General features: G+C 71.3%; 46 protein-coding genes (2 of these 46 only partly in view). 15 read left to right on the top strand and 31 right to left on the bottom strand.

Annotated elements, in window-relative coordinates:
- Window positions 1-2147 carry the 3' portion of a substrate-binding domain-containing protein gene (locus WMF12_RS24635; protein ID WP_437849462.1) on the top strand. It extends 277 nt beyond the left edge of the window, so only the last 2147 of its 2424 coding nucleotides appear in the window; the start codon falls outside the window, past its left edge; the stop codon is at window positions 2145-2147.
- An 11-nt stretch (window positions 2148-2158) separates the two neighbouring features.
- On the opposite strand, the gene WMF12_RS24630 is transcribed toward WMF12_RS24635, so the two are convergent.
- The 10 genes from WMF12_RS24630 to WMF12_RS24585 form a co-directional block, all read right to left on the bottom strand.
- On the bottom strand, window positions 2159-3229 hold the full coding sequence (locus WMF12_RS24630) for an ABC transporter permease (protein WP_437849460.1): 1071 nt from the start codon (window positions 3227-3229) through the stop codon (window positions 2159-2161).
- Window positions 3226-4800 (bottom strand): sugar ABC transporter ATP-binding protein, encoded by a 1575-nt coding sequence (locus tag WMF12_RS24625; RefSeq protein ID WP_437849458.1) that lies wholly within the window; start codon window positions 4798-4800, stop codon window positions 3226-3228. Before WMF12_RS24625 ends, WMF12_RS24630 begins: the two co-directional genes overlap by 4 nt.
- A gap of 63 nt (window positions 4801-4863) precedes the next feature.
- On the bottom strand, window positions 4864-5892 hold the full coding sequence (locus tag WMF12_RS24620) for a substrate-binding domain-containing protein (protein WP_437849456.1): 1029 nt from the start codon (window positions 5890-5892) through the stop codon (window positions 4864-4866).
- 1202 nt (window positions 5893-7094) lie between these two features.
- Window positions 7095-8165: a hypothetical protein gene (locus WMF12_RS24615; protein ID WP_437849454.1), complete on the bottom strand. Its 1071-nt coding sequence runs from the start codon at window positions 8163-8165 to the stop codon at window positions 7095-7097.
- 192 nt (window positions 8166-8357) lie between these two features.
- The gene (locus WMF12_RS24610; protein WP_437849453.1) at window positions 8358-9374 is read right to left on the bottom strand and encodes a hypothetical protein; all 1017 of its coding nucleotides are present in this window, start codon (window positions 9372-9374) and stop codon (window positions 8358-8360) included.
- A 276-nt stretch (window positions 9375-9650) separates the two neighbouring features.
- Complete coding sequence (locus WMF12_RS24605; RefSeq protein ID WP_437849451.1) at window positions 9651-10046, bottom strand: hypothetical protein; 396 nt, start codon at window positions 10044-10046, stop codon at window positions 9651-9653.
- A 704-nt stretch (window positions 10047-10750) separates the two neighbouring features.
- The gene (locus tag WMF12_RS24600) at window positions 10751-10978 is read right to left on the bottom strand and encodes a hypothetical protein (protein ID WP_437849449.1); all 228 of its coding nucleotides are present in this window, start codon (window positions 10976-10978) and stop codon (window positions 10751-10753) included.
- Between the two features lie 100 nt (window positions 10979-11078).
- Window positions 11079-11903, bottom strand: coding sequence for an SDR family oxidoreductase (locus WMF12_RS24595; protein ID WP_437292584.1), 825 nt, complete (start codon window positions 11901-11903; stop codon window positions 11079-11081).
- Window positions 11904-11971: 68 nt separating this feature from the next.
- Window positions 11972-12115 carry a hypothetical protein gene (locus WMF12_RS24590; RefSeq protein WP_437849446.1) on the bottom strand — a complete coding sequence of 48 codons (144 nt, stop codon included), beginning with the start codon at window positions 12113-12115 and terminating at the stop codon, window positions 11972-11974.
- Between the two features lie 5 nt (window positions 12116-12120).
- Window positions 12121-12387, bottom strand: a complete 267-nt coding sequence (locus tag WMF12_RS24585; RefSeq protein WP_437739084.1) for a hypothetical protein — start codon at window positions 12385-12387, stop codon at window positions 12121-12123.
- 304 nt (window positions 12388-12691) lie between these two features.
- Between WMF12_RS24585 and WMF12_RS24580 the strand changes: the two genes are divergently transcribed.
- Entirely contained in the window at window positions 12692-16573 is a 3882-nt protein-coding gene (locus WMF12_RS24580) for a serine/threonine-protein kinase (protein ID WP_437849444.1), read from the top strand.
- A 192-nt stretch (window positions 16574-16765) separates the two neighbouring features.
- Here the strand turns inward: WMF12_RS24580 and WMF12_RS24575 are convergent, their stop codons facing one another.
- Window positions 16766-17707: a hypothetical protein gene (locus tag WMF12_RS24575; protein ID WP_437849442.1), complete on the bottom strand. Its 942-nt coding sequence runs from the start codon at window positions 17705-17707 to the stop codon at window positions 16766-16768.
- A gap of 350 nt (window positions 17708-18057) precedes the next feature.
- Here WMF12_RS24575 and WMF12_RS24570 point away from each other — a divergent pair, with 350 nt between their 5' ends.
- The 3 genes from WMF12_RS24570 (at window position 18058) to WMF12_RS24560 (ending at window position 20797) form a co-directional block, all read left to right on the top strand.
- A complete protein-coding gene (locus WMF12_RS24570) occupies window positions 18058-18846 on the top strand; it encodes an SDR family NAD(P)-dependent oxidoreductase (RefSeq protein WP_437849440.1) in 789 nt (262 codons plus the stop codon).
- A gap of 107 nt (window positions 18847-18953) precedes the next feature.
- Window positions 18954-20336 carry an MFS transporter gene (locus tag WMF12_RS24565; protein ID WP_437849438.1) on the top strand — a complete coding sequence of 461 codons (1383 nt, stop codon included), beginning with the start codon at window positions 18954-18956 and terminating at the stop codon, window positions 20334-20336.
- 101 nt (window positions 20337-20437) lie between these two features.
- Window positions 20438-20797, top strand: a complete 360-nt coding sequence (locus tag WMF12_RS24560) for a hypothetical protein (protein ID WP_437849437.1) — start codon at window positions 20438-20440, stop codon at window positions 20795-20797.
- 45 nt (window positions 20798-20842) lie between these two features.
- Here the strand turns inward: WMF12_RS24560 and WMF12_RS24555 are convergent, their stop codons facing one another.
- Window positions 20843-21637: a hypothetical protein gene (locus WMF12_RS24555; protein WP_437849435.1), complete on the bottom strand. Its 795-nt coding sequence runs from the start codon at window positions 21635-21637 to the stop codon at window positions 20843-20845.
- A 238-nt stretch (window positions 21638-21875) separates the two neighbouring features.
- On the opposite strand from WMF12_RS24555, the gene WMF12_RS24550 reads away from it, so the two are divergent.
- Window positions 21876-22394 carry a DUF2243 domain-containing protein gene (locus tag WMF12_RS24550; protein ID WP_437849433.1) on the top strand — a complete coding sequence of 173 codons (519 nt, stop codon included), beginning with the start codon at window positions 21876-21878 and terminating at the stop codon, window positions 22392-22394.
- On the opposite strand, the gene WMF12_RS24545 is transcribed toward WMF12_RS24550, so the two are convergent.
- From WMF12_RS24545 to WMF12_RS24535, 3 genes are all read right to left on the bottom strand, one after another.
- Window positions 22368-23201, bottom strand: coding sequence for a hypothetical protein (locus WMF12_RS24545; protein WP_437849432.1), 834 nt, complete (start codon window positions 23199-23201; stop codon window positions 22368-22370). The two genes, WMF12_RS24550 and WMF12_RS24545, sit on opposite strands and share 27 nt — an antisense overlap.
- A gap of 74 nt (window positions 23202-23275) precedes the next feature.
- Window positions 23276-23761: a Cys-tRNA(Pro) deacylase gene (ybaK, locus tag WMF12_RS24540; protein ID WP_437739075.1), complete on the bottom strand. Its 486-nt coding sequence runs from the start codon at window positions 23759-23761 to the stop codon at window positions 23276-23278.
- Window positions 23762-23920: 159 nt separating this feature from the next.
- Window positions 23921-24841 carry an alpha/beta hydrolase gene (locus tag WMF12_RS24535; protein ID WP_437849430.1) on the bottom strand — a complete coding sequence of 307 codons (921 nt, stop codon included), beginning with the start codon at window positions 24839-24841 and terminating at the stop codon, window positions 23921-23923.
- A 160-nt stretch (window positions 24842-25001) separates the two neighbouring features.
- Here WMF12_RS24535 and WMF12_RS24530 point away from each other — a divergent pair, with 160 nt between their 5' ends.
- Complete coding sequence (locus tag WMF12_RS24530; protein WP_437849428.1) at window positions 25002-25580, top strand: hypothetical protein; 579 nt, start codon at window positions 25002-25004, stop codon at window positions 25578-25580.
- Window positions 25581-25627: 47 nt separating this feature from the next.
- Here the strand turns inward: WMF12_RS24530 and WMF12_RS24525 are convergent, their stop codons facing one another.
- The 5 genes from WMF12_RS24525 to WMF12_RS24505 form a co-directional block, all read right to left on the bottom strand.
- Window positions 25628-25861 carry a hypothetical protein gene (locus WMF12_RS24525; protein WP_437849426.1) on the bottom strand — a complete coding sequence of 78 codons (234 nt, stop codon included), beginning with the start codon at window positions 25859-25861 and terminating at the stop codon, window positions 25628-25630.
- Window positions 25862-25971: 110 nt separating this feature from the next.
- Complete coding sequence (locus tag WMF12_RS24520; protein WP_437849424.1) at window positions 25972-27843, bottom strand: DUF885 domain-containing protein; 1872 nt, start codon at window positions 27841-27843, stop codon at window positions 25972-25974.
- A gap of 73 nt (window positions 27844-27916) precedes the next feature.
- Window positions 27917-28231 (bottom strand): rhodanese-like domain-containing protein, encoded by a 315-nt coding sequence (locus WMF12_RS24515; RefSeq protein ID WP_012237276.1) that lies wholly within the window; start codon window positions 28229-28231, stop codon window positions 27917-27919.
- Window positions 28232-28419: 188 nt separating this feature from the next.
- Window positions 28420-30387 carry a family 2A encapsulin nanocompartment cargo protein cysteine desulfurase gene (locus WMF12_RS24510; RefSeq protein WP_437849423.1) on the bottom strand — a complete coding sequence of 656 codons (1968 nt, stop codon included), beginning with the start codon at window positions 30385-30387 and terminating at the stop codon, window positions 28420-28422.
- Complete coding sequence (locus WMF12_RS24505) at window positions 30374-31282, bottom strand: family 2A encapsulin nanocompartment shell protein (protein WP_437849420.1); 909 nt, start codon at window positions 31280-31282, stop codon at window positions 30374-30376. Before WMF12_RS24505 ends, WMF12_RS24510 begins: the two co-directional genes overlap by 14 nt.
- A 541-nt stretch (window positions 31283-31823) precedes the next feature.
- On the opposite strand from WMF12_RS24505, the gene cysK reads away from it, so the two are divergent.
- From cysK to WMF12_RS24475, 6 genes are all read left to right on the top strand, one after another.
- Complete coding sequence (cysK, locus tag WMF12_RS24500) at window positions 31824-32813, top strand: cysteine synthase A (protein WP_437849418.1); 990 nt, start codon at window positions 31824-31826, stop codon at window positions 32811-32813.
- Window positions 32810-33766 (top strand): serine O-acetyltransferase EpsC, encoded by a 957-nt coding sequence (epsC, locus tag WMF12_RS24495; protein ID WP_437849416.1) that lies wholly within the window; start codon window positions 32810-32812, stop codon window positions 33764-33766. Before cysK ends, epsC begins: the two co-directional genes overlap by 4 nt.
- Before the next feature lie 107 nt (window positions 33767-33873).
- The gene (locus WMF12_RS24490) at window positions 33874-34296 is read left to right on the top strand and encodes a hypothetical protein (protein WP_437849414.1); all 423 of its coding nucleotides are present in this window, start codon (window positions 33874-33876) and stop codon (window positions 34294-34296) included.
- Window positions 34297-34425: 129 nt separating this feature from the next.
- Window positions 34426-35142 (top strand): SDR family NAD(P)-dependent oxidoreductase, encoded by a 717-nt coding sequence (locus WMF12_RS24485; RefSeq protein ID WP_437849412.1) that lies wholly within the window; start codon window positions 34426-34428, stop codon window positions 35140-35142.
- Between the two features lie 278 nt (window positions 35143-35420).
- Window positions 35421-36128: an HPP family protein gene (locus WMF12_RS24480; RefSeq protein WP_437849411.1), complete on the top strand. Its 708-nt coding sequence runs from the start codon at window positions 35421-35423 to the stop codon at window positions 36126-36128.
- A gap of 133 nt (window positions 36129-36261) precedes the next feature.
- Entirely contained in the window at window positions 36262-37185 is a 924-nt protein-coding gene (locus WMF12_RS24475; protein ID WP_437849409.1) for a hypothetical protein, read from the top strand.
- A gap of 54 nt (window positions 37186-37239) precedes the next feature.
- Here the strand turns inward: WMF12_RS24475 and WMF12_RS24470 are convergent, their stop codons facing one another.
- The 4 genes from WMF12_RS24470 to WMF12_RS24455 all read right to left on the bottom strand — a co-directional run bounded on the left by WMF12_RS24470 (window position 37240) and on the right by WMF12_RS24455 (window position 42749).
- Complete coding sequence (locus WMF12_RS24470; protein WP_437849407.1) at window positions 37240-38457, bottom strand: hypothetical protein; 1218 nt, start codon at window positions 38455-38457, stop codon at window positions 37240-37242.
- A complete protein-coding gene (locus tag WMF12_RS24465) occupies window positions 38409-39944 on the bottom strand; it encodes a hypothetical protein (RefSeq protein WP_437849405.1) in 1536 nt (511 codons plus the stop codon). The genes WMF12_RS24470 and WMF12_RS24465 overlap by 49 nt, the downstream gene beginning before the upstream one ends.
- Window positions 39945-40065: 121 nt before the next feature.
- On the bottom strand, window positions 40066-41394 hold the full coding sequence (locus WMF12_RS24460; protein ID WP_437849403.1) for a cytochrome P450: 1329 nt from the start codon (window positions 41392-41394) through the stop codon (window positions 40066-40068).
- A gap of 164 nt (window positions 41395-41558) precedes the next feature.
- Complete coding sequence (locus WMF12_RS24455; protein ID WP_437849401.1) at window positions 41559-42749, bottom strand: STAS domain-containing protein; 1191 nt, start codon at window positions 42747-42749, stop codon at window positions 41559-41561.
- Between the two features lie 511 nt (window positions 42750-43260).
- Between WMF12_RS24455 and WMF12_RS24450 the strand changes: the two genes are divergently transcribed.
- Window positions 43261-44487, top strand: a complete 1227-nt coding sequence (locus WMF12_RS24450) for a cytochrome P450 (protein WP_437849399.1) — start codon at window positions 43261-43263, stop codon at window positions 44485-44487.
- Window positions 44488-44577: 90 nt separating this feature from the next.
- On the opposite strand, the gene WMF12_RS24445 is transcribed toward WMF12_RS24450, so the two are convergent.
- Complete coding sequence (locus WMF12_RS24445; protein ID WP_437849397.1) at window positions 44578-45237, bottom strand: carbonic anhydrase; 660 nt, start codon at window positions 45235-45237, stop codon at window positions 44578-44580.
- Window positions 45238-45342: 105 nt separating this feature from the next.
- Window positions 45343-49299 carry a M36 family metallopeptidase gene (locus WMF12_RS24440; protein ID WP_437849395.1) on the bottom strand — a complete coding sequence of 1319 codons (3957 nt, stop codon included), beginning with the start codon at window positions 49297-49299 and terminating at the stop codon, window positions 45343-45345.
- 698 nt (window positions 49300-49997) lie between these two features.
- On the opposite strand from WMF12_RS24440, the gene WMF12_RS24435 reads away from it, so the two are divergent.
- A complete protein-coding gene (locus WMF12_RS24435) occupies window positions 49998-50957 on the top strand; it encodes a diacylglycerol/polyprenol kinase family protein (protein WP_437849393.1) in 960 nt (319 codons plus the stop codon).
- Window positions 50958-50999: 42 nt separating this feature from the next.
- On the opposite strand, the gene WMF12_RS24430 is transcribed toward WMF12_RS24435, so the two are convergent.
- From WMF12_RS24430 to WMF12_RS24410, 5 genes are all read right to left on the bottom strand, one after another.
- Complete coding sequence (locus WMF12_RS24430) at window positions 51000-51665, bottom strand: HD domain-containing protein (RefSeq protein ID WP_437849392.1); 666 nt, start codon at window positions 51663-51665, stop codon at window positions 51000-51002.
- Window positions 51666-51750: 85 nt separating this feature from the next.
- Window positions 51751-52473, bottom strand: a complete 723-nt coding sequence (locus tag WMF12_RS24425) for a hypothetical protein (protein WP_437849390.1) — start codon at window positions 52471-52473, stop codon at window positions 51751-51753.
- Window positions 52474-52495: 22 nt separating this feature from the next.
- Window positions 52496-56422: a hypothetical protein gene (locus tag WMF12_RS24420; RefSeq protein WP_437849388.1), complete on the bottom strand. Its 3927-nt coding sequence runs from the start codon at window positions 56420-56422 to the stop codon at window positions 52496-52498.
- Window positions 56419-56775: a hypothetical protein gene (locus tag WMF12_RS24415; protein WP_437849386.1), complete on the bottom strand. Its 357-nt coding sequence runs from the start codon at window positions 56773-56775 to the stop codon at window positions 56419-56421. Before WMF12_RS24415 ends, WMF12_RS24420 begins: the two co-directional genes overlap by 4 nt.
- 116 nt (window positions 56776-56891) lie before the next feature.
- Window positions 56892-57671, bottom strand: the 3' portion of a protein-coding gene (locus WMF12_RS24410; RefSeq protein ID WP_437849384.1) for a DNA alkylation repair protein. It continues 333 nt past the right edge of the window; the window shows 780 of its 1113 coding nt (coding positions 334-1113); the start codon falls outside the window, past its right edge; the stop codon is at window positions 56892-56894.

Here is a 57671-nt window from a genome sequence, read left to right as displayed (position 1 = left end):
CTTTCGCGCTCGGGGCGGGCTGCGGCGTCCCCGAAGGCGCCGGGGTGCTGGTCGCGCCCATCCAGCTGTGCGGCGAGCCGGCCGGCTATCTCGCCATCGAGCAGGCCACCATGGAGTCTCCGGGCGAGGAGCGCCGCGCCACGATCGAGGTCCTCGCGGGCACGGCCGGAGATGCGCTGGAGCGGCACAGGCTCTATGACGACAAGGCGAGCGCGGCGCAGGAGATCCGCCTGTTCGAGCGGCTGCTCCACGCGGTGGGCACGACGCTCGCGCTGCACGACCTCATCGAGACCATCGCTCACGGCATCAAGAGCGTGCAGCTCGATCCGAGCTGGAACACGGTGGAGATCTGGCTGCTCGAGGAGGACCGCGTCGGGGACGGCCCCGGGCTCGCGCAGGGCGACCTCTGCGCCCGCGTCTACCGGGCCCCGGCGTCGGAGCCGACGACCTACTTCCAGAACATCCGCGCCGGCGCGGACAGCGCCGCGCGGCCCCTCGGCGTCTCCATCGACTGGCGGACCGGCCATGGCGGCGACGGCGACGGCTCTCAGCGCGCCCTGCTCGATGAGGCGATCGACCGGCGCATGTCCGGCATCATCGTCGCGCCCAGCAACCCCGAGAGCGCGGAGGAGGCGTTCAGGCGGGCGGCCGAGGTGGACATCCCGGTCGTCGTGATCGACACGCCTCCGGTCCCGGGCAGCCGGGCGCCGCTCTACATCGGGACGGACAACGTGGCGTCGGGCAGGCTGGCGGCCGAGGTGATGAAGCGGCTGCTCCCGGGCGGCGGCGTCGTCGCGTCCCTCGGCGCCGTGGGGCTCGCGCTGAACATCCGCGAGCGCGTCGAGGGCTTCCGCGTCGCGGCGCTCGGGTCGAACCTCACGGTGCTGCCGACGATCCCGTGCGACTGGGATCAGGAGGCCGGGACGAGGCTCGCCACGGCGGCGCTGGAGGGGCGGCCCGACGTCGCGGGCGCCTTCGGCGCGGCGGCGGACAACGGGCCGTCCTGGGGCCGCGCGGCGCGAGCCCTCGGCAGGGCCGGAGATCTCAAGATCGTCGGCTTCGATCTCGTCGCCCGCACGGTCGCCCTGCTCCGGCAGGGGGCGATCCACGCGACGATCGTCCAGCGCGAGGACGACATGGGCTTCCGCGCCATCGAGACGATCCACCGGATGATCACGCGCGGCGTCGGGCCGACCCTCGTCGAGCTGCCGCCTTCCCGTGTCCTCCACACCCGCGTCGATTGCGTCACCCTCGAGCAGACGCCGTGGTCCACGACGCTGAGCGATTACCTCTCTCTCGAGGCCGCCCGCCGGGCCGCGGCCGGGAACGGCGGTCGGATCGCGCCCGTCGCCCCTGCCATCGAGGTCATGATGATCGGGCTCTCGCCCCCCTCGAGCTCCGTCGTCGAGGACCAGGTCTCGATCCCGGCGCGCTCGCTCGTGCGCCGTGCGATCGCGTCGGGCCGCCCGGTCGTGATCGACCCCGCCGAGGGTGGCGCGGACGCCGCCCTGCCCGCCGCGCACGACGGCGCGCGCACGGCCATCGCGGTGCCGCTGCAAGGCCGCGGCAACGTCCTCGGCGCCCTCGTCCTGAGCAGCGCTCGCAGGGAGGCGTGCGGCACGGGCGACGTGGCGTTCCTGGTCCGCGTCGCCGGCACGGTGGCGATCGGCGTCGAGAACGCCCGCCTGCTCCGCCGCATCTCCGCGCGGAGCGAGGAGCTCGAGCGCGCCAACCTGCAGCAAGCGGCGATGCTCCAGACGATCCGCGAGCTCTCGAGCCCCGTGGTGCCCATCGCGGACGGCATCCTCGTGATGCCCGTCGTGGGCGTCATGGATGCCCAGCGCTCCGGCGACTTCATCGCGTCGATGCTCCGCGAGATCGACGCGAAGCGCGCGCACGTCGTGCTGATCGACGTCACCGGCATGGCGTTCGTCGACGCGACGGCGGCGTCCCGGCTCGTCGAGGCGGCGCAGGCGGCCGCGCTGCTCGGCGCCGAGGCGGTGCTCGTCGGCATCCGGCCGGAGGCCGCGCAGATGATGGTCCGGCAAGGCCTGGACGTCGGCTCGATGGTGACGCACGCCAACCTGGCGAGCGGCTTCCGCCATGCGCTCTCGAGGGTGCGCCGCCGCGAGGCGAAGCGCGGCTGACCGCGCGGCGGCTACTCCGCCCCGGCGGGCGGCGCCTCGATGGGGCGCGGCCCGGCGGTCTTCGCCTCGCCGGCGCGCCCGGCGCGCCGCTGCCCCTGGGCGACGTGCACCACCTGGTCGAAGACGACGGCCACGAGGATGACGGCGCCGATGATGATGAACGTCCAGTTCGGGTCGAGGCGCCAGACGCGCGGCACGCCGTCGTCGCTGTGGCGGATCTGGAACATGTTGATGCCGTTGTCGATGACCCGCATGAGGGCAGAGCCGATGAGGACCCCGAGCGCGCTGCCCTCGCCGCCGCGCAGCGAGCAGCCTCCGAGCACGGCGGCTGCGATCGCGTAGAGCTCGTAGCCAATCCCGACCTGCTGCGACATCTGGCCGATGTAGGACGCGTAGCAGACGCCCGCGATCCCGCCCGTGGCCGACGAGATGACGTACGTCGAGACCTCCACCCGGCGCACGTCGATGCCCGAGTACTCGGCGGCCTCGCGGTTGCCCCCGATCGCGTACATGTAGCGCCCGAGCACGGTGAAGTGCAGCACGTACGCGCCGGCGGCGAGCACCACGAGGAAGATGACGAGCGGGTAGGGGATGAGCGCGTCGCCTCCCACGCGCAGCAGCCCGCCGTTGGCGAGGCCGAGGAACGGCGAGTCGCCGAAGCTCAGCGTTCCGCCCTCCGCCACCGTCTGCGAGACGCCGCGCACGAGGAGCATGCCGCCGAGCGTGACGACGAACGGCTGCAGCTTGAGCCGCGTGATGAGCAGCCCCTGCGCGAGCCCCACCAGCACCGCGGCGGCGAGCGCCGCTGGGATGCCGACCCAGAGCGGGTAGCCCAGGCACCCCATCCCCGAGGACGAGATCTTGGCGAGCAGGACGCCGGTGAGGCCGATCACCGAGCCGATCGACAGGTCGATGCCGCCGGTGATGATGACGAACCCCATGCCCATCGCGAAGATGCCGAGCATCGCGATCTGCCGCGTGGTGTTGACGACGTTCGATTGCCCGAGGAAGTCGGGGTTGGAGATCCAGAGCCCCGCGCACATCAGGAAGAGCACGAGGCTCATGCCCAGCTCACGTCTCATGCGGTCACCGCGCTTTCCACGTCCCCTTCCGCGCCCCTCGCGCTCCCCGTCATCAGCGCGGCGACGCGCTGCTGCGTCAGCCCTTCGCGCGGGAGCACGCCCGTGATCCGGCGCTCGTGCATGACGACCACGCGATCGCTCATGCCGAGCACCTCCTCCATGTCCGAGCTGACCATCAAGAGCGTGATCCCTTCCGCGGCGAGCGCGGCCATGTGCCTGTAGATCTCGGCCTTGGCGCCGACGTCGATGCCGCGCGTCGGCTCGTCCAGGAGGAGGACGCGAGGGTCCATCGACAGCCATTTCCCGAGGACGACCTTCTGCTGGTTGCCGCCGGAGAGGTTCACCGATCGCTGATCGAGCGTCGGCGTCTTGATGCGGAGCCGGTCGACCTCGGCGCGCGCGGCGCGGCGCTCGGCGGCGCGGTCGAGCCAGAAGGCGCGGGCGAAGCGGGCGAGGCCCGGCAGCGACGCGTTCTCGACGACGGTCATGGGGAGCACGAGCCCGTGCCGCTTGCGATCCTCCGGCGCGAGGCACACGCCGCGGTCGATCGCGTCGCGCGTCGTCTGCGGCGCATAAGGTTCTCCTGCGAGCGTCATCGTGCCGCCGAGCGCCCGGGTCGCGCCGAAGATCGCCTGCATCAGCTCGGTGCGCCCCGAGCCGACCAGCCCCGCGAAGCCGAGGATCTCCCCGCGCAGCGCCGTGAAGCTCACGCCCGCGGGCGCGCCGGGGACGACGAGGTCGCGGACCTCGAGCGCGGGCTCCTGCCGCGGGCGCGCGCTCCTCTCCGGGAAGTAGCGGCCGCTGAGCTCCCGCCCGACCATCAGGGAGACGATCCTGTCGTGCGTCGCCTCGGCCCGCGCAAGCTCGCCGACGTGCCGCCCGTCGCGCAGCACGGCGATGCGATCGGCCAGGCTCAGCACGTCGTCCATGCGGTGAGAGATGTAGATGACGCCGATCCCGCCGGCGCGGAGCCGCTCCACGATCGCGAAGAGCTCCCTCGACTCGCCGGCGGTGAGCGACGAGGTCGGCTCGTCCATGACGAGGATGCGCGCGCTGGCCGAGAGGGCCTTGGCGATCTCGACCATCTGCCGCTGCCCCGCGGTGAGCGCCGACACGGGCGTCGTCGGCGGCAGCGGGAGGCCGACGCGCGCGAGCAGCGCCGCCGCCCTCGCGTTCAGCTCACCGCGCCGGAGCGGGGCCAGCAGGCGGGGGGTCAGCGCCTCGCACCCCTCGCGCCCCTCGCTCCCGAGGAAGACGTTCGCGGCGATGTCGAGGTTCGGCGCGAGCATCAGCTCCTGATGGATCAGCGCGACGCCGAGGCGCTTGGCCGCGCGCACCCCGCTCAGCGACACGGGCGCCCCGTCGAGGAAGATCTGCCCCTCGTCGGGCGGGCAAGCGCCTCCGAGGATCTTCATGAGCGTGCTCTTGCCGGCGCCGTTCTCTCCCACGAGCGCGAGCACCTCGCCGGCGCGGAGCGAGAGCGACACCCCTGAGAGCGCGGTGACGCCCGGGAACCGCTTGACGATCCCGCGCATCGCGAGCAGGGGTGGGAGATCGGGAGTCGACGTCATCGGTCGGGACCGCGGGGCTCGATCGAGGGGGGCGCCCCCGATCGAGCCGCCGGATAAAGGAGGCTATTTCTTCAGCTCCACGAGCTTGGCCTTGAACTCCGCCACGTTCTCCTTGCGGATCACGTCGACGCCGGTGTCGACCATCTTGTCCTTGGGGATGGCGGCCATGGCCGCGTCGCCCTTCGTCGCGAGCTCGTGCATCCACTTGCTCGACAGGTAGCCGAACTGGAACGGCTTCTGCACGACGGTGCACGCCACGGTGCCGTTCTCGATGCCGCTGAGCGTCGCGTCCTCCTCGTCGAACACGGCCGGGATGACCTTGCCCTTCTTCCCGAGCGCCTCGACGGCCGCGATGATGGCCGGCCCGTTGTACGACCAGAGGCCGGTCGCGACGTTGAGGTCCGGGTGGGCGTTGATGATGTCTTCGACGTTCGCGCGCGCCTTGGCGCGATCGGCGTTGTCCTCGCGCTTGTCGACGATCTGGATGTCGTGGGCGGTGACCACGTCCTGGATGCCCTTGAGGCGCTGGGTCGCGTTGTCGACCGCGAACATGCCGACGAAGACGGCCATCTTCCCGCCGTTCGGCAGGATCTTCACGATCTCGTTGCCGAGCGCCTTGCCGGCCTCGTAGTTGTTCGTGCCGATGTAGAGCAGCCGGTTCGACTTCGGGGCGTCGGAGTCGAACGTGATCAGCTTGACCTTCTCGGCGACCCTGTTGAGCACGGCGACCTGATCGTTCGGCGCCAGGACGGTCACGGCGACGGCGTCGTATCCCTGGCTGGCGAGGCTCTCCAGGATCTGGTTCTGCTCCTCGGGCGTGCCGTTCGGCGGCGCCTTGATGTCCACTTGAATCTTCGCCTCTTGCTCGTACTTGTGGACTCCGGCCCCCGCGATCCGCCAGAACTCGCTCGTCCCGCTCGTCACGAAGGCGAGCTTGACGACCTTGGCTGTCGTCGGGGCGCTCTTGCCGTCGCCGTCGTGGCCCTTGGCCGCCTCGTCTCCGCCCCCCTGAGCGCAGCCGGCGATCCATGTCATGGACAGCACGGCGAGCGCTGCAAACGCTAGCTTCCAGAAACGATTCTTGTCTTTCACGGCAGTTCTCCCCGCCTTGCCTGCGAAAAGCGTGTCGATCTCGATGTCGCTGAGCCGCGACACAGGAATCCCCCGAGGCGAGGTTAGCGGACGTACCCCGTCGATGTCGCGCCTCGCGTGAACGACCCAAACGGAAAAGTCGGGGCAACGTGTCCGAGTTTCGAGCACCTCAGGGTCGCGGGTCGTGTGCGAACCCACCTGCTCCAGGGAGCGGGGGCGACATGAGCTCATGATGTGGGGGTGCAGCGTGGCGTTTGATCCGCGGCGGCCCACCCTGGGGAACCGCGGCCCGGGGTGACCTGACGGAGGGCCCTGCTGGAGATGGGCTCCCGGAGGTCGAGACGCCTCAGGGACATCGCGGAGCGACGGCTATTGGGAGCAGCGCTGAGGATCCGACTGGCATTGACACTGATTTCTACGCTCGGTGTCATTCCATTCGCAATAGCCGCACAATGCGTGCCTTTGGCTCTTGCAGTACTGGTCGCACGCCGCGCCCCCGAGGAAGCCGAAGTCGCAGACGTGAGGGAAGTCAGACCAGGACACTGCAGTGGCGAGGTCCCCCTGCGGCGCGCGGCTGAGGGCGCTCTGGGCCGGGATAGCCTCTGACGGGGCTCCGTCCTGCGGTGTCTCGTTGTAAGATGAGCTGTCGACGACACAACCGGTGAGCGATCGCGCGCCAAGTGCGGTGCATGTCCACAGCGCGGCATACTTGAAGATGATCTTGCTCGTCATTTTCGGCCCTGTCCTCCCCTGGTGCTTCGCTGATTCCGTGTTTCCACACGAACGCCGTCATCGCCTGCACGAGGTGCTTGCGCGGGCGTTGGCCGTGTCCATGCGGCGCCGTGGCCGCGACAGGCAAGCGGGAGCGCCCTGATCGGCGGCAGCGCGTTCGTAGGGGGCGGCGTCTGGCCCTGACGACGGGGATGGCGGCGTCTCAGGTGAGCTCGTGTGGCCTGAGCGCTTGTACTTGGCGGACGGCGCGGTGGTGGAGGCGCCCGTGGGATCCCGAGGGACTCAGGGATCAACGACGGTCAGGGAGATCGCGAGATGGAGAGCGTGAGAGCGCCGCCGTCCGAGCGGGGATCGACCCGCAGGCCGGCGCGATGAAGCAACTCGTCGACGAGCCTGGCGGCGAGGTCCTACCGGGCAGCGCGCTCTCCTGGAAGCTCATGGTCGTCGTCGGCCTCCTGCGTGCGGCGCGATCACCCGGGGCACGCCGCGGCGCAAGCCGCGCCGCGGCAGTCGACGCCGGCCTCGTCGCCGTTCTTCACGCCGTCGGTGCAGGTGGGCGCCTCGCAGATGCCGCTCCAGCACACGCCGCTCAGGCAGTCTGCGCCGGTCTCGCAGCCCCCGCCCACCGGGCAGCGCGGGCACCATAGCTTGCCGCAGTCGACGCCGGCCTCGAGGCCGTTCTTTATCCCGTCGCTGCACGTCGGGATCATGCAGCTTCCGTTCGTGCACACGCCGCTCTCACAGTCCGTGGCGGCCTCGCAGCGCTCGCTCGATGGGCAGGGACGGCATGAACCGCCGCAGTCCAATCCTGTTTCGCGGAGCCCGTCATCTCGCGCACCGTTCACGCAGTGCTCCGGCACGCACCAGACACCATCACACGCGAGCCCGCCAGGGCACAGCAGCGTCGGGTCTGTGTCCACGCACTGCACGCACGCGCCCTCATGGCATCGTCCGGCGCCCGAGGCGGGACATGCGACGCCATCCAACAGGAGATGTCGCGGATCGTCGATGTCGCAGGCGTCGAGGGTGCACTGGTTGCCGTCGTCGTAGGGGTCGACGGCCGCTACGCTGACCACGCGGCCGTCGGCCGTGCACTCCTCGACCTTGCAGTCGCCGCGGATCTGCGAGGCGATCGGGCCTTGCTCGATCTCCACGACGCACGCGCCGTCCGCGCACCTCCCGACCCCGCACCGCGGGTCCGGCGGGCCGGGGCACTCCGCGTCGCCCTCGCAGCTCCCGGGCGGAACCGGCACCCCCGAGCACTCCTCCGTGCCCTCGGCGCACTCGTCGCAGGTCCGGCACTCCTCGAAGCAGTCCGGCGTGTCGTCACCGCGCGCGCAGCAGATGACCTTCCCCGGCTCGCCACACTCGCAGTGCTCATCGATGCAGATCGTGCCTGGCACATTCTGCTGGTCCGACTGGCAGTGGTCCGTGGTCGCGCACCTTCCACCCACGTAGGGCCCGTCGCCGCACGCAAAGAAGGTCGCCGAGGTGATGAGAAAGAGCAGAGCAGCAGCACAACGCGCGATGGGTCTACCCATGCGTCCAGTCCTCCGGCACGAGGCTGTGGCGCCGGCACCCAGGCGGCCCCAATCCGCCGGGGTGTCGTTTGCCAGGTCGTCTCGGGGCGCAGTATGCCGCGGTCAGGCGGCCGCCGTCACGCAAGTTTTCGCAAGATCGCGCAGCGTGCGAAGCGTCCTTCGATCAGAGCAGGGGCAAGGTCGAAGCGCACATCAAAACGTGCTCGTCAGCGTAAGCCCGTTGGCCGACACCGTGATCTCTGCCGGCCCGCGCGGATAGAACGTGTAACCGAGCGTGGCGGCCAGGACGGCCCCTCCCGCGATGAGGCCGGCGATGCCCACGCCCCGGTAGGCGATCGCGTCGTCGTAGGCCGACGCCGACTGCTGGCAAACCGGCTGGGTCAGCCGGAAGCAACGGTTCGGCCCCGCGGAGAGCGCGGCGGTGTCGCCCGCGTCGTCCTTCTTCTCCGCGCCGACGAGCATCACGCCGCCGATCGCCGCCAGGGTGGCGGAGAGCCCGAAGCCGCCGGCGACGAGCTCCGGCCGCGGCCCGGGCCGGGGAGGCGGGGGGGCGAGGGGGGAGGCGCGGGGGCCGGGGGGCGGCGCCGGCGCGCCTGCGGGCGCCGCCGGGAGGCCTGGGGGCGGCGCAGGGACGCCGGCGGGCCGGGCAGCGAAGGTGAGCACGACTTCCCGCGCCTCGCCGCGCGGCACGTCGATCTCGGCCGTCGCGACGTTGCCGTCCAGCACGGCGCGCACCACGTGGTGGCCGGGGGCGACGGGGATGGGCTTGTCGCCCTCGAGCTCGGCGGGCGCGCCGTCGATCGTGATCTTCGAGCCCGCGGGGGCGACCACGTGGAGCTCGCCGGCGAGCTGCCGCGCGCGGGCCAGGTCGCTGAGCCGCGACGCGACGAGCGCGCGCTCCGCGGGCGTCCTGGGCGCGCGCATGATCTCCTGGCAGAGCGACAGCCAGCGCACGGCGGCCGGCGCGTCGCCGAGCCGGAGCGACAGCGCCCCGATGTTGCACGCGGCGACCTGGGCGCGCTCCAGCCGCCAGACCGCCATCCACAGGTCGCGCGAGTCGGCGAGCCGATCCTCTCGAGCGGCCGCGTTCGCCTGCGTCATGAGCCGGGCGACCGCCTCCGAAGGGGCCTCGGCGCGACCCTCCGCCGCGCCGGCCAGCAGGGCGATGCACAGCGGGAGCGCGGCGACGCGGCGTGTGTTCCTTAGCACGGGTGCGGATCTCCTCGGCCGAGCCTCGGTCTGAAGGGCCGCTCCGGAGCCAGGGCCCCGGGCGACGGCCCCACGTACCAGAAGGAGGCTGTCGGTGGAAGCCCCGGAAGCCGCCGGGTTGTCGGGGGGGGCCAGGCGATGGAGGTCGAGCAGGCGCGATCTGGCGCGCTGTGGCGGTGCGCGCCAGATCTCCAGCCGCCATCGAGGGCTGATCACCGGCGATGCTTTACGATGTCCGTATCGATGCCTGGCGCGAGGTGGGGCGAGCGAGCAGCCCTACTTGACGAACACCAGCAGCTTCTTGACGCCTTCGACGTCGAACACCTTGACCGCGACGACATCGCTGACGTCGACGTCGTTGTTGCTGAGGACGTCGCCGACCTTGATCCCGTTGGCGACGTCGACGTCCTCCAGCACGTTCTGCAGGTTGAGGATCTGGAGGTTCACGATGAGGTTGTTCAGCGTCTTGTTCACGTTCACGAGCTGGTCGCCCGTGAGGATGTCATCGAGGTACACGATCTTGATGCTGTCGACGTCGATGACCTCGTCATTCAGATCCAGGACATCCGTGATCAGGACGGGGATGGCCACGAGCGCGCCGGTCAAGTTGCCGTAGTCCGGAAAGTCGGAGGCGGACGGGACTTCATAGCTCGCCAGCGCGGTGGTCGACACGCTGAGAGCGACGAGAGCAGCGCCAACGCCCGAGAGAACGCGAGACTTGAGAGGCTTCATCTTGTATGTCCTCGAAAATTGGGTTTCGGTTTGCTGTTATTTTTGCTCAGAGCGCAGAGCGCCGGTCTGTCATCCGCCTGTCACTGTGCTGTTCAGCCGATCGTATCGTCGGGCGGCTCGGCATTCTCCGATGCGCGCCTGTTTCGATCGAGCTCGACCTGTGGCCGCCATCCGGCGCCATCGCGCCGGTATCGAATCTGCGATGCTTCATCGAGCGGGCTCCGGTGATGGAGCCGTCCTGCACGCGCGGTGCATAAATGCATGCGCGCCCTCTAGATGATCGTATTTGTCCGGCGCTCACGCGCTCTGCTGAAGACTATTTCGTCCTCGTGTCGCTGCTTATTCACGGGTGATGCCAGGTGTAAGTTCAATGGTAGTGTCTGGAATTGTCGAGAAATGCAGCTGTGTTGTCGAATTGTGTGGCCCAGGTGACAAGCGTGCCTCACCAGGCTGTGACAGCGAGACAATCGGCTACGCGATGCCGGCGGCCTACCGCGTGAGCGCATCAGGTGTTGTTGAGCTCGATGCTTGACGAGCTCATCCTTCAGCGCTCGACAGGCTGAAAGCAGGCCGTGTGTTGATGGAGCTGCCAATCGCCTGCGCGAGCCGACCACGCTCGTGCGGTCTCAAGACGCGGCTTGCTCTCAGACAGCGGCCAGGGCGAGGATGCGCGCGTTCTCGGGCACATTCTCGAGGTAGCCCCGATGGAGCTCGGGGTCCTCGATCTTCGCCCCGCGTGAGAGCAAGAGGTCGCGGGCCTCGAGCATCATGGCCCGCGCTCGGACGCTGTCACCCATCGCGTGCAGCACCTCGGCGTGATCGCTAGCGATCGCTGCTGCGAGCACCGCCGCGCTCGTGAGCTTCCACGCCATGGCCGTGGTCCAGAGCGGGGTGCGGGCGATCAGGCGAGATCTCTCGCGGCGCGGGAGGACCTCAGGCGACGAGTCCCGCCCTTCTATCGCTCTCCCGCGCTCACCCCACCGCCGGCCCGGCCTTCCGCTGCGCGCTGTCGCAGACCCAGCGGACCACCCCAGGAACGACCCCCTGCGCGATCGCGCTCACCCGCGAGCCGACGTCGGGGTAGATCTCGAACCGCCCGCGCGCCATGCCGTCGGCCATGCTACGCGCCACGGCGTCCGGCTCGAGCGTCTTCACGTTGCCCGCGATGGCCTTCGTCTCCGCCGGCTTGTACTGGTTCTCGAACGCCAGCTGCGGTGTGTCGGTGTCGGGCGGCATGCACACGCTCACCCGCACGCCGTGAGGCCACATCTCCGCGCGTAGCGCCTGCGAGAAGCCGATCAGCGCGAACTTGCTCGCCGCGTACGGCGTGTACCCGTAGATGCCGATCACGCCCGCCAGCGACGAGACGTTGAGCACATGGCCGCTGCCGCGCGCCGCCATCGCCGGCAGCACCGCCTTGCACAGGTGCACGGCGCCAAAGAAGTTCACGTCCATCATGCCCCTGAACTGATCCATCGGCAGCTCGAGGAAGCGCCCCGGCATCACCACGCCCGCGTTGTTCACGAGGTGATCGATCGGCCGGTCGGCGAGCCGAGACTCCATCGCCCGCGCCACGTCGTCCGCCCGGCTGATGTCGAGCTCCAGGACGTCGACCCGCGCGGACGGGTGCTCGCGCCGGATGCCCACGGCGGCCTCGTCGAGGAGGGCGCGGCGGCGCGCCACCAGCGTGACCGCGGCGCCGTACCCCGCGACGAGCCTCGCGAACGACAGCCCGATGCCGCTCGAACCGCCGGTGATGAGAACGCTCTTGCCCTGGAAATAAGTTCGGGTGTCCATCGCCGGCCGAACCTACCCCAGGACCGCCCGAGGCGCGAGGCGCTCGTGCAGGCCCGCGGCGGCGCGCCTCAGCGGTCGCGCCGCCGCTTCTTCAGCGCGTCCTTCAGCAGGCTGCCCGCGGCGGAGCCGAGCGTCTCGACCGCGATCATCGCGGCCGCCGCCGACACCGCCTTGACCGCCTTCCGGAGGGCACGGCGGGTCTTCTTCTTCATCGGCTTCATGACGGCTGCGCCAGCTCGACGTCGGGGTGAGCTCTCCCCGATACGCCATTGGCCAGCTTCAAACCGCCAAGCGCGCTCGCCCACGCCCTCACCTTCCGGCTCACGGCGGTCTTCGCGCTGCTCAGATAGTTTCTCGCCTCACCGCTGTACAGGCCGGCCGTGAACACCGCTGCGAGGCTCGTCGCCGCGGCCACCGGCCGAAGGACCTTCCGGCCGAGCTTGGTGAGCTTCCTTTTCTGCTTCTTGGAGAGCTTCGTCTTCATGATCCCACCAGCTCAGCAGGGGTCGTGCCATGGCGATCGAGCGCGAAGCGCGGTGACGAGCGCAATGCGCGCCCGTGACACGCGCCCCGCAGACAGGACGTTTTGCCTCGGTGTGGAGAAAATGTCCCTCCCCACGCTGGCGCTGATGAGCGATGTTTGGCAGCTCACACTTCGATCGGGCTCGCAGCCGCCGGCGGACCGCCGCGCCCGGCCGCTGCGGGCGGAGTCGCTGGCGATCGGGGCCGAGTTCGTTTACTCCGTTGTAAGCAGGCTCATGCGAGGTCTCAGGTAAGGCGGGGACGAGATGCGCGTGGGAGACGTCATCGACCGTCGCTTCCTGATCGAGCGCCTCGCCAGCTCGGGCGGGATGGGGGACGTCTACCGCGCCTGCGATCTGGTCACGAACGAGCCGGTGGCGCTGAAGGTCTTGCAGCGGCGAGGGCTCCAGGAGGCGATCCGGTTCGCGCGCGAGGTCGAGGCGCTCGAGGCGCTCACCGCGCTGCGGCACCCGGGCATCGTGCGCTACATCGCGCACGGCGCGACCGACGCGGGGCAGCCCTACCTCGCGATGGAGTGGCTCGCCGGCGAGACGCTGACCGAGCGGCTCACCCGCAGCTCGCTCACGATCGCCGAGAGCATCGCGCTCGCGTCGCGCATCGCGTCGACGCTCGGCGTCGTGCACCGCGCCGGCATCGTGCACCGCGACCTCAAGCCGAGCAACCTGCTCCTCGTGGGCGGCGCGATCGAGGGGGTGACGCTCATCGACTTCGGCGTGGTGCGCCTCGGCGCCATGGACCGGCACCTCACCATGCCCGGCACGATGCTCGGCACCCCGGGCTACATGGCGCCGGAGCAGGCCCGCAGCGAGCCGAACATCGACCCCCGCGCCGACGTCTTCTCGCTCGGCTGCGTGCTCTTCAAGTGCCTCACCGGGCGCTCGGCGTTCCAGGGCGCCGACGGGCTCTCGGTGCTCATCAAGGTCATCCTCGAGGAGCCGCCGCGGCTCCGGGAGCTGCGCGGGGACATCCCCGAGGCGCTCGACGACCTCGTCGCGCGCATGCTCGCGAAGCCGCCGAAGGACCGGCCCCGCGACGGCGACGCGGTCGCGGCGGAGCTGCTCGCGCTCGACGACGCGGGCGTCGGCGCCGCGAGCAGCCGCCCGTCGAACACCCTGCGCGGGGGCGAGATCACCACGAACGAGCGCAAGATGATGTGCCTCGTGCTCGCGCGCGACGCGAGCGGCGACGCCGAGGCGACGCGCTCGCAGGAGGAGGACCTGGAGCGCAGCAAGGCGCTCATCGCCGTCGCCGAGCGCTACCAGGGCGAGCTCGAGATCCTGGAGTCCCGCTCGCCGCTCATCGTGCTCACCGCCGGCGGCGCCCCGACCGACCTCGCGGCGCAGTCCGCCCGCTGCGCGCTCGCGCTGAACGCGCTGCTCGGCAGCGTGCCGGTCGCGCTCGTCACGGGCCGCGCGGAGATGTCCGCGCGGCTGCCGGTCGGCGAGCTCATCGACCGCGCGGTCCACCTGCTGCCGCCCGCGCACGCGCCCGCCGGCGCGCACGCCGTCTGCATGGACGAGGTGACCGCAGGGCTGCTCGGCGCCCGGTTCGACGTGACCCGCGACGCGGGCGCCCTCCGCCTGCACGGCGAGCGCGAGGAGCTCGCCTCCACGCCGCCCCTGCTCGGCAAGCCGACGCCGTGCGTCGGGCGCGACCGCGAGCTCGCGCTGCTGGAGGCGGCGTTCTCTCACTGCGTCGAGGAGTCGACGCCGAGCGCCGTGCTCGTGACCGCGCCCGCGGGCGCAGGGAAATCCCGCCTGCGCTCCGAGCTGATCCGGCGGCTCCGCGACCGCGGCGAGGACCTGGAGGTGTGGATCGGGCGCGGCGACCCGATGAGCGCCGGCTCGGCCTTCGCGCTGCTCGCCCCGGCGCTGCGGCGCGCGATCGGCCTCTTCGAGGGCGAGCCCATCGAGGCGCGGCAGCGCAAGCTCCGCGCGCGCGTCGCGCGGTACGGCCACGCCGAATCGGCGCGCACCGCGGCGTTCCTCGGGGAGCTCGTCGGCGTGCCGTTCCCCGACGGCGACAGCGTGCAGCTGATGGCGGCGCGGCGCAGCCCCGTGCTGATGAGCGACCAGATCCGCGTCGCCTGGGAGGAGCTCCTCAGGGCCGAGTGCTCGGCGAGGCCCGTGCTGCTCGTGCTCGAGGACCTGCACTGGGGCGATCTGCCGAGCGTGCTGCTCGTCGACTCGGCGCTCCGCAACCTCGGCGATCAGCGGCTGATGGTGCTCGCGCTCGGCCGGCCAGAGGTGCGGGAGCTCTTCCCGAAGCTCTGGGCGGGGCGCGGCGTCCACGAGGTGCAGCTGTCGGGGCTGCCGCGGCGCGCGAGCGAGCGGCTGGTGCGCCAGGTGCTCGGCGAGGACGTCGCGCCGGAGCTCCTCGCGATGATCGTCGACCGCGCCGACGGGAACGCGTTCTACCTGGAGGAGCAGCTCCGCGCGGTGGCGGACGGCAAGGGCGCCGACCTGCCCGAGACGGTGGTGGCGATGGTGCAGGCGCGCATCGAGGCGCTCGACATCGAGGCGCGGCGGGCGCTGCGGGCGGCGAGCGTGTTCGGGCAGACGTTCTGGCAGGGCGGGGTGTCGGCGCTCGTGGGCGGGGCGCAGGTCGCGCCGAAGCTGGTCGAGCTGGAGCAGCGCGAGGTGATCTCCCGGCGCGGCGAGGGCAGCCTCCCCGGCGAGGTGGAGTACAGCTTCCAGCACGCGATCGTGCGGGAGGCGGCCTACGGGATGCTGACGGACGGCGACCGGCGGCTCGGGCACCGGCTCGCCGGCGAGTGGCTGTCGCGCGCGGGCGCGGGCGCGGTGGACGCGATGGCGCTCGGCGAGCACTTCGAGCGCGGCGGCGAGCTGTCGCGGGCCGCGGCCGCGTACTGCCGCGCGGCGGAGCAGGCGCTGCGGGCGCAGGACCTCGCCGCGGCGATCGAGCGCGCCGAGCGCGGCGTCGCGTGCGGCCCGAACGCGCAGGCGCTCGGCGCGCTGCGCCTCGTGGAGGCCGAGGCGCACGTCTGGCGCGGGGAGCTCGCGCTCGCGGAGCAGCGCGGGACCGAGGCGGTGGACCGGCTGCCCGCCGGCTCCGCGGCGTGGTTCTCGGCGATCAAGCACGTCGCCATGGCCGCGGGCAAGCTGGGCGGCTTCGAGCGGGTGGAGCGCTGGATGAGCGCGGCGCAGGCCGCCGAGGCGGAGGCGGAGGGCGCGCTGGTGGCGAAGCACATGTGCCTCGGCGAGGGGGCGCTGCTGCTCGTGTTCGGGGGGCGCTACGCGTTCGCGGACGCGCTGATCGAGGCGATCGAGGGCGACGGGACGGATCTCGCGGAGCGGGAGGTCGAGGTGGTGGCGCGGCTGCACGCGGCGCGGTCGGCCCGGGCGCTCGTGAGCGGCGATCCCAGCGCGTGCCTCGCGGGGCTGTCCGCGGCGCTCGCGGCGTTCGAGCGCGCGGGCGACCGCGGCAACGCGTGCGCGTTCCGCATGAACGTCGGGTACATGCACGCGGAGCTCGGGGATTTCGCGGGCGCGGAGGAGGTGCTGCGCAGCGCGCTCTCGGGCGCGGAGCGGATGGGGTTGCACGATCTCGCGGTGGCGACGCTCAGCAACCTGGGGCACGTCCTCGGCTACCGGGGGCGGATCGAGGAGGCGGAGCGGACCGAGCGCGAGGCGATCGCGCTGTCGCAGCGGCTCGGGGATCCGCGCACGGAGGGGAGCGCGCGGACGTACCTCGCGCGGATCGCGCTGCTCGCGCGGGACTTCGAGGGGGCGGAGCAGGAGGCGAGGGCGGCGGCGGAGATCCTGCAGAGCGCGCCGCCGCTGCGCGCGGCGGCGGTGGCGGCGAGGGCGAGGGCGCTGCTCGGGCTGGGGAGGTTCGACGAGGCGCTGTCCGCGGCGGGGGAGGCGTTCTCGATGTTGCAGGCGATCGGGGCGATCGAGGAGGGGGAGTCCGCGGTGAGGAACGTCTACGCGGAGGCGCTGGCGGCGAACGGGATGGAGGCGGACTGCGCGGCGGCGATCGCGGCGGCGAGGGAGAGGTTGATGGAGAGGGCGGGGAAGATCAGCGATCCGGTGTGGAGGGAGCGGTTCCTCACGATACCGGAGAACCAGCGGACGCTGGAGATGGCCGAGCGGTGGGCGGGATAGGAGGGCGAAGAAGCCCACTCCCCCTCCACCATCGGTCACCAACCTGAACGTGAACGTGGTCGTTTACGTGGTCGTGGTCGTGGTCGTTCACGGCCTATCGTTGACGACCACGACCACGACCACGACCACGTAAACGTTCGAATGTAGGAGAACGCGGCGCGAAGGTTGGTTAGCGCCTACGGGACGGGGGGATCAGCCCTCGCCGGGCTCGGCCGGCAGGCCGGCGTTCTTGCGGAGGGTGGCGATCAGGCGGTCCATCGCCTCGCGGTAGCTCTTCTGGACCGCGGCGATGCGCTCCTCCATCGTCTCGTCGATCTGCTTCGCCTGGGTCGCGGACGAGTCGAGCATCGCCTTGCTGCGCCCGAGCTCCTCGATGCGCGCCTCCGACGCCTTCTTCTCCTCGTCGGTGCGGCGGCCAGAGGACTGGAATGCTCGCTCCGCCTCGACCGCCTCGTCGATCGACTTCTTGATGGTCTCGATCTCCTCGAGCATCCGGCGGAGCCGGAGCTTGTGCTCGACCATGTCGATGTGGACGACGTAGCTCACGAAGCTCACGGCGTCGGCCTGCTTCTCGAGCGTCGCGGCGTTCTCCTTGCCGAGCGAGGCGCGGTAGCGCTCGATGCGGCGGTGCGCCTCGCTGCGCTCGCGGACGTACTTCTCGAGCTGGCGCTCGACGCCCTCCTCGAGCGCGTGCGCCGTGGCGCCCGTGACGTCGACGTCGCACCCCTTCTGCTTGACGACGTACTGCGCGGCGCCGCTCACCTTGCGGGTGAGGTCCTCCTTGTTGTCGTTGAAGAACGCCGCCGCGCCGTCGACGGCGCGCACGCGCTCCACGTAGTCGTAGCTCCGGCCCGCCGCGTCCGCCTGCTCGATGACGTCGAGGACCTGCTTCCAGTCCGGCTTCTTGAGCTGATCGGGATAGCCCGCGAACTGCGCTGTGGCGCGCTTCGCGAGGTCGTCGCGCTCGCCGAACGACGTGGCCGTCGCCTGCAGCTCGGCCGGGTAGCGCTCCGCGTAGCCGCTCTGCGAGGCCGAGGACGCGATCTCGGGCTCCGGCTTGGGGGCGCTGCAGCCGAGCGCGAAGAGCTGGCCGGCCAGGAAGAGCGCGCCGGCGATAAGGTACGGTCGGTTCATGGGCGCTGGCCTATAGCCCATCTCCGCCCTGGCCGCGCGCTCCGCGCCGACGCCACCTCGGTCAAGGGTGACGTGACCCACATCCGCGCAGCCCGGCGCAACCAGGGCGACGCACGCGCGACATCACGGCACAAGGAGCCATGCCGCGCGTCGCGCGCGCGTCGCGTTACGACGCGTAAAACGCCGGAATCGCTTCCATTTCGTGCCCGCCCTTGGCATCGTCATGGGCCCGCTCTGCGCGCTCAGCTCGCGCTCCAGACGGTCGAAGACGGTTGTTCCTTAACTCTGCATTTCACAAGCGCCGGCGCCTGTCACGGAGGCGCCGGCCACCTTCGCGAGGGATGTGAGGCATGGGAGCTCTGAAAGACAAGGTCGTCATCGTCACGGGCGCGAGCTCGGGCATCGGCAGGGCGACGGCCGTCGCGCTGGCCGCCGAGGGCGCCAAAATCGTCGCGAGCGCGCGGCGCGAGGCGCAGGGGCGCGAGCTCGTCGCGGCCGTCAAGGATCGCGGCGGGGAGATCACCTGGGTCACCGCCGACATGCGGGTCGAGGGCGACGTCGAGGCGCTCGTGAAGGCCGCGGTGTCGACCTACGGGCGCCTCGACTGCAGCTTCAACAACGCCGGATCCGGCTTCTTGATGCCGCTCGCCGACATGTCCAACGCCGACTACGACCTGGTCATGGACACGAACCTCCGCGGCGTCTTCTGGTGCATGAAGTACCAGATCAAAGCCATGCTCGCGAGCGGCGGGGGCTCGATCGTCAACTGCGCGTCGGTGGCCGCGTCGCGCTTCTTCCCCGGGCTCGCGGTCTACGCTGCCTCCAAGGCCGGCCTCGTCGCGCTCACGCGCACCGCCGCGGTCGAGTACGCGCAGAAGGGGATCCGCATCAACGCGGTGAGCCCCGGCGTCGTCGAGTCGGAGATGTCGACGGCCGGCTGGCGCCTCGACGATCCCCAGGGACGCGCCTTCGCCGCGTCGCTCCACGCCATGAACCGCGTCGGCGGGCCCGAGGAGGTGGCCGCGCTCGTCGCCTTCCTCTTCAGCGACAAGGCCTCGTTCATCACCGGCCAGGACGTCGCCGTCGACGGGGGCCTCCTCTCGGCGGCGTGGCCCGCCAACTACGCGGGCGGGGGCTGATCCGCGCGCCGCGGCGGAGCCCGGCCGGAGGCCACGCGCCTCACCCCGCCGCGCTCGGATCCTCCGAATCCCGGGTTCCCGAGCCTCCTGCGCCCCATACTTCGGCCATGGGTCAGCCTGAAGCGGAGCCGCCCCCCGCGGCGGGTCGTGGCGAGCGCCCGGCGGCCTCCGCCCCGTCGCTGTTGCGCGCGCTCCGCCACCGGAACTACCAGCTCTTCTTCGCCGGCCAGCTCGTCTCGCTGGTCGGCACCTGGATGCAGTCGGTCGCCCAGTCGTGGCTCGTCTACCGGCTGACGGGCTCGTCGCTGCTGCTCGGCACCGTCGGGTTCGCGACGCAGATCCCCGTCTTCCTGCTCGCCCCGATCGGCGGCACGGTGGCCGACCGGCGGAGCCGCCACCGCATCCTGCTCGCCACGCAGTCCGCCGCGATGGCGCTCGCCTTCGGGCTCGGCGCGCTCACCCTGAGCGGGCACGTCCAGGTCCGGCACATCCTCGGGTTCAGCGTGCTCCTCGGCGTCGTGAACGCCTTCGACATCCCGACGCGGCAGGCGTTCGTCGTCGAGATGGTGGGCAGGGAGGACCTCGCCAACGCCATCGCGCTCAACTCCTCGATGTTCAACGGCGCGCGGATCCTCGGCCCGGCGGTGGCGGGCATCCTCGTCGGCGCGATCGGCGAGGGGTGGTGCTTCGTCGCGAACGGGGTGAGCTTCCTTGCCGTGCTCGGGAGCCTCCTGGCGATGCGCGTCGCGCCCCGTCCGGTCGCCGCCGGGCGCGGCTCCGCGTTCGCCCACACGGTCGAGGGCTTCCGGTTCGTCGCGCGCACCAGGGCCATCCGCGCGCTCCTCCTCCTGCTCGGGGTCGTGAGCGTCACCGCGATGCCGTACGCGGTGCTGATGCCGATCTTCGCCGATCGGATCCTGCGCGGGGGGGCGCAGGGGCTCGGCATCCTGATGGGCGCGTCGGGCGTCGGTGCGCTGCTCGGCGCGCTCGTCCTCGCCAGCCGGAGGCGGCTCCGGGGCCTCGGCCGCTGGGTCGCCGCGGCCTGCGCGGGGTTCGGGGTGGCGCTCGGGCTGTTCGCGCTGTCGCGGTCGTTCTGGCTCTCGGCGCTCCTGCTCGTGCCCGTCGGCTTCTCGATGATGGTGCAGATGGCGGGGTCGAACACGCTCGTGCAGGCGATGGTGCCGGACGCGCTCCGCGGGCGCGTCATGGCGGTCTACGCGATGATGTTCATGGGGATGGCCCCGCTCGGCGCGCTGCTCGCCGGCTGGCTCGCGGGCAAGATCGGCGCGCCCGCGACCGTGGCCTCGGGCGGCGCGTGCTGCGTCGCCGCGGCGGCGGTGTTCGCCGCGAGGCTCCCCGGGCTGCGGCAGCAGGCGCGGGAGCTGATCATCGCCCAGCAGATGGCCGCCGGGACGCCCTCGGAGCAGCTCACCCAGCCGGTCGCGGTGGGGGCCGCCTCGGAGGAGCAGGGCGCGGCGCGGCCGGCGTGAGCGGGCGGGGCCGGCGCGGTCCGGCACCTCGCATGCACGCCGCGGGTCGAGGCGGGCGTGTGTGCGGTCGACGCACCGCGCGCCGGGCAAGGGAGGGGATCATGGGGCAAAAGGCCAAGCAGCGGTCCGAGGCGCAGGCGCAGGAGAACAGGCGGTTCGACGAGGTCGATCAATCGAAGGGGATCTTCCGGCTCGACGGGCCGCACCCCAAGGACGCCGAGCTCCGCGCGCCGGGCTCGCTCGGCGGCGGGCCGTACGAGGAGTCGGGCCGCGGCGGCCCCGCGGGCTCGCTCGAGCTGCGGGAGACCGGCGCCGAGGCCACCGCCGCGGGCGCGGCGGCCCCGTCCGAGGAGGAGCCGCCGCCGGAGAGCGGCGCGACCGAACAGGCGCAGCCGAGAGGCGCGTTGCCCCAGCACGAGGAGCCGGGCGCGAAGGACCGCAAGGCCGCCGGGCAGAGATAGCGGGGCGCGGCGCCACGGCGGCGCTCGCGCCAGCGCCTCGCGCGCTCACCGCGGGGCGACGGCGCTCGCGACGCCGATGGCGACGTATTGGCCGACGATGCCGGCCACGCCCACCGTGTCTCGGAGGCTCTTCATGAGCCGGTCGGGCAAGACCAGGTCGTCGACCAGAAAGCAGCCGAGCGCCGACAGCGCGCCCGTGAGCGCGCCGCCGCGCCGCCCCGCCGCGTCGAGCGCCTTCTCGTAGCCGATGCCCCACACGAGCAGGCCCCCGGCGAGCGCCGCCATCCCTGCGGGCGTGGCGACCGGGTCGAACCGGCGCTTCGCGCGGCGACCCCCGAGGCCGACCGCCGCCGCCATGGCGTTCATGGCGGCCCAGGGCGATCCGCGCTTGAGGGTGGACGCTGCCATCATCGTGCACATCGTCGCTGCCGTCAGCACGGCGCCGGTCCGCAGCCCGCGCGTGACGATCTCGCTCATCCGGATCGCCTGCTGAGGGCGCTGCGCCGCTGCGCGAGGCGCCGCCCGGGGAGACCCGGGCGTCGCCGCGGGCGGCAGCGCCGTCGCCTCGGGCGGCAGCGCCGTCGCCTCGGGCGGCGAGGCGATCGGCGCGGCGGCCACCGAGGCGGCTTCGGGCGGCGGGGACGCCGCCTGGAGAGGTGAAGTCATCCCCTCGGAAGGCGGGACCAGCGCCTCGGGCTGATCCGGCTCCGCGCCCTCCCGGCGGCCGACATGGAGGTAATCCTCGCGGCCGTCATGGTACGTGTAAGGGACCGGCCTGGGACCCTGGTGCTCCGGCTCCGCCGTTCCTGCGGCGCGTTCCGGGTTCATTCGATTGTCCATCTGACACCTTTCAGCGATTTCTGCGGATACGTGGGTTCCTCTCCCCGACATGTGCCAACTCCGTGCCAGGCCCGAGCTGGCCAGTCCATGGAGTCGGGGCGCCGTTGGTTCATGGCCGGCGAAAGCGCCGCGGTCCGACGGCGGCGAACCGGTCGCTCCGCCGGCCCGACCGATCCGTCCTCCGCCGCCCGACGGCTGTGGTTTGCCGCTCGCATGGGGGCGCGCTCAGGAGGATTTCATGAGCACAGCCCGCCCGCTGGAGATCATCGCCGCCACGAGGACATCACGCGCCGTGAAGACGGCGGGGGTGATCTTCGGCATGGGCGCAGGTGGCCTGATCGACGGCATCCTGTTTCATCAGCTCCTGCAGTGGCATCATCTGATCTGCTTCAGCTGCCATCCAGGCGCGACCATCGACGATGTGAGGCGGAACATCTTCGCCGACGGTCTGTTCGGCGTTGTCGCATTGAGCCTCACCGTGGCAGGTGTCATCAAGCTCTGGAGCGCCCTGCGCGCGGGCGGAGCTGAGCTCCCCGGACGGATGTTCCCGGGCGCCGCCGCCATGGGCTGGGGGCTGTTCAACCTGGTCGAGGGGGTGATCGATCATCACCTCCTGCAGATCCACCATGTCCGTCCAGGTCCGGGGCAGCTCGGCTGGGACCTGGCCTTCCTCGCGTCCGGTGTCCTGCTGATGCTGGTCGGCCGGCGCCTGATGCGCGAGGCGCCCGCGTCAGCGGCCGCGCCGGCTCGGACCTGACTCGCCCCCGCGCCAGGCCAGCTGGACCAGGCGGTGCAGCAGCGACAGCGAGGGCGCCTGAGGGCCTGCCTCGAGCGACGGAAACGCGCTCGTCAGCTGGGCCGCGGCGAACGGCGTCCTCCTGGCGATGAGCAGCTCGCAGCGGCCGTTGAACACCGCGGGGTCCCGGGGCGAGGCGGGGGGGTCCAGCGAGAGCGCCTCCGGGAGCTCTGCGACGGCCCGCCTCAGGTCGTCGAGCTCCTCGATCGCGAGGCGCCGCTCGTGCGGCGCTTCTGCGCCGTCGCCGCCCGCGCGCAGCAGCGCGTGCCCGCTGGCCTGCGAGCGGAACGGGCCGTCCGAGGAGGGGGACAGCGAGAGCTCGACCTTGACCCAGCGGCGCCCTCCGCCGGCCGGCGCGACGCCCTCGAGGACGAGCAGCCAGTCGGGGGCCGCCGGCCGGCGCGCCAGCGCGCGCCTGGCCCAGCGGCGCTGCGCTGCTGGCCCGACCCACGGCGAGAGCCCCGCGTGCCACGCGCGGAACGCGAGCTCATCGCGGTACGCCGCGCCCGGGAGCCACCCGCTGGCCACGCCGATCGACTCCCAGACCGCGAGCCCGGCCGCGAGCGCCGGACCCACGCTGATGCACTGGACCAGCCCCGGAATGCAGGCGCCGGCCGCCGCGAGCACGGCGCCTCCGGCCGCCGCCGAGGCGGCCAGCTGGACCGCGCCGAGCCCGAGCTCCCACGGCTTGCAGCCCCGGCACCGCTGCCGCAGCTCGGCGGTGCTCAGCTCGCTCGGATCGCGCAGGTCGCATGCCGCTCTGGTCATATCCCTCGTCGCCGCCCGGCGCCGGACCGGAGGCGAGCTCTGCCAGCATACCGCGGATCCGGCGGTCCGCGCGTTCAATCCGCGTCGCCGCCAGGAGCCGCGATGGCGCCGACCTTCGCCCTGGTCGCGCGCAGGTACTCGCCGGGAGCGACGAGGATCTGCGTGCCGCGCACGCCGGCCGAGATGGAGACGACCTCGAAGAGCTCGATCGTCTCGTCCGCGTAGACGGGATAGGCCTTCTTCGCGCCCAGCGCCGTGACCCCGCCGCGCACGTAACCGGTGAGCGGCTGGACCTCCTTCAGCGACACCGTGTCGACCTTCCGGTCACCGGTGAGCCTGGCCATCGCCTTGAGATCGAGCTGGGCGTTGCCCGGCACCACCGCGAAGCAGACGCCGTGGCGATCGCCGCGCGCGACCAGCGTCTTCCACACCTGCTCCGGGGGCAGGCCGATCTTCCTGGCCACGGTGCCCGCGGTCAGGTCGCTCGGGTCGACCTCGTAGGTGCGCAGCTCGTAGGGGATGCCGAGGCTGTCGAGGATGCGCGCGGCGTTGGTCTTCATGGGAATGGGCCGGGCCATGCTATACCCGAACCGGCTCCTGTTCGGGTTCTACTCGGTCCTCGCGCGGCTCGACGTGGAGGCCGACTACGCCGCGGTCGAGGGCGCCTTCCTGCGGGAGGCGGGGCTGCTCGGGTAGGCGATCGGGCGCGCGGCGCCGGCTCAGCGCGGTCGCCGGTCGTGGAAGAGGAGCGTCTCGATGGTGCCGGCCTCGCGGAGCCAGGGCTGGTCGTGCGGCCCCGGCAGGACGCGGAGGGTGTGGGGGATCGAGCGCTTCGCGAGCTGCGCGGCGAGGGTGGCGTTCGCGTCGCGGAACGGGTCTCCCTCGCTGGTGAGCAGGTGGAGATCGCGCGGCCCGGCCGCGGCGATGGCCCTGGCGAGCCGGTCGGCGTAGGCGGGGGCGCGGTGGGCGCTGATGGCGGACTGCACGCCGCCCCAGGCGCCGAAGAGCTCGGGCCTGCGGAGGAACACCTCGATCCCGATGAAGCCGCCGAGGGAGCAGCCGTCGAGCGAGGTGCGGGCCGCGTCGTCGAACGCGGGCGCCTCGGCGCGGGCGCGCGGCAGGACCACCTCCGCGAGCCAGCGCGCGTAGCCGTCGAGCGCCGCGGTGGGGTTCGGGGCCTTGTGGACGTTGGGCGTGAAGGGGCACGCGATCGCGAGGCCGCGGAACGGCCGCGCCGCGAGCGCGGCGTTCACCTCGGCGAGCCGCGCGTCGGTCCAGTCCTTCCGGCGCGAGGTGCGGCCGAGCGGCGGGCGGCGCAGCCGCTCGTAGGCCGGCCCGAGGCCGTACCGCTCCAGCCACGCGAAGGCGCCGAGGCGCTCGTCGCCGGTCTCGCCGAGGCCGTGGAGGAGCACGAGCAGCGGCACGCGCTCACCCGGGGCGAGGTGCTTCGGGACGAGCAGCGTGAACCGCCGGCCGAGGGCGCGCTCGCCGGGGACCTGGAGGTCGCGGACGTCGAAGGCGGGCGGGGAAGCGGGGGGCGGCGGCGAGGGCGGCGCGGCGCCGGCGGGGTCGGCGAGGGCGGCGCTCGGGGCGAGGGCTGCGGCGCACAGGGCCAGGAAGGGGCGCCGGTGGAGGAGCATGCGCCGAGTGTCGCAGCTCCGCGGCCGTCAGCCAGCCCGCGGCGGAGGTCTGTGGCGATCCTGACCTTCGGCTGCGCTTGAATGACGCCGTTGCCATGCCTCGCTCGGACGTGAAGGGAGGTGGTCCAGCGCCGTGAGGGGCTGACAGGAAATGCCCGAGATGCGCGGGAGGGAGTGGACGCACCGGCCGCGCAGCGGGTACACCGACGCGCCCATGGACACGACGCACGATGCGACGGACGCGACGCTCGACGAGGTGGGGCAGACGCGCCCGATCCGTCCTGAAGATCAGGACCCGAAGCTGTGGAAGGGGAACGGGTGGACGGCGCGGGTCATCAAGAACGAGGACGACGATGGGTGGGCCGTCGAGATGACGTGCGACGGCCAGAGCGAGCCCTCGCTGGTGGGGCCGTGGACGATGGGGCGTGACAAGAAGAACCCGAAGCCGCTCGACGCGAGCGCCTTCGCCACCCTGGTGAAGACGGCGAACGAGATCCTTTCGCGGCACGACCAGCAACGCCGGGCGCAGCTGCACCGGAGCGTGACGACGGTGGTCGGGGGCGGCGCCCGGATGCGGGTGGACCTCGACATCGTGCCCGATGAGGACGATCCTCACGCCATCCTCACGGGGCGAGACGCGGCAGGGGAGACCGTGAGGCGGTCGAGGGTGCCCCCGGACTTCAAGCTCACCGCCGAGAGCGCGCGGGCGTGGCTCGAAGAGGGCGTTCCCGAGCCGTGACGGGCGCGCGGCCGGCGAGGGGCCCCGCCGCCGCCATGCCGCGGCGCTCAGCCCGGGTGGATAGGCGTCCAGGCCGGCGGGTCGCTCGCCGGGAACGACTCGTCCGACGCCTCGTCCACAGGCTCCCACGCCTCGCGCTGCGAGAGCGCCCCGCCGCGATCGAGCGGTGTCTGCGGGCTCCGCTCCTTGCGCGTCTTCGCCCTCGTCGCCTCGGGGCCGGCCGCGGCGCCTTCAGGCGATTCCGGCTGTCGCTCCGCTGCCTTCTTCTCGTTCATTCCCATGCGTCACCCTCCGGCGCTCCCGTGCCCGACACGACAGGTGGAGCCGGCGAGGCGCGCCGCAAGGGGGACGCCGCGCTGGATCGAGACCGCTCTCGCTCGCTCCTCCTCGCTCAGCGCGCCGGCTGATCCCCGACGAATCGCTCGAACACGGCCTTGCGCAGCAGCTCCGGCGGCAGGATCCCCTGGGCGAGCACGAAATCGTGAAATCGCTGCGCATCGAAGCGAGGGCCCATCATGGACTCGACCTCTGCCCGGAGCTCCATCAGCCGGGTGAACCCGTAGAAATACGATGTCGCCTGTCCCGGCGCGCGAAACGTGTAGCGCTCCACCTCGGACCGAGCGAACGGCGCCGACAGCACCACTTCCTGCTCCAGGAAGGCGCGCGCGGCCGCAGGCGTGATCTTGCCGGCCTGGAGCTCCGGATCCAGGAAGGCGCGCGCGGCCCGCAGCAGGCGGTATTGCAGCGAGACGAGCTGACCCTCGGGCGGCATGAACGGGAACACGAGGGCCTCGGAGTACAGCCCCCACCCCTCGGTGTTGGCGCTGTTCATCGCGAAGACCGCCCGGGCGATCGAGACGCCGCGCTCGACGAGCGAGGCGAACTGGAGCTCGTGTCCGGGGCGCGCCTCGTGGGCGGTGAGCGTCCACGACGCCGCTGCATGGGTGAAGTCGTCAACCTTCTGCAGCCCGTCCGCGGCGCCGGGGGGGCCCGGGAGGCTGAGCGGCAACACGAACTCCCCCACTTCCCCCTGGTTGCCGAGCAGCCGCGGCGGCCGCATGTGCGGCGCTGGCGTCTCGGCGCTCTCGGCGGCGGTGCCGAGCCGGATGCGCGCAGGCCGCTCGGGCAGCGTGACGAGGCGCTCTTTCCTGATGATGTCCTCTATCTGGGCCAGCCGCGCCTTGTAATGCGGCAAGATGGCCTCGCCCACCAGCTGCTCTTTCTTCAGGGCGCGGAGCACGTCGCGGTAATCCGCGCCTGGCAGCTCGCGCGCCCTGGCGACCGAGCTCGAGAGCTCCTGCATCTGCGCCGTCAGATCCTCGAAGGCGGCGTGGGCCAGGGGCGCGAGCTCGGCGGGCGGCAGATCGACGCCGTACGACTCGAGCGCGAACGCATAGAGCGGCCGCGGCAACGCGAAGTCGGTCCGCGCCCGGGGGAGCACGTCGCTGCGCAGCGCCGCGTCGTACGCCTCGAGCTGGCGATTCAGCGCCGCGAGCGGCTCGTCATGGCCGCTGATGCCGTATTTCCTGAACAGCTCACCGATGCCCTCCCGCACGCGGGCGTTCGTGGCGAGGTGCCGCTCGATCTCCATCCTGGGCGGGGCGAGCAATCCGGGCTTCTCGAGGTCCTGGAGGAGCCTGGCCATGGCCTGCTCGGCGATGGGCACGTAGCCCGCCTCCATGCCGGCATAGCGCCGGAGGCGCGTGCGGGCCGCAGCCCGCCGCGCCGGTGATACCCGGTCGTCCAGGAGGTTCGAGATGCCGTCGAACACGAGCCCCGTGACGTGCACATAGGTGACGCTGTACTTCTCCGCGAGCTCCGAGCTGCGAACGGCCCGGTCCGCGGCGTCCAGCAAGATCTGCAGATCTTCGGCGACCGCCGGGTCCTTCTGGGTTTCTCGCCGTTTCTGGAGCTCCACGATGGCCGCGCGGAAGGCCGCGCGTTTCTGCGCCTCGACCCCGGGCGATAGATCCGCGATCTCCCGGTCCGCGCGCTCGATCCCGAGAGCGCCGGCGCGCTCCGGCGAGAACCGGACGAGCACGTCGAGGAGGACCTTTGCGTGCTCGTTGCTGCGCTCGACCCAGGCCGGGAGTCGCTGGGCCGCGGCAGGTGCCGAGCGCGAGGCGGGCGCGGTGCTCGCGGCCGCCGAGGGCGCCGGCGAGGGCAGGGGAGCCGGCGCGGCGGCAGGAGGCGGGGCGCCTCGGGCGCACGCAGCGGCGAACAGGGGGACGAGGACGAAGGTGCGAAGTGCGCGCAGGGCCATGCCGCACATCTTGCGACGGCGCCGCCGCGCGCCAGCCGCAACGCGGGGCAAATGCGGCCGGCGTGAGCCCAGCTCAGCTGTGCTCGAGCGGAAGCCCCGCCTTCACCCAGCCGCTCGTGCCGCCATCCAGGTTGTAGAGCTGGTTCAACCCGAGCCGCTCGGCGAGCTTCGCCGCCGTCAGGCTGCGGGCGCCCTTTGCGCACACGAACACCACCCGATCACGCGGCAGGGCCCGCTGCGGATCCGCTCTCAGTTGATCGAGGGGCACCAGCCGCGCGTGCGGCACGTGTCCGACCGACCACTCGCGTGGCTCACGCACATCCACAACGTCCACCTCGCCGCTCTTGATCAGCTCGTCCGCGTCCCTGGGCGATATCGTCTGGATCATGCGTCCATTATAACGGACGCGTGCGACAGTGGCAACCCGGGGGACACAAGTTCGCCGTCGAGACGAAAACCTTCGAAATCCCGTGTGTTCAGCCTGTTTTGACGATCCAACCAGGGGGGTGGACGGCGAGGGCGGCTGGCAGGGAGCCCGGCGGCGTCCGCCTCAGCGGACAGCCGCCGGACGGCCAGTCAGCGCGACCTCCCGATCTGGATTCTATGCAGCGCGTCAACCAGCGCGTCGATGTCCTCGCAGGTGTTGTAGGGGGCGAGCGACGCGCGCACGGTGCTCTCCAGGCCGAAGCGGCGCAGGATGGGCTGCGCGCAGTGGTGGCCCGAGCGCACCGCGATGCCCTCCCGGTCGAGCGCCCCGCCCACGTCCTCGGTGCGCTGCCCATCGAGGACGAAGGAGAGCACGCCCGCCTTGTCGGCCGCGGTGCCGATGAGCCGCAGCCCGGGGACGGTCGCGAGGGCGTGGGTGGCGTAGTGCAGCAGCTCGTGCTCGTAGCGGCCGATGTTCTCGATCCCGATCCGCGTCACGTAGTCGAGCGCGGCCCCGAGGCCGACCGCGTCCGCGATGTTGCCGGTGCCGGCCTCGAAGCGCGCGGGGGGCGGGTGGTAGATCGTCCGCTCGAAGGTGACGTCCGCGATCATGTTGCCGCCGCCCTGCCAGGGCGGCATCGCGTCGAGCACCTCGCTCTTGCCGAAGACGGCGCCGATGCCCGTGGGACCGAACACCTTGTGGCCCGAGAACACGTAGAAGTCACAGTCGAGGAGCTGCACGTCCGCGCGCATGTGGGACACCGCTTGCGCGCCGTCCACGACGACGCGCGCGCCGTGCCGGTGCGCCATCGCCACCATCTCGCGGGCGGGCGTGATGGTGCCGAGCGCGTTCGAGACCTGCGTGATCGAGACGATGCGCGTCCGCGGGCCGAGCAGCTTCTCGTACTCCTCGAGGATCACCTGGCCCCGGTCGTCCACGGGAGCGACACGGAGCCTTGCGCCCTTCTCGGAGCAGAGCTGCTGCCACGGCACGATGTTGGCGTGGTGCTCGAGCCACGTGATGACGATCTCGTCGCCCGGGCCCACGTTCCTCCGGCCCCAGCTCTGGGCGATCAGGTTGATCCCCTCGGTGGTGCCGCGCACGAACACGATCTCGCGCGTGGACGGGGCGTTGATGAAGCGGCGCGTCGCCTCGCGCGCCGCCTCGTACGCGTCCGTTGCGCGGGCCGCGAGCGCGTGCGCCGCGCGGTGGATGTTGGAGTTCTCGTGCTCGTAGAAGTACGAGAGACGATCGATGACGGCCCGGGGCTTCTGGGTCGTCGCCGCGTTGTCGAGCCAGATGAGCCGCTTGTTGTGGACCCGCTCCTCGAGGATGGGGAAGTCGCGGCGGATCGCGTGGGGGTCCAGGATGCCGGCGGAGCCGCTCACGCCGCGGACCAGCGCCGGATCCACGGCGCGGATCTCGTGCGCTTCGACCTGGGGAGGGCCGACCGGCGACTCGATGCCCAGCGCGGGCGCGCCGGGCACGAAGTACGGGTCGGCGTCGCGGCCCGCGAGATCGCCCAGCATCGGGACGCGGAGCACATCATCGACCGCTCCCAGGCTCAGCGGATCGGAGCCCACGAGCGGGACGCGGACGAACCCAGCGCGCACCGTCGAGTCCGGCAGCGACGCCTCGCCGGGGGAGGTCGGCGCCGCGCCGGAGGAAGCGAGGACCGAGCCGGGAGCCGGCAGCGCCGCGCCGGAATAGGGGGGGACAGAGCCCGAATAGGCGGGGACAGAGCCGGAGTAGGCGGGGGCCGACCCGGGGTAGACGGGGGCCGCCGCCGCGGACGGCCCCGGTACAGGTGACGGCGCCGCGCCAGCCGCCGCCAGGTGCGGGACGGGTGACTGCGACGGCGCGGCGCCAGGAAGCGGCGCCGCCTGCGCCGCCGCCCCCTGCTTCACCGGCGCGCCGAGCATCTCGTTCGCGAGCTGCGCGATCACCGCGGCCAGGGAGGCGGGGTCGAAGCCGGGGACGCCGGGCGCCGGCGCGGGCGCGCCGCCCGGCGCCGAGAGAGGCACGTTCAAGGGCGCGATCCCAGAGCTCCCTACGGCGTGGGTCACCTGCGGCAGAGCACCCTGGAGATCCGCTGTCAGGATCTCACTTGTACTCATAGTAGGTGTCCACCTGGACGCCCTCGAGCACGCCGAGCGCGTCTTCGGTCAGAACCGCCGCCGAGCAGTACAGGGACGCGAGGTACGAGGCAGCCCCGAGCTGGTTGATGCCCATGAAGCGAATCGACAGGCTCGGGCTCACCTCGCCGGGGATCCCGGGCTGGAACAGGCCCACGACACCGCGCTTCTTCTCGCCGGTGCGGACCAGGAGGATATCGGTCTTGTTGCCCGCGAGGTGCAGCTTGTCGGTGGGGATGAGCGGGAGGCCGCGCCACGTGAGGAACTGCGAGCCGAACAGGGTCACCGTCGGCGGCGGAACGCCGCGCTTCGTGCATTCGCGACCGAACGCCGCGATGGCGCGCGGGTGCGCCAGGAAAAAGGCCGGCTCCTTCCACACGCGCGCGATGAGCTCGTCGAGATCGTCCGGCGTGGGGCCGGCGCCGCGCGGCTTGACCCGCATGCTCTCATGCACGCTGTTGAGCAGGCCGTAGTTGCCGTTGTTGATCAGCTCGTCCTCTTGCTTCTCCTTGAGCTTCTCGACGAGGACGGTGAGCTGCTCTTTCACCTGATCCATGGGGCTGCGGAACAGGTCGGAGATCCGGGTGTGCACCTGGATCGTCGTGGTCACCGTGTTGAGCACGAACTCGCGCGGCTGCTCTTCATAGTGAATGCGCGCCGTGGGCAGCTCGGCCGCGTCATCCGGGCTGCAATCGACCGCGAAATCGCTATCGGTGACCCGGTTGAGGCGGTACACGCCTGCTTCGACGGGCGTCCAGGGGAGCAGCTGCACGAGCCAACGCGGGGTGGAACCGGCCCACTGGGGCGGAGTCTTGCTCGTGTTGGCGTGTTGCCTTGCGGCGCGCTCGCCAAGCAAATGGCTTTCGTGGTTCGTCATGGCAGGGCTTTTCCTCGAGCTTTGGCGCGTGGGGGGGATGTCTCCGCCAAAGCTGAGCCAGTACTACAGCTTCTTCCTAGGTTGCCGCAATGGCGCTCGTGACGCCCTGGACGCTTTCCTCCTGTAAAGCAGATGTAATTTCCACCATGTCGGACTCCTATAAAGCGGATTTTCCTTCTGCGATGGTGGAGCGTAGCCGCACGTGCCGTGGTGGAGGGGGACATCGGCGGACGTCAGCTGAGGTCGAGGCCCAAGGGGGTTGCGGTGTCGTTGCGGCAGCGTTGCGGCGGCGTTGCGGCGGCGTTGCGGTGTCGTCCGAAATGAAAGATGAGGAGTCGGGTGATGGAGCGCCGGCCCCGAGCCACCGGCGCGCCACGAGCACTGAGCGGCGACCGGCCTCGGTGGGGCATAAAGTGCTTGGCGTGCTCTATCCGTTATGTTAGATGAACATCCGCTGGTAATCAAGCGCGGCGTTCGCTGCCCGATCGACGTCCTCCGACCTCGAGGACGCGGAGGCATGCCGTCGCACCCCAGAGGGCCCATGTCGAACGTCACACGCGGCTGGTTCGAAGACAACGCAGAATCCATCGGCCGCACGCCGCTCGTGCGCCTCCGTCGCGCCGTCGACGGCGCGGGCGCGCTCGTGCTCGCGAAGATCGAGGGACGCAATCCGGCGTACTCCGTGAAGTGCCGCCTCGGCGCGGCGCTCGTGTGGGACGCCGAGAAGCGGGGGCTCCTCGGTCCGGGGAAGGAGATCGTCGAGCCGACGAGCGGCAACACGGGCATCGCGCTGGCCTTCGTCGCGGCGGCGCGCGGCTATCCGCTCACGCTGACCATGCCCGAGACGATGAGCATCGAGCGCCGCAAGCTCCTCGTGGGTTACGGCGCGAAGCTGGTGCTCACCGAGGGGCCCCGGGGGATGAGCGGCGCCATCGCGAAGGCGGAGGAGATCGTCGCGTCGAACCCGGGCCGGTACGTGCTCCTGCAGCAGTTCAAGAACCCGGCGAACGCCGCGATCCACGAGCGGACGACGGGCCCGGAGATCTGGGAGGACACGGCCGGGAAGGTCGATATCCTCGTGTCCGGCGTCGGGACCGGCGGCACGATCACGGGCGTCTCGCGCTTCATCAAGCACCAGAAGGGCAAGGCGATCACCTCCGTCGCGGTCGAGCCCGCGCACAGCCCGGTGCTCACGCAGACGCGCGCCGGGGAGCCGCTCAGGCCGGGGCCGCACAAGATCCAGGGGATCGGCGCGGGCTTCGTGCCCGACGTGCTCGATCTGTCGATCGTCGATCAGATCGAACAGGTGACCAACGAGGAGGCGATCGCCTATGCGCGGCGGCTGACGCGCGAGGAGGGCATCCTCTCGGGGATCTCGTCCGGCGCGGCGGTGGCGGTCGCGGCACGCATCGCGAAGCGCAAGGAGAGCGAGGGCAAGACGATCGTGGTCATCCTCCCCGACTCGGGCGAGCGCTACCTGAGCACGGCCCTCTTCGAGGGGCTCTTCGACGAGAAGGGGCTCGCGACATGAGCGAGGCCGATCACGGGGTTTACCGCGCGCCCGCCGTGTCCGGCGCGTCCTGGGCGCTCGGCTCGGTGGTCGCGGAGCTGCGCGCCGCCGGCCGGGGGATCGACGGCGCGCGCCAGAAGCTCGGGCGGCAGGCGCTGCCGTCGCGCGAGGTGCTCGTCGGCATCGCGCGCGATCTGCGCGCCGTGTTCTTCCCGGCGCACTTCGGGCCCGCGGATCTCACCGAGGAGGGGACCGACTACTTCGTCGGGCACACGCTCGACGCGGCGCTGCTCGCGCTCCACGAGCAGGTCCGGAGGGGCCTTGGCTTCCCGAGGGAGCTCGACGCCCGCGAGGCCGCCCGCCGCGAGGGGCGCGCCGCCGAGATCGTGCGCGACTTCGCCGCGGGCCTCCCCGCGGTGCAGGAGCTGCTCGAGACCGACGTGCGCGCGGCGTTCGAGGGCGACCCGGCGGCGACCAGCATCGACGAGGCGGTGTTCTGCTATCCGGGCATCACGGCGATCATGCACCACCGGATCGCGCACCTGCTCTACACGCTCGGCGTACCGCTCATCCCGCGCATCCTCTCCGAGATCGCGCACGCCGACACCGGCATCGACATCCACCCCGGCGCCGAGATCGGGGCGAGCTTCTTCATCGATCACGGGACGGGCGTCGTCATCGGGGAGACGTGCCGTATCGGCGAGCGCGTGCGCCTCTACCAGGGCGTCACCCTCGGCGCGAAGAGCTTCCCGCGCGACGCGAGCGGGAACCCCATCAAGGGGATCGACCGCCACCCCATCGTCGAGGACCAGGTGGTGGTGTATGCCGGCGCGACGATCCTCGGGCGCATCACCATCGGCCGCGGATCGAGCATCGGCGGCAATGTGTGGCTCACGCGCAGCGTCCCGCCGAACAGCCGGATCAGCCAGGCCCAGGTGCGGAGCGACGTCTTCGAGGACGGCGGCGGCATCTGACGGGTCCGAGCGCGTCGTCACGGCGCGCTCGGCGCGGGCGAGATCCGGCTCGTGCCCGGCGTCGACGCGGTGTATGAGCGCCGGCCTTCCGCCGAGGTCGCCCCGCGATGATCCCCCGCCGCCGCCTGCACCGCGCCGTCTTCGCGCTGGCTGCCCTCTACAACGCCTGCTGGGGGCTCTACGCCGCCGCCGACCCGCAATGGCTCTTTCGCTTCGCGGGCATGGAACCCCTCAATCACCCGCCGATCTTCGCCTGCCTGGGGATGGTCGTCGGGGTGTACGCCATCCTCTACGCGGAGGTCGCGCGCGCGCCCGAGCGCGGGTTCCTCCTTGCGAGCGTCGGTCTGCTCGGCAAGGTGCTCGGGCCGATCGGCCTCGCTGGGCTGCTCGTCACCGGGCAATGGCCGCCTCGGTCCGCCGTGCTCTGCTTGACGAACGATCTCGTCTGGTGGATCCCCTTCGGCCTGTACCTTCACGACGCGTGGCCGTTCTTCGTGCGGCAGTGGAGGGATGCGCCGGGGAGCCCGTAGCTCTTCTGGGGGGCTGACCTCCGGACCGAGCCGGGGACGATCTCGGCCGGTGTGTGTGGTTCGCGCGGGCCAGGACGGGCTACGCTGCCGCGGTTCGCCGGCGCGAGGGCCGGCGGGAGGGCGTCCTTCATGAGCTCGAACAAGACAGCGGTCGTCGTCGGTGTCGGCCCCGGGCTCGGGGCCGCGGTGTCGAGGCGCTTCGCGCGCGAGGGGTACTCCGTCGGCCTCATGGCCCGGACGGCCGCCGCCTGCGAGGCCGTGCAGCGGGAGATCGAGGGCGCCGGAGGGCGCGCCTTGAGCGTCCCGGGGGACGCCACCGACGCTGCCGCCGTGGCGGCGGCGTTCGCGCGCGTGGAGGCGTCGCTCGGGCCGGTGGAGGTGCTGATCTACAACGCCAGCGCCTTCCGCGTGGCCGGCGCCCTTGAGCTCACGCCGCGAGAGCTCGAGGACGACTGGAAGATCAGCTGCCTCGGCGGCTTCGTGAGCGCTCAGGCGGCGCTGCCCGGCATGCTCGAGCGCGGCCGAGGGACGATCCTCTTCACGGGCGCCACCGCCTCGCTCCGCGGCGGAGCCCGCTTCGCGTCCCTCGCCGTCGGCAAGTTCGGCCTGCGCGCCGTCGCGCAGTCGCTCGCGCGCGAGTTCGGCCCGCGCGGCATCCACGTGGCGCACGTCGTCATCGACGGGCTGATCGACACCCCGCGGGTGCGCGCCATGGTACCCGGGAGGAAGGCCGACACCCTGCTATCGCCGGAGGCGCTGGCAGAGACCTACTTCCAGCTCCACGCCCAAGCGCCGAGCGTCTGGACCCTCGAGCTCGACGTGCGCCCGTCGGTGGAGAAGTTCTGATCCTGCCCAGGGAGGCGCGGTCACCGACCAGCGTGTGACGGTCGTCTCGAGCGTGAAGGGGTCGTGGCGATCGCTCGACAGGCCGCGCCATCGGTCGCGCGCGCCGCGCGCAGGCGCGCTGCCCGGCGGGCCCGAGCGCGTCGGGCGAGATCCCCGATCCATCTCGCGGAGCCCGGAGTAGAATCGTGGTGAGCTGGCCGTGGCGCCCGCCGGCGAGCGCAGCCGCGGAAGCGGGCGCGCGCCGCGTGGAGGCGCGGCCCGCTCGCGAGGAACGAAGGATGACAGAGAGAGACAGGCAATCGACCCCGGCGGTGGAGCCGTGGGGAAACGGGCGCGGTTACGGCCCGATCTCGCCGCGGCACCCGCTCGGCGGCGAGATGACGGACGTGGTGCGCGGCATCTTCACGCGCCTCAGGCTCCCGTGGCTCCTCCAGCGCTACTCCAAGATACCGGTGCTCGCGGTCTTCAGCTGCGTGAACGGGTTCGTGAGCATCGGCCTGATGGCAGCCCTCGCCGTGGTGACGAAGTCGCCCTTCGTCTTTCCGTCGCTCGGGCCAACGGCCTTCCTGTTCTTTTACACTCCCACGGCGGCGTCGGCCGCGCCGCGCACCACCATCGTTGGGCACAGCATCGGCATCGCGGTCGCGTACATGAGCCTGCTCATCACCGGGCTCACGCACGCAGGTCCGGCGACCGCGACCGGGGTGACCCTCCCGCGCGCCATCGCCGCGGCGCTCTCGCTGGGGCTCACGGCCGGCCTCATGGTGCTCGCCCGCGCGCCACACCCTCCCGCGGGCGCGACGACGCTCATCGTCTCGCTGGGCATCCTGTCCCGGCCTCCGATGCTCCTCGTGCTCCTCGGCGGGGTTGTCCTGCTCACGCTCCAGGCCATCCTCATCAATCGCCTCGCCGGCGTCGACTACCCGCTGTGGGCCCCGCGGCAGGCGCGCCCGGAGCAGGATCCACCGCCTCCGCCTCCTCCTTGATCCAAGGGTGATGCGGTTGACGGTCGCGCGCACGTCGACGCCGGCGCGCCTTGACGTCCGGCGAGCGCTCGTGTGCTCTCGTTCCGCTACGCGTCGCGCGACGCCGAGCGGCTCGACCAGGAAAGGGAGGATCATGCTCACGCACAGCTACACCTACGAGGCGACCCTGGCGGATTCGCACAAGATCACCTGGCGCGTCGAGGACATCATCGGCGGTGACAAGCAGCTCGACTTCTCGAAGCCCTTCCTGCCCGAGTCGCTCGCGGGCACGGCGTCGATCCGCTGTCTGAGCGCGCGGGAGAAGCTCCTGCTCAACCAGATCCGCGGCAACAGCTATCTTTACCTCTTTGGCTTCGTGGAGGAGTTCATCCTGCCGTTCGTGCTCGATCAGGCGCGCGCCGCGGTCCACGGCGCCGACGCGGTCGAGGTGCGCGCGCTCGTCACGTTCGCCGAGGAGGAGGCGAAGCATATCCACCTCTTCCGCCGGTTCTCTGCGGAGTTCGCGCGCGGCTTCGGCGCGGAGTGCGGGGCCATCGGCCCCGCGAAGGACGTCGCGGCGGCGATCCTGAAGCACGGCGCGCTCGGCGTCGCGATGGTGACCCTGCACCTCGAGTGGATGACGCAGCGCCACTACCTCGACAGCGTCAAGGAGGGTGACGCCGAGGGCCTCGACCCACAGTTCTCGAGCCTGCTCCGCCACCACTGGATGGAGGAGGCCCAGCACGCCAAGCTCGACACGCTGCTCGTGGCCAAGCTCGCCCGCGAGGCCGGGCCGGAGGGCATCGCCCGGGCCTTCGACGACTACGTATCCATCGGCACGATGCTCGACGGCGGCCTCGCCGCGCAGGCCAGGCTCGACATCGAGGCCCTGGAGCGCGCCGCCGGCCGCCCCCTCGCCGAGGCCGAGAAGGCCGAGATCTTCGAGGCGCAGCAGCGCTCCTACCGCTGGACGTTCCTCGGCTCGGGCATGACCCACCCGAACTTCGTCCGCGCGCTCGGCGAGCTCAGCCCCGCCGGCGCCGAGCGCATCGCCGCGATGGCGAAGGCGCTCGCCTGAGCGCCCCCCTGGGCAGGCGACGCTCCGCCGGGCGGCGCGCCCGGCGCCACTGCGTCACTCCGCGAGCGCAGCGTCGCCCAGCGTGTTCACGTATCCCGACTCGATGATCCTCTTGAGGAGCATCAGGAACACGCCCGCGTCGCGCCAGCACTCCGCCGGCAAGCTCGCCACGCCGCCGCGCACGACGTCGACGAATCGCTCGACGACGCGGCCATCCCCGGCGCTGTCGTCGGCGGCGAGGTCGCGCAGCGTCGCCGCGATGACGTCCTCGTCATCGACGCCGACGAACCGCAGGGTGGCCTCGACGAGCCTTCGGTTCGGATGGTTGAAGAGGTTGAGATCGAACCGGCCGCGGGGGCCCGAGCGCCGATCGACGTCCTGATCTCCCACGTCGTCGAAGATGCGCGAAGCCGCGTCGGCGAATCGCTCGCACACGCGCCTGACCGCCGGGGAGGCCAGCACCTGTCCCATCGTGGGGAGCTCGGGGCTCGCGCTCCGGTAGAGGCTGTAGACGACGGCGACCGTCCCGGCCGTTTGAATGCTCCCGATCGCATGCGCGACGAAATCGCCGGCGTGGTCGTCCCAGAACGCACCCTCTTCGCGCTCGAGATAACGCTGGCTGAGCTGCCGCATGGCGGAACCATGGCTCAGAAAGCCGGCGACAGGCGACTCGATGAGCGCGCCCGCGTCCTCGGGAGAGCTCAGGCGACGCAGCAGGCGCGCCACCTCCGCCAGAGGTCGAGCGCGCGCCGCGACGAGGGCAGGATCGGGGCGCGGCGCCCTGGCCGCGTCGAGCTCGCGCCGGAGGACGGCGGACGCCAGCTGTTTCGCGTCGTTCGACGCGGGAACGTGCAGGCGCGGCGCGTGAACCTCGATGAACCGGTGCGTCGCGACCACCATCGCCAGGTCCCCGTCATCCATCAGGCCATCGAACAGGAACAGGAGCCCAAATACGATGGAGACCTCGGCGAGGCGCTCGATCTCTTCGATTTCGATCGCGATCGCGGCGCAGAACGCGGTCGCCTTGGGGCCGATCTGGCGCACGACGCGCTCGATGTGCTCCGGATCGAGGTCGGGTAAGGCGCCCTGGACGATCGGGCGGAACCTCTCGAGAAAACACGCGTGCACGGCGCGCATCCTCTCGGAGAGCGCGCGACGGCCGACGGCGGCCGGGTAGGAATCGCCGAAGACGTGGCTCTGCCACGCCCTTTCCATCAGATCGTCTAGTTTTCCCATGACGGTTGCGACACGAGGAGCGCGCCGAGGACCCACGCGCGGTCCACCCGCGCCGGGCAATACAGCTCCTTGCCGATCCAGCGGAGATCTTCCTGGCCGGCGCCGATGTCATGGTTCGATATCAGCCAGTCGCACCCCCGTCGCCAGGCGCCCCGCGCCATCGATTCGAGCTCGCGGTTCCTTCGGGCGGCGCGGAGCGCGAGCACGGCGTACGCCGTCTCTGCCGCGGTGGGCGCGCCGCCGGCTCCCCAGCCGCCATCGCCGCGCTGGGCGCGCAGCAGCGCCTCCATGCCGCGCTTCACGGCGGGCAGCTGCCCCTCGTGCGAGAGGGCCAGGATGACCTGGCTGGTCGTGTAAAGCCAGGAGCTGTGCCATTTGTCGCCAACCCACCGCCCGTCCGGCTGCTGACGCTCGAGGAGGTACCGCGCCGGCTCCGACGCCTTCTCCCCGCGGGACGCGAGGGCGTGCATCGCGTGTGCATTGGTCGTGAGCGAGGGTTGCAGCTCGTTCGCGTACGTGATGAACATCCCGCCTCGCTCGAAGCGCCGCAGCGTCTCGATGGCGCGGGGCGCCGCGAGCTCTCCCAAGGTGGCGATGACCGTCGAGGTGATGTCGCCGTCCTGCGTGAACGCGTCGCTCATGCCGATGCCCTCGGGGCGAAGCGCGGCGCGGAGGTCGAGCAGCTGCGGCCGCGCCACGTCGCCCAGCCGTGGATGGTCGAGGAGATCGAAGGCCCGCAGCGCATACAGGACCCAGGCCTGCTCGAATCGGCGGATGGGCCACACCGTGGGGACGACGCCGGGGATCCCGACCTCGGTCGCGTCGCTCGCTCGAAGCAGGTACTCGCGCGCCGCCGCTCGTGCGCCCGCGAGGCCGACCTTGTCCCGGGATGCGTGAAGCCAGGCGGCCGTGGCCGCGGGGCTGTGCCCGACGCCGCCGCTCGCGTCGAGGAGGTCGGGCGAGGGGCCGCTTCCCCAGCCCTCCCACGAGTGCGACGCCGCGCTGCCGGCCGCCGGCCGGGCCTTGCCGATCAAGGCCCGGCGCCGCTCGCCGAGCGCAATGAGCGCCCTGTACGGGCCCCAATCGACGCCGAGGCCGAGCGAGGAGGCCCGGTCGAGGAGCCTGGGCATGAGCAGCTCCAGCCCGACAGGGATGTCGTCCGGCAAGGACGTCCCCCAATGCGCTGCCTGGTTGCGCAGGAACGCAAGGCCCCCCTCGCAGGCGCGGCGTACCTGCGGCATGAGCTCGCGGTAGGGATGGAGGGCCACGAGCGACGCCAGCGTCGGGAGATCGCGCGCGCGTGGGACCGACGAGAGCCCCCAGCCCCCATCCGACCGCTGCTGATCCAGGAGCCATGGGATGATGCTCGCCCTGGCATCGGGAAAGACATCGAACATCAGCACGGTCGCGGTGTCGTACACCGACGGGCTGACGAGACCCCCGCCTCGCCCGAGCTCCGCCACGAGCTCGCGAAGAACGGCCAGAGCGCGATCGGAAGGACTCGAATGCGGCGAGGTGTTCATGTGCTGATCCACCCGGTGAGGACCGGCTGCCGCCGGCGACCGTGTTGATGGTGAGCGGCGTCGTCCCGTCGGAGATCGCGGTCGATGGCTCGATGCGCTGGGGCGCTCGAGCTTTGCCCGTTCAGCACCGACGAAAGGCGACCCGTGTCGCGGCCGTCGGATGCCCGGTCGGGAAGTACACGTGCTTCGGTGAAGCGCCCTCCAAGTGTGGAACGAGCCCGGCGCGGCGCAACGCCCGGACGAGGATGAACTGAAGCTGGAGCGCCTCGATGCAAGCGACGTTGTATCCAAGACAGAAGTGCGGCCCCCCGCCGAACGCGGCCAGCTCCAGCGGACCCGGCGGGCTCGAGCGATCTCTCCAGCGGTTCAGATCGAAGCGATCGGCGTCCGGGAACAGCGATGGATCATAGCCGAATTGCGCGGGGCTGAGGGCCAGCGGCGTATTTCGAGGGACGCGTCTACCGTTCAGCGTGATCGTCTCGGTGACCGTCCGGAAGATGAACCAGACCGGCGTGTACATCCGCAGGACTTCCCGGAAGACGGCGTTGGCGACGGGGAACCGGTCCGCCTCTCTCGCGGACATGGGCACGGACGCGTCCGGCGCGGCGGTGTGTTCGTCGCAGAGCGCGCTCCACACCTCGCTCCGGCGCGACAGGACGATGACGATCCAGGCCAGGATGGAGGCGCTGGTCTCGTGCCCGGCGAGCAATATCGCGCGAAGGTTGTCGACGATGTCTTGGTCCGACAGGGGCACGCCCTCGTCGTCGCGAGCCTTCGAGAGCATTTCGACGAGGGAACCCGCGGCGCCGCCCCCGCGAGCGAGCGCGAGGAGCTTCCGCAGGCGGTCGTCTATCCAGGCGCGCGCACGATCCGAGCGGTACGCGGGCATGCCTGGCAGACGACCCGGGATCGGGTAAACACCCAGGAACAGCTCGCGATAGGCTCGGCTCCAGGCGTGCACATCCTCTGTCGGGACCCCGCAGATTCGAAAAATGATCTCGAGGGTCAGATCCCGCATGGCGGGATGGACCGCGAAGCTCTCTTGCTGGAGCCAGGCATCGATCTTCGCAGCGAACGCGGAGGCGATGGTGGCGGAGGCCTCCTTGGCGAACCCCTGAGGGGAGAACGAGGGGTTGATGGCCGAGCGCATGTGCCGGTGCGGCGGCCCGTCCTGCGCAGCCATCGAGCGGCCCACGATCCCCTTCAGGTGCTCCGGATGGTCCATGACCACCTCGGGCGCGCGCAGGAGATCGATGGCGTCAGCTCCGACATAGAAGAGCCGGCGTTGCGCGAACCCGAGGTTGACCCAGAAGAGCGGACCCAGCGCGCTCCTGCTGCGGCGCAGCAGGCCGACGGCGTCCCGGTAGAGGATGGGCAGGTGACCGATCACCGGCAGCTCTCCGGCCGCGGTGGGGAAGCTATCTTGGTCGGTTCGACTCAGGGAGAGCATGAAGAACCTCGTTCTCGCGTAGGCCGCGCCTGCGGCGCCTGTCTCGTCGTCGTCACGAACTCGAACGCGCGCGCCGCCGGCGGTGCTGGCGGTGCTTCCCGGATCGACGATGCCGGACGCCGGCGCCGCGCGAGCCGCGCGAGCAGAAGGGGAGGGGCCGCGGGTCAGCGGCCCGAGGAGCCGTTCGTCGCCGACGTCGACGCGAGCTGGCGCATCTGGTTGATGCAGAACATGATTCCAGCCCGCAGGTTCGACCGCGTCACCATGCTGTTCAGATCGAGGCCCAGCTCGACGATCGTCTGCGCGACCGATGGCCTGATGCCGCAGATGATCCCGTCCGCGCCGAGGAGCCGGATGGCGTTCACGAGCTTGATCAGGTGATTCGCGACCTGCGTGTCCACCATCTCGACGCCCGTGAGATCCAGGATGGCATACCGCGCGCTGGTGCGGACGATCTCGTCGAGCAAGTTCTGCATGACGTCGGCGGTCCTCGCGCTGTCGACGACGCCGACCATGGGCAGCGCGACCACCCCGTCCCAGACCTGGATGATGGGCGTCGAGAGCTTGCCGATGACCTCCTGCTGCTTCTGGATCTGCAACAGCCGTAGCCGGAGCTCCTCTTCCGCTCTCTTCGCCTCCGAGACATCGAGCGAGAGCCCGATCACGGACGCGACGTTTCCGAGCGGACTCTGGATCGGCACCATCCAGTTCTCCCAGAACGAATTGTTGGCGGGGACGTGGCTCATTGAATGGGAGGGAGACCCGCGGAGCGCCCTCCTCACGTTCTCCGTGCCTTCGGGAGCGTTGGCAAAGACGTCGAAGAGGTTCGTCCCGACGAGCTGCCCCCGCTTGAGGCCGAGCCCCGCCAGGCCCCTCCCGTCGTGGCGGGTGATGACGCCCGCCGCGTCGCATGACCAGACGATGACAGGGAGGTTGTCGGAGAGGGCGCGGAGCATGTCCGCGTCCTCTCCCTTCCCGGGCTCGGCGGCGGGGTGATCGTCGGCGCCGGACGTCGCGTGCAGCGAGCCGTAGACCGCCTGGCCGTGCGGCGCTCTGCGCAGCACGCAGGAGAAGGACGCATACACGTTCCCGGCCGTCATCACCCGCCCGCGGAGCTCGACGGACCCGGTCGCCTCCAGGAGCCCGGACCACTTCGCCCGGGCCGCCTCCCGATCGTCGTCGTGGAAGAGCTGGAAGAACGCCGTCCCCGGCGTGGCCGCGTGCCCGACCGTGTGGCCGAATGACTCGCTCCAGTGCGACAGCGTGCCGTCGACATCCGCTACGAACAGCGCCTCGGGGGAGTAGAGATAGGCTGCCTCCCACGTGTCGCGTGAACTCGTGTAATGCTGTGTCATGACGAATGTTGCCCTCCCCCAAGCCCGATTCAGGCCTCCTACCTGTGCTCACTTCGTTCGTAGGGGCCGTGGATCGTGCATGTATTTGACCAAGAATCGGCGCCAGCAGACTCACCCCTCTCAGGACCCGCGAGCGCGATGACGAGCGCCCGGAGATGTCCAAATGCTTCGATCCGAGCGAGGGTTCCAGCTTGCATTGCGAGATTACAAGCCGCACATCTCCGGCTGAGGCCGGGTAGATCCGGAACTCGCGCTAAGGCCATTCCCGATGTGTGATCGTGATCGGCGTCCAGGATGCTGTTCAATCCGTTCGGCCCGGAAACGCCGCGAGGCGAGGGGGGTCGGACGAGATGCGAAGACTGCGCTCCTCATGACGGTGATCGCGTGGACGCCGCCCGGAGTTCCATGGGGTCACACCTATGCTGTCATCACGCCAGGGGAAAGGACTTGACTTCCACGAACCGCTTGGATGTGCTGTCCGGCAGCGCGGCTGCGCCGCGCTGCGCTTGACATGGAAACCGAGACCGCCCCGAGCCCCTCGCCCGAGCAGATCGACCTCTCCGCGCCTTCGGTGATAGCCGATCCTTACCCCGCGTACCACGGGCTGCGCGGGCGATCTCCGGTGCTCTATGCGCGCGTGCCCTCGGGCGGCGCCGCGGGCCTCGGCGAGCCTATTTGTGCCTACGCGCTCCTGCGCCACGCGGAGGTGCTCGCCGCGCTGCGGGATCCCCAGACGTTCTCGTCGAACGTCACGGACAAGATCCGTGTCCTGCCGCGGATCACGCTGCTGCACGACGATCCGCCCCGGCACACCCACCTCCGCAGGCTCGTCAGCCGATCGTTCACGCCGCGGCGCATCGCAGAGCTCGAGCCGTGGATTGGCCGCCTCGCCGCCTCGCTGCTCGAAGCGACGGGCGACGGGCCGTCAGACCTCATGGGCGCCTACGCGATGCCCCTGCCGATGATGGTGATCGCCACCCTGCTCGGTATCCCGGCGGAGCGCTATGTGCAATTTCGGAGCTGGTCCGAGTCCGTGATGTCCTACAGCGGTATACCGGCGGAGGAGCGCGCGAGCCGCGATAAGGCGATGGTCGACTTCTTCGCGGCGGAGCTCGAGGCGCGACGGCGCGCGCCGTCAGGCGATCTCATCTCGGCGCTGGTCGAGGCCGAGATCGACGGCGCGCGCCTCGACACGCCCGAGGCGGTCGGCTTCTGCGTCGGCCTGCTCGTCGCCGGCAACGACACCACGACGAACCTCATCGGCAACATGGCGCACCTCCTGTCCGAGCGGCCCGAGCTCTACCGGCGCGCGCAGGAGGATCGGAGTCTGGTGGAGCCGATCATCGAGGAGACGCTGCGCCATTCGAGCCCCGTGCAGCGCCTCCTGCGCGTCGCCACGCGGCCGGTGGACGTGAGCGGCGTGATGATACCGGCCGGGCACCTGGTCGACGTCGTGTTCGGCGCGGCGAACCGCGATCCCGCCGTCTTCGAGGAGCCGGACGCGTTCCGGCTCGACCGGCCTCCGGTGGAGCACCTGGCGTTCGGGCAGGGGACCCATTTCTGCATCGGCGCGGCGCTGGCGCGGATGGAGGCGCGGATCGCCCTGAACGCGCTCCTCGACTGCTATGAGTCCGTCACGCCCGGCGAGGCGCCTCCGCTGCGGCAGACGCGGGCGATGATGCCGCTCGGGTTCGAGTCGCTCCCGCTCGTCCTGCGCCGGAGCCGCGCCAAACCCTGATCTCGGATCGCTAGCGCAAGGGTGCAGATTCGTGGGATACGGGCTCAGCCGTCAGGCAGGCGAGTGAGGCGCACGAAACGCCGCAGCTCGTCACGCGCGCGGGAGGAACGTCACCTTGCCGGTCTCGAGGGCGTACTCGGCGCCGACGATCAGCATGCCTTCCTCGGTGCACAGCCGCTCGAGAAGCCGGCTGCCGTGCCGGAGGTGATCGCACGAGTTGCGCACGTTGGCGCGCATCGCCTCGCGCAGGAGAAAGTTCCTGTCGGCGTGGCGGCCGGCGGCGCTCACCACCGTCTCGACGGGAGCTCGGCAGCGCTCGACGATATCGCGGATGTTGTCGGTGAGGGGGCCGCCGTGGTCCTCGTGGAGCAGCTCGCTCAGCGTGGCGTCGATGGCGCCGCAACGCGAGTGGCCCATCACCACGGCAAGGCGGGTCCCGAAGGCGGCGGCGGCGAACTCCACGCTGCCCACGAGCGAGGGCGCCACCACGTTGCCCGCGACCCGGATGACGAACAGGTCCCCGAGCCCCTGGTCGAAGATGAGCTCCGCCGGCGCCCGCGAGTCCGAGCAGCTGAGGATGATGGCGAAGGGCTGCTGCCCCTCCACGAGGGCGGCCCGCGCCCGCGGTCCCATCACGACGTGCTCGCCGCGGATGTTGTCCACGAAGCGCCGGTTGCCCTCGATCAGGCGTTCCAGGGCCTGATCGGCTGGCACGACGGGAGAGGCGGGCGGAGCGTTGCTGAGTCCCATGCTGACCGGCCACGGTGGGGGACCGGGCCGCGGGCGTCAATGGGTGAAACTTCCGCCTCACATGTCAGCTGCCGGACTCATGGCTCATCGCTCATCGCTCATCGCTCACCTGGCGCCACCGCCGCGCCGCCGCCTCGCAAACGCCGCGAGCGCCGCGGCGGCCCCGAGCGCGGCCAGCGGCCCGCGCGGCGCGCCCCCCGGGATCGCGCACCCGCAGCCTTCAGCTGCCGGCTCCTTCGCCAGATCGACCACCACGCTGACCTGGTCGGTCGCCTCCAGGATCCCGTCGCTGACCGTCACCTCGAACGCCAGGGTCGTCGTCGCGGCGACCTCGGGCGCCACGAAGGTCGCCCGCGCGCCCTCGCCGGTCAGCTCGACCGCGGGCCCCGCCGTCTGCACCCAGGAGAACGTCAGCGCGTCCTCCTCGGGGTCCGAGCTCCCCGAGGCGTCGAGCGTCACGAGCTCGCCGAGCGCGACCGCCTGGTCCGCCCCCGCGTCGGCCACGGGCCCGCCCTGGCAGGAGGCGGTGTCCTCGACCACCGTCGCGAACGGCTTGTTCTTCAGGCCCGCGAACCCGATGTCGTCGAGCTCCCAGCCGGCGTCGCCCGCGGCCGCGTCCGTGCCGACGCGGAACCGCACCTGCACCGTCTTCCCGGCGAACGCGGTCCCCAGGTCGATCGCCACGTGGTCGACCTCGGGCCACGAGGGGCTCTGGCCGACGAAGGCCCTCCGCCTGCCCAGCGGATTGCCCGACTCGACGGTGACCCTCCCGCTGTAGCCGGGCTGCGCGCGACTCCCGATGTCCCGCCATGTCGCGCCGCCGTCGGCGCTGATCTCGACCACCGCGCCGTCCCAGAACGTCTCGTCGCTCGTCTCGAACTGGTGCCGGTGCGCGAACGTCAGCACGAAGCGCTCGGACTCGCTGACCTCCAGGGCCGGCGACACCAGCGCCGTGTCGGACACGCTCCCGAGGTTGACGCCGCGCCACACGCGGTTCGGCGCGGTCCCCTCGGCGCGCGACCAGACGAGCTCGCTGGAGAGCCCCTCGACGCGCCAGGTCGTGCTCTGCGCCTCCACGTCGTCGACCGCCGAGGACCCCGGCAGCTCGTCGAAGTTCACGCGGCGCACCAGGGCCTCGACCCGCACCGGCGTGCACGCCGCGGCGCTCTTCAGCGTCAGGCTGAGCTCGAGGTCCTCGGCGGGCGCCACGGTCCGGTCGAGCTTCACCGCCACGGTCGCGGTCCCGGTCGCGAACGGCGCGATGTCGCCGAACGACGCGCGCGCGCCGTCCGGGAACGTCACCCCGGCGGAAGGCACCTCGATGGACGCCACCGCCCCGGTCAGGGGCGCCGCGCCGCGATTGACGATCTCGATCGCGATCGTGCCGGACTCCTCCGCGTCGAGCAGCCCGTCGCGGTCGCAGGAGCCGGCGCTGTCGTCGAGCTCCGCCCGGACCAGCGAGATCTCGGGCTGGACGCTGAAGCTCTCCACGACGCCGGAGAAATCGTGCGAGTCGGCGCGCGGGGACACGGCGCACGTGCCGGCGCCGCGCCGGGCGAACGCCTCCGCCAGCGCGAGGAAGTCGCCCTGATCGCTGGCGAGCGCGGCGGCGAGGAGGGCGTCGCGCTGCTCGGTGTACGTCGGGCTCACCGGCGCGAGCTGCATGCCGGCCACCACGTAATCGCTCATCCGCCGCCGGGTCTGCTCGAACGCGCGCGGCGGGGTCAGGCCGCTGCCGTGCCGGATCAGCCCGACGTAGGCCTCGAACAGCATGCTCGCCCAGACCTCTCCCGCGTTGTGCTCCTCGGAGTTGTCGGAGAACGACGAGTTGAGCGGGTGGTCGGGGAGGCGGGCGCCCTCCGAGATGTGCTTGAACGTCAGCCCGTTCCTGGTGAAGTCGACGGAGTAGGGGGCGCGGCGGATGCCGAAGTAGCTGTCGCCGAGCGCCGCGCTCCCGTAGCTCGAGAGCGGGAAGGCGCCGTCGAGGTCGTCGCCGTCGCGCAGCGCCATGTGCAGGGCGATGAAGTCGCCCCACCCCTCGCTCTGCGCGCCGCACATCTTCGTGCCGCACGCGACCTGACGGAGGTGGATGTAATGGCCCCACTCGTGCGCCACGATGCTGTTGTCGATCGTGCCGTCGCGCTCGACGCCGGGCTCGCGGGTCATGGTGACCGTGAGCGGCGCGTCCGAGGCGGCGAGCGCCGCCTTGAGCGCGCTGCCGTCCTCGTGCGAGACGCTCTGGGCGGGGGTCGTCACCTCGGGGGCCTCGCCGGACAGCCGCGGGGCCCCGTCGCTCTCGCGGTTGTTGGCGATGATCACGCCGATGGCGCCCGCCGCCTGCGCGCTCTGCGCCTTCTCGCCGAAGGTGCACCCGCCCCGGTCGACGAGGGCGATCTTGCCGGCCACGTCGCTCGTGATCGGCCCGCACGCGTCGCCGCGGGGCTCGGCGCCGTCCTGGGCGAGGGCGAGCTCGCCGGTGACCTCGTAGCGCTGGGGCCCGAACAGGGCGGTGTTCGACGCGTAGCTGGCGTTCTGCGGCGTGACGCTCAGCGAGCGCTGATCCGGCCCGGACCACAGGTACATCTGCATCCGGGGCGACGCGCCGTCGTACGTCGCGTCCATGTTCGCGTTGTCGCGGCTGCCGCCGGTCGCGTCGTCCTGCGCCTCCGCGAGGAGCGGATCGCCGCCCAGGCCGCCCCGACCGAGGTTGTCGCGCTGGGCGTTGCCCGCGGCCTCGGTGAAGCCGGAGTCGTAGTACCAGTCATGGAGCCAGTTCGTGACGTAGAAGATCTGGGTGACGGCCGCCATGGTCTGCTCGGGCGTGGCGAGCGGCTCGGCGAGCGGGTCATAGATGTGATCGAACGAGCCTGGCCCCGAGAGCGCCGCGCGCGTATCGCCGCTGGAGAACCCGTCGGGCGCGTTGTGGTCCGCGTAGGCGTCGACGTTGTTGCCGCGGGTCGAGGTCGCGTCGGCCGGCAGCCACGGATCGGCCCCGCCGTCGAGGTTCGTGTTGAAGCCATCGATGGAGATGAGGCTCGGCGCGACGAACCGAGGGACCTGGCCGTCGGGCCGCCCGGTCGGGTGCGGCGAGAGATCCGCGAGGGGGCCGTCGAGCGGCCTGTGATCACCCCCTTCCTCCGCCCAGACCCGGTAATCGAACGCGGCGTGGGAGAGGTTCTCCCGGGAGAGCATCTGCCCGTCGCTGGCCCCGAACACCCAGGCGTACGCCGCGGAGCTCGTGCCGCCGGCGTCGCCCGAGACGAGCTCGACGAAGTAGCCGGCGACGAGCCGGTCGGGCAGCGGAAAGAGCACCTTCCTGACCCGCGCCGGCTGCGTGAAGCGCAGGCTCCCGGCGCGCTGGCGCGCGTGATCGGTGTCCGCGATGTCGAAGAGCCGATACCCGCCCTTCGCCTCGCCGAGCTCGCGGAGGTCGGCCGTCTTGATGTCGATGCGGTGCGCGTCGCGCAGGGCGCGGACGACCGCCTGCGCCGGCGAGCCGGAGAACGCCCGGCCGCGGAGCGAGCCGGCCGCCGGCGAGGCGGCGCCGGGCGCCAGGGGGACGGCCGACGCGTGGAGGTTGCCCGCGAGGGCGACGAGCCCGAGGTCGCGCTTCATGAGCACCTTGAGCCCGCTCCGGAAGACCGGGATCCCGTCGACGTCCTGGCCCAGCGTCACGACGATGCCGCCGCGCCCGGTGTCGTGGACGTGGCGCACCACGGCCGTATCGAGCGCGGCCTGCGGAAGACCGTAGAGGCGCGCGTACCGCTGCACGTACCACCGGGCCGCGGCCTCGGGCGTCGCGTGGGTCGCGGCCGGCGGCCGGTGGCCCGGGGACGTCGCCCACACGAAGGTCGGCACCCCGCGCTGCGGATCGGTCGACGCCACGACGGCGCCCGGCGCGCGCGCGTCGACGTCGATGACGCGCGCGCGGCGCGCCGCGCGGACGGGCGGCGCGGGTGGGGCCTTGAAGTATGCGTCGTAGTTCGGGCGCTCCCGCGCATGGGCGATGGGGCCTGCGAGCAGCGCGAGCGATAGCGCGGTGTACCGAACTGAGACCTTCATGTTCCTCGATTCTCCGACTCCGACGGGACGACGCATGACCGGCCGCGCGCGGGTAGGCCGCGCGCTTCCTCCCCGGGCGCCTCGCGCCCACCCGTCGAATCCGCGGCGCGAGGCAACCTAGCCCCAGCGTGCGCGCAGGGAAAGCGCGACGGCTCTCGCTCTGTCCGGCGTCGTAAGGCGCCTCTCATGCGATTTCGTCCGGGCGCTCCGCAGAGCGCGAGTCACGCGGCGCCGAGACCAGAATGGAATAGAGAAGCAATCCTTGCTGGCGCATTGCATGAATCCATGAATTGCCGTGTCATGCGTCCTCGCGAGGCGAGCCGAGCGGTTCCCTCGGTCGCCGCGGGGTGGGCAGGAGGGTGGTTGTCGCGCCCGCGATCCGCTCCGGGACCTGGACGGCGTCTGGTCGGCTCGCGCGGCGCGTCGTGCAGCGCCGGCTCGTGGGGTGCGGACTCGCGCGGCGCGTCGTGCAGCGCCGGCTCGTGGGGTGCGGACTCGCGCGGCGCGTCGTGCAGCGCCGGCTCGCGGGGTGCGGACTCGCGCGGCGCGTCGTGCAGCGCCGGCTCGCGGGGTGCGAGCTCGTGATGTGCGGACTCATGCAGGGCTGGCGCCGCGAGCCAGCTCACGCGCGGGGTGCCAGTATGACGAAGCGCTGACATGGCGCCCGACCCCCGGGGATTATCTTCGCAAAACCCAACGTGATCCACGCCTTGCACGTCGAGACCAAGCTCGTCTCCGAAGAGCTCTGCGTACTGTTGCGTCAGGTCGATCCCGCCGTCTTCGTCTTCCACGACGAACCCGAGGTTCGCGCCCGGGTCGAACGGGTGGCGTCGCGGCTCCGCGAGCTCGTCGTGGCGGCCGAGCGCGACGATGCCGGGGGCAGGATCGAGCGGCTCCGCGAGCGGCTCCGCGTGCTGCTCGCGGCGGTCGAGCGGGCGACCCCGACCGGAACACCCTCGCCCAAGGCGGCGTGGATTGCGTTCCAGCGAGAGGTGCAGCCTGCCTACGAGTCGCTGTTGCTGACGCTGCGCGGCGTGGTCGCCGCGCCGCCGAGCGTCAGGCCGACGAACCATGCGCGCAGCCTGTGGCACGTGGGCTCGGGGCTCTCGGTGCTCGGGCTGATCCAGCTCCTGCCGGAGCGCGGCTGGCTCGTGGCCGCGAGCGGCGCGTTCGTTGTGGCGGTGTGGTCGATGGAGATCGCCCGCCGGGTCAGCGAGCGGGTCAACGAGCGGCTGATGGGGGTCTTCCGGCTCGTGGCGCACCCGCACGAGCGCTACCGGGTGAACTCGTCCACCTGGTACGTGACAGCGCTCTTCTTGCTGGCGCTGTTCGGGACGCGGCTGAGCCAGTCGCTCGCCGTGGTGGTGCTGGCGGTGGCCGATCCGGCGGCGGCGCTCATCGGCCGCCGCTTCGGCCGCACGCGGCTGCGCGACGGCCGCTCGCTGGAGGGCACGCTCGCCTTCTTCGCGGCGGGCGCGCTGAGCGCCCTCGCCGTGATGTGGGCGCTCGGCCCGGCGTCGCTCTCCTCGCGGCTCCTCCTGGCCGCCGTCGCGGGCCTGGCCGGGGCGGCGACCGAGCTGTTCTCCACGCGGATGGACGACAACTTCACGATCCCGGTCGCCGTGGCGGCCGCGGTGACGGTCGCCGGCGCGGGCTGACGTCAACTGACGTTATCTGGCGTCAGTTGACGTCAGTTGACGTCAGATAACGTCAGGCGCCATCTCGCCGCCGATCTCCAGCGCGAGGCGAGCGAGGTACTGTCTCATGAACTCCGCGCGTCGCGCGCCCTCGCGGCGCCCTGCGGCCGTCGTGAGGCTCTCGGCGGTCTTGAACAGCTTCACGTGGAAGTGGTCGATCGCGTTCATCCGGTCATCCCACGGCCTCCGCTCGGCGAACGGATCCCCGGGATCGTAGAACCGCACGCCGAGCAGGCCGCCCACGGCGAAGCAGCGGGCGATCCCGATCGCGCCCAGGCCGTCGAGGCGGTCGGCGTCCTGGACCACCCTGGCCTCGAGGGTCGTCGGCTCGATCCCCGCGCTGTAGCTGTGGCTCTCGATGGCGTGGGCGATGTCGGGGAGGAACGCCTCGGGGTACTCCACGCTCCGCAGGAAGCAGAGCGCCTCCTCCGCGGAGAGCCGCGACGCCTGGGAGCGCCTGGGGTCGTTCTTGGGGACGTTGACGAGATCGTGCAGCCACGCCGCGGGGACGACGATCTCGAGCCTTGCCCCTTCGTCCGCCGCGAGCGCCTTGGCCGTGGCGACCACCCTCGCGAAGTGCGCCAGATCATGGGCCGGATCCTTGCCGAGGTCGGTCTTTTCGAGCTTCTTTGCGAAGAGCGCTTCCCAGTCCTTCATCTCCCGCCTCATAGACGCGGACCCCGACCCGCGCAACGGCTCTGCGCGGCGCCCGCACTCTCATGGGCACCTGCCCCTTCGCCCTCAACGGATCACGTCACCGATAGGGATCGAGCTCCAGCTCCCTTTGCAGGGTGCGCGACACGACCCCCCAGTCGGCCTCGTCGCTCCCGGCGAGGCCGACGGAGAGATAGAACTCCGGCGCTTGCTTGGCGACAAGGATCAACGAGCCTCGCTTCGCCGCGAAGGTGTGGGCATTGGAGAACCAGTACGGCTCGAACCCGAACAGGCCGGCCAGCCAGCGGCAGCGTGCCAGCGTGTCCGGGCGCAGCTCCCGCTCGGTGTACATCGCCTGCAAAGGGAGCCGGGTGGCGAGGCGCGCGTTGAGGACGGGCAGGCAGATCAGCTCCGACAGCGAGCCCGCGACGGGCTCGGTCCGCGAGAGATCGAGCCGCCCCTCGTCGTCGAGGGGCGCGCCGTCGTGGCGCACGACCTCGGGATCGTCGCCGCCGAGCAGGAAGATGTCCTCCTCGTCGTCGCCGACGGGCACGGCGAACGGCTCCACGCCCTCCGGGATGTCCTCGAGCAGGTCCGGGCGCCGCTCGATCATCTCGCGCGGGGAGGTGGCGTAGAGACCGAGCTTCAATGCACCCGTGTCTTCCCCCATGCGCTCGAGGAAGGCGAGGTGCACCGCGCTCGGCGGCCGGCCCATCGCCCGGGTGAGCTCGGCGATCTGATCCGGGGTCGAGCCGCGGAGGGCGCGGCTGAAATCGGGATCGAGCGAGGTGCAGAACTCGATGCAACGGTCGACGAGGTTCATGAACGTTCTCCGTGCCTGCGGGTCAGGCGCCCACCTCGCAGAGGAGCCGCCCCAGGCAGCGGCGGCACTGCTCGCAGGATCCGATCTCGTGCTGGTGCTGGAAGCCCGATGTGCCCAGATCCTTTTTGACGTCGAGCCACACCTCGGCGAGCTCGAGGTCCTTGAGGCCAAGGTCGATGGCGTTCCGCAGGAGGACCTGCGCAGCGCACCGGCCGAGCTTTCCCCAGCCACCGGTCATCGCCTCGGTGTTGAACGGCACCTTGGTCTTCACGTAGGTCGTGGTGGTGCCGTCGAAGTTGCTGACGGTCCGCTGTTTTTTGATGTTGCCGCCGAGGCCGATGGGGCCGGACCAGCCGCCGTCGGCCGTCCAATCCCCGGAGAGCGCGTAGAGCCAGACGTCGCCACCCGTCCCGTCCTTGCCGACAAGGACCCCGAGCATCTTGCCCTTGTTGACCCGCTTCGTCGTACTACCCCTCTTCAGGGGCCGGACGTAGTCGAGCAGCGCGTCCGTGAGGAACCCAACGTAATCCGCGTCCTTGTCGTCCGTGTCGCGGGCGAAGCGGCGCACGGCGTCCGCGAGCGCGCGGGCCTTGGCGAGCGCGCGCGCGCTGCCGGGGACGTGGTGCCAGACATGGCGTGGCGAGGTGCTGGCGCTCTCGCTGGCGGCGCCGGAGCAGACGGGGCAGCGGCCTCCGTGCTGATGTCCTCCGGACGAGAGAATACCGATGCCCTCACCGCCGGGCGGCGCCACCCACCGATCCTCCCCGTCCCACTGGGGTGTGGCCCGGTGCTCGCAGATGGCGATCCGGTCGCTCTCATCGACGTTGGCCTTCCCCTTGCGGTGCCACTTGATCGCCGAGCACCCATGACGGTGGACCTCCACCGATAGCTTGTCCTTCGCGCCCTTGCCTGCGAGCGTGTATTTCGCGACGACCTCGTCGTCCTCGTGACCCGGGTCGGCTGGAGGGCCCGCGTTGCCGCCCTTGGGACGGGCCTTGAGGAGCACCTTGCTCTTCTTCTCGCCGTGATCCCCGTCAGGCTGCACGTCGGCGATCTTCATGTAGCCGCCGCCCTTCGGCTTCCATTCGTGCTCGCCCTCGCCCGCGGGCAGGCCGGCGACGTCGAGCCGCGCGGGCGCGCCCTCGGCCTCGGCGACCACCCAGCCGACCTTCCACACGTCCGGATCGCTGTCCAACCCGAGCAGCACCTTGGCCTTCTTCTCGTCCGCGCCGGCGTCCTCTGCCACAGCCGTCTCGGCGTCGATCTCGGCGGTGAAGCTCTTGATGCGCTCGCGCACGAACACCGCCACGCCCTTGGCCGTCAGGGCGCCGATGGCGAGCGCGTGTGTGTACGTGAGGCCGAGCTCGACCACGCCCGGCTTCTTGGCCTTGACCTTGATCTTCTTCTGCTTGCTCCCCCCATCGAAGCTGGCCTCGATGGGGTTGGAGGAGAAGTCCCACGCGTGACCGGGCTCGCCGAGCGTCTCCACGGCCTCGATCTCGGCGGTCCCGCCGTGCTCTGGATCCAGCGCGACGACGACCGGCAACGCCGAGATGTCGGTGACAGCGATCCCGACCTCCCGGGTCATGCTCTGGCCATCCAGCGTGTACGCGACGGACAGCAGCGCCGTCTCGCCCTCTCCGGTCTTCTGCGTGCCGGTGATCTCGACGACGTCGGTCTGCTGGCCGCCGACGATGGAGACCCCATCGTCCCCGGTCCAGACGAAGGTGCCTTGGGCCGTCGCCGATCGGGGGACGGCCTTGTACTGCTGCTTGAAGTGTTTGAGCGCCGAGGCCCTGGGCTGCGCTAGCCCGTCGGCGTCCTTGATGTCGAGATCGACCACGTTGAAGGTGTGCGTCGCAGGGACCTCCAGACCGTCGACGCTGTATTTCACGCTGATCGTGGCGGGCCCGTTGCGCTGCGCAGCGGCCGTGACGGTCGCGCCAGCGCGATCGGCGTCGACTTCGTAAAGGGGCGCGCCTCCCGACTTCGCCCAGGTGTACTCCCCATCTTCCCGCGGCGGGGTGAGCACGGCCCGGAATGCGCGCTGCTGCCCGGTGAGGACATGGACGTTGGCCAGGCTCTCTCCGTCGCCGTCCTTGATGGCGAGGTTGACGACGGTGACGTCGTGCGTGGCTCGCGCGGTCCTGCCGCCGAGCTTGAAGGCTACCTCGATCGTCTCGACATCGGCGGCCCCTCGCGCCGCGGTGATGGTTGCCGTCTCTTTGCTCGATTGGAGGGTGAGCTTGCTCTCCGGGGTCGCGCACTTCCACTCGAACGTCCCGCCCTTGACGTCGAGCGTCGGCACCGCCTTGTACTTCCGCTTCGAGCCGGCGAGCACGAAGTCCTTCGCCGCCGCCGCTCCGTCCTCGTGCTTGATGGCGACGCCGACGAAGACGATCTTCCCCGTGGCCGTGAGCGGCTGGATGGCGTTGTCGTGCGCGCAGGTGATCTCGATGTCGACCTCGCCGTGCTGGGTCGCGCGGATCGTGACCTTCTTCTGGTCGTCCGGGTCGATGACGGTCGCGCCGTTGCTCTGGGTCTCCCACGTGAACCGGCTCCCGTTCGGCGCGCCCCGCACCGTGAGAGAGGCCGTCGTGCCTCGCTCCGTGTCCACCGCGGCGTGCGTCATATCGGGGTCCACCCAGATGTCGGTCACGGCCATCTGGATCTGCTTGGTCGTGGTCTGCCCGTCGAGCGTGGCGGCGAGCGTGAGCGACGCCGGCGCCTCCTTTGCGGTCTTCGCCGTCCCCGCGATCTCGACGCTGGCCTCGCCGCCCGCTCCCACGACGGTGAGCGAGCCGCCCGCAGTCCAGGCGTGGCCCTCCAGCGCGACCGCCGGCTTCGGGACGGCATTGCACGTGTGCCTCATGTACCGGAGCACCGAGCCCGGCGGCGCGGCGCGCCCGTCGCCGCCCTTGATGGCCACGTCCACAACCTTGAATTGGTGGCTGACCTTGGCCTTCTGATCCCGGGGCTCGCGATCGAGCTTCGCAGTCACCTGGATCCACGTGTCGCCGTCCTCGTTCGGAACGATCGTCGTCACGTCCGCGTTCGCCGTGCCGCGCTTGAGCGTGTAGCTCCGCCGGTCTGCCACGTCCCATTGGATGTTCGTCCCCGGTCCGGCCGGCTCGAAGACGGCAGCGAACCGGCGCGGCGCGTCCACCTCGCCGAGGAGGGCGTGCTTCTTCGCGTCACCCTGCTTGTCGCCGTCCTTGATGCGGAGCTGGACGATGGTCACGTCGAGCTCCGTGTCGACGCTGCGGCCGCCGTCCGTGAAGGTCACGCCGAGCTTCACCACGCCGGCGCCGTCCCCCGCGGCCTTGACGGTGGCGGTGTCTCCGGCGCTCCCGATCGCGGCGAGCGCCGCCGGATCGTCTGGCGTCCAAACGAATTGACCGCCGCCGATCGCCGGCGTCAGCACGGCCTTGTAGGTGCGCTTGTTCTGCGCGAGCACCCAGCAAACCGGATCCGAGCCGTCCTGGGCCTTGATCTCGATCTTGAGCGGCACCACGTCCACGTCGCCGCTGACGGTGCCGGGCGCGTTGACGTAGTAGGTGCCGGTCGCCGCGAGCGAGAACGTCAGCGTGATCTTCCCCACGCCGAGCGGCTCCACGTAGAGCGGCACGTTGCCGTTCCAGTGCCTGGGATGCACGACCGCGCCGGACACGAGCTGGTTGCCGCCGGCCGGAGCGTCGTACACCTGCGCGAGGCCTGTGTTCCACGTGAGCGTCGCTTGCCCGTCGAAGCCCGCCGGATCGACCGAGAGATCGACCTGCGCGCGCGCCGGCGTCGAGCCCCCGTCCCAGTAGACGAGCTGGGGGTGCTGGACCTGAATTTGCGGCGTCGCGTGCTGGGTGCAGCGGCGGTACGCCACCTGCGCGAGCCACCAGCCGTTCTCGACCGCCTGCCAGAGTTGATCGCGCGCGCCGCCGATCAGCTGGCTCACGGAGCGCCTCCGTCGAAGCGCCGGGACGCCTCGTTGCAGAGGGCGCTGATCCGCGTGCCCGGGTGCGCGAGCGCGGGATCACGCAGGATCGCCCCCGCCCACGGGTGGAGCGGATCGACGTCGAAGTCGCGGCCGAGCACGAGCATCAAGGTCACGAACTGGCCGGCGTGCGCCGGCTGCGAGAACCCGATCCGCCGGGCCTTGGCGAGGCCCTCGCGGACGAACCCGAGCAAACCGCTGTCGCCGAGGGCGGCGCAGCGATCGGGGAAGAACCGGCGGAGGTGCTCGGCGACGCTGCGCTCGAACGTGGCCTCCGTCAGGACGTCGACTTGCGCGGCGCGGATCCGGAGCATCGGAGAGACGATGGAAGCCGAGCGATGCGAGCCGGTCAAGCGCGCGCGGCCGTCCCCTGCGCGTCCAGCGCAGGATGAGGCCCGTCGATCGTCGGGGAGGGCGCGTCAGGACGCCGTCACCGGCGCACCTCGAATTGCCCCAGCGGGTGCGCCACGCCGTTGACCATCACATCGATGCTGTGGCGACCGGGATAGTGACGGCGGGTCGTCATCTCCTCGAAGGAGACCTTGCCGGCTATCTCGGCTCGACCCGACGGCGGCAGGACGAGCTTCCGCAGCTTGAAGACCTTTGGCCGCGTCGAGCCGTTCGCCTTCACGAAGTGCACGGCGCAGTCGACGATCAGCTCCTGGTCGCGCGGGGCCGTCGACGCGAGCTCGAACGAGAACCGGAGCTCTCCGCCGAGCTTCACCGATCGCGGGGACAGCGACGCCGAAGCGATCGCGACGCTCGGCGCCGCGCCGAAGCCGAGCGCGTCGAGCGCGCCGCGATCACCCTTCTTGACGAGCGAGCGCAGCGCGTGGCGCACGATCCATTGCCGCCCGGGCGGCGCGCCCTCGAGCCAACGCCGGCAGAGGCTCGCCGCGATGTCCGGGTGGTCCTTGCCGATGTCATTGATGTTGTTGGCGACGGAGCGCTGCACGTAGCGCTCCGGATCGTCCTTCAGGAGCTCGAGCAAATCGATGACCGGGCCTGGATCCTGCTGGAAAGCACGGAGCCGCGGGGCCCACGGCAGCCGTGGGCGCGTCCCCTCGGAGACGAGCCGCCGGACATGGACGTTCGGGTCGGCGGCCCACGTGCGGAGCCGGCGGAGCGTCGCGTCGGGGTACCTCGTCAGGAACGCGCGGATGCTGAACTCGGCGGAGAACCGCTTCGTCAGCTCGACTTGCGCGGTCAT

Origin of the sequence: Sorangium sp. So ce363, from assembly GCF_051520435.1 — a bacterium.
GTDB classification, from domain to species: Bacteria; Myxococcota_A; Polyangia; order Polyangiales; family Polyangiaceae; genus Sorangium; species Sorangium cellulosum_B.
Note: the sequence above shows the minus strand (reverse complement) of the source record. Positions and strands in the feature narration are given on the sequence as shown.

Excerpts from the sequence above, each read along its gene's own strand:
- WMF12_RS24630 (WP_437849460.1), bottom strand. The coding sequence starts at position 3,229 with ATGAGACGTGAGCTGGGCATGAGCCTCGTGCTCTTCCTGATGTGCGCG.
- WMF12_RS24625 (WP_437849458.1), bottom strand. The coding sequence starts at position 4,800 with ATGACGTCGACTCCCGATCTCCCACCCCTGCTCGCGATGCGCGGGATC.
- WMF12_RS24615 (WP_437849454.1), bottom strand. The coding sequence starts at position 8,165 with ATGGGTAGACCCATCGCGCGTTGTGCTGCTGCTCTGCTCTTTCTCATC.
- WMF12_RS24600 (WP_437849449.1), bottom strand. The coding sequence starts at position 10,978 with ATGGCGTGGAAGCTCACGAGCGCGGCGGTGCTCGCAGCAGCGATCGCT.
- WMF12_RS24595 (WP_437292584.1), bottom strand. The coding sequence starts at position 11,903 with ATGGACACCCGAACTTATTTCCAGGGCAAGAGCGTTCTCATCACCGGC.
- WMF12_RS24590 (WP_437849446.1), bottom strand. The coding sequence starts at position 12,115 with ATGAAGAAGAAGACCCGCCGTGCCCTCCGGAAGGCGGTCAAGGCGGTG.
- WMF12_RS24585 (WP_437739084.1), bottom strand. The coding sequence starts at position 12,387 with ATGAAGACGAAGCTCTCCAAGAAGCAGAAAAGGAAGCTCACCAAGCTC.
- WMF12_RS24580 (WP_437849444.1), top strand. The coding sequence starts at position 12,692 with ATGCGCGTGGGAGACGTCATCGACCGTCGCTTCCTGATCGAGCGCCTC.
- WMF12_RS24575 (WP_437849442.1), bottom strand. The coding sequence starts at position 17,707 with ATGAACCGACCGTACCTTATCGCCGGCGCGCTCTTCCTGGCCGGCCAG.
- WMF12_RS24570 (WP_437849440.1), top strand. The coding sequence starts at position 18,058 with ATGGGAGCTCTGAAAGACAAGGTCGTCATCGTCACGGGCGCGAGCTCG.
- WMF12_RS24565 (WP_437849438.1), top strand. The coding sequence starts at position 18,954 with ATGGGTCAGCCTGAAGCGGAGCCGCCCCCCGCGGCGGGTCGTGGCGAG.
- WMF12_RS24560 (WP_437849437.1), top strand. The coding sequence starts at position 20,438 with ATGGGGCAAAAGGCCAAGCAGCGGTCCGAGGCGCAGGCGCAGGAGAAC.
- WMF12_RS24555 (WP_437849435.1), bottom strand. The coding sequence starts at position 21,637 with ATGGACAATCGAATGAACCCGGAACGCGCCGCAGGAACGGCGGAGCCG.
- WMF12_RS24550 (WP_437849433.1), top strand. The coding sequence starts at position 21,876 with ATGAGCACAGCCCGCCCGCTGGAGATCATCGCCGCCACGAGGACATCA.
- WMF12_RS24545 (WP_437849432.1), bottom strand. The coding sequence starts at position 23,201 with ATGACCAGAGCGGCATGCGACCTGCGCGATCCGAGCGAGCTGAGCACC.
- ybaK (WP_437739075.1), bottom strand. The coding sequence starts at position 23,761 with ATGAAGACCAACGCCGCGCGCATCCTCGACAGCCTCGGCATCCCCTAC.
- WMF12_RS24535 (WP_437849430.1), bottom strand. The coding sequence starts at position 24,841 with ATGCTCCTCCACCGGCGCCCCTTCCTGGCCCTGTGCGCCGCAGCCCTC.
- WMF12_RS24530 (WP_437849428.1), top strand. The coding sequence starts at position 25,002 with ATGCGCGGGAGGGAGTGGACGCACCGGCCGCGCAGCGGGTACACCGAC.
- WMF12_RS24525 (WP_437849426.1), bottom strand. The coding sequence starts at position 25,861 with ATGGGAATGAACGAGAAGAAGGCAGCGGAGCGACAGCCGGAATCGCCT.
- WMF12_RS24520 (WP_437849424.1), bottom strand. The coding sequence starts at position 27,843 with ATGGCCCTGCGCGCACTTCGCACCTTCGTCCTCGTCCCCCTGTTCGCC.
- WMF12_RS24515 (WP_012237276.1), bottom strand. The coding sequence starts at position 28,231 with ATGATCCAGACGATATCGCCCAGGGACGCGGACGAGCTGATCAAGAGC.
- WMF12_RS24510 (WP_437849423.1), bottom strand. The coding sequence starts at position 30,387 with ATGAGTACAAGTGAGATCCTGACAGCGGATCTCCAGGGTGCTCTGCCG.
- WMF12_RS24505 (WP_437849420.1), bottom strand. The coding sequence starts at position 31,282 with ATGACGAACCACGAAAGCCATTTGCTTGGCGAGCGCGCCGCAAGGCAA.
- cysK (WP_437849418.1), top strand. The coding sequence starts at position 31,824 with ATGTCGAACGTCACACGCGGCTGGTTCGAAGACAACGCAGAATCCATC.
- epsC (WP_437849416.1), top strand. The coding sequence starts at position 32,810 with ATGAGCGAGGCCGATCACGGGGTTTACCGCGCGCCCGCCGTGTCCGGC.
- WMF12_RS24490 (WP_437849414.1), top strand. The coding sequence starts at position 33,874 with ATGATCCCCCGCCGCCGCCTGCACCGCGCCGTCTTCGCGCTGGCTGCC.
- WMF12_RS24485 (WP_437849412.1), top strand. The coding sequence starts at position 34,426 with ATGAGCTCGAACAAGACAGCGGTCGTCGTCGGTGTCGGCCCCGGGCTC.
- WMF12_RS24480 (WP_437849411.1), top strand. The coding sequence starts at position 35,421 with ATGACAGAGAGAGACAGGCAATCGACCCCGGCGGTGGAGCCGTGGGGA.
- WMF12_RS24475 (WP_437849409.1), top strand. The coding sequence starts at position 36,262 with ATGCTCACGCACAGCTACACCTACGAGGCGACCCTGGCGGATTCGCAC.
- WMF12_RS24465 (WP_437849405.1), bottom strand. The coding sequence starts at position 39,944 with ATGAACACCTCGCCGCATTCGAGTCCTTCCGATCGCGCTCTGGCCGTT.
- WMF12_RS24460 (WP_437849403.1), bottom strand. The coding sequence starts at position 41,394 with ATGCTCTCCCTGAGTCGAACCGACCAAGATAGCTTCCCCACCGCGGCC.
- WMF12_RS24455 (WP_437849401.1), bottom strand. The coding sequence starts at position 42,749 with ATGACACAGCATTACACGAGTTCACGCGACACGTGGGAGGCAGCCTAT.
- WMF12_RS24450 (WP_437849399.1), top strand. The coding sequence starts at position 43,261 with ATGGAAACCGAGACCGCCCCGAGCCCCTCGCCCGAGCAGATCGACCTC.
- WMF12_RS24445 (WP_437849397.1), bottom strand. The coding sequence starts at position 45,237 with ATGGGACTCAGCAACGCTCCGCCCGCCTCTCCCGTCGTGCCAGCCGAT.
- WMF12_RS24440 (WP_437849395.1), bottom strand. The coding sequence starts at position 49,299 with ATGAAGGTCTCAGTTCGGTACACCGCGCTATCGCTCGCGCTGCTCGCA.
- WMF12_RS24430 (WP_437849392.1), bottom strand. The coding sequence starts at position 51,665 with ATGAGGCGGGAGATGAAGGACTGGGAAGCGCTCTTCGCAAAGAAGCTC.
- WMF12_RS24425 (WP_437849390.1), bottom strand. The coding sequence starts at position 52,473 with ATGAACCTCGTCGACCGTTGCATCGAGTTCTGCACCTCGCTCGATCCC.
- WMF12_RS24415 (WP_437849386.1), bottom strand. The coding sequence starts at position 56,775 with ATGCTCCGGATCCGCGCCGCGCAAGTCGACGTCCTGACGGAGGCCACG.